Raw genomic sequence first — 57,671 nt, 5'->3', positions numbered from 1 at the left:
TTTAAAAATTGCACTTCGCAATTTCTCAAGACAAAGAAGTTTGGCGCTGATCAATGTCTTCGGGCTTTCGATTGGTTTGGCGTGCTTCATTTTGTTCCTGTTGTATGCCGTGAATGAATTTACGTTCGATCGCTTTCATGCCGGCGGTGAAAATATTTTCCGCGTTTATCGATGGAGTGCCGGGTCAAAGGATGAACCCGCTAACGGAAGTCCATACATGCCAATCCCTTTGGGCCCTGCAATGAAAGCCGAATTACCCGGCGTACTGCAATACGCCCGGATGGCAGAAGGGTGGAGCGATGATTTTACAAGAGTGAATGGCGTGGTGCTTCCGATTCCGATCACCTATGCTGATCCGTCAATCTTCAAAATCTTTTCTTTCCGCAGTAAAGAAGGAAATCTTTTCTCCTCACTTGATGATGCGCATCATGTGGTGCTAAGCGCTTCCGCTGCGAAAAAACTTTTCGGCAGTGAGGACCCTATGGGAAAAACTGTGGAGATTAAAGTTGATAAGGCATTTGAACCTTTTATCGTGAGTGCGGTAAGTGAAGATGCACCGTCTAATTCTACGATTCAGTTCCAGGTGATGGTAAACTTCCAGGCATATCTGCGAACCGATTGGGGAAAGCAGAGCGAAAATGAGTGGCACCACTTTGGTTACATAACCTACCTGCAACTGCAACCTGGAAGTCATTTGCCTAATGATCAGAAACGACTGGATAATCTCTACAGTGAAAAGTATCCTGATGAAATGGCGAAGTTGAAAGAGAGCAGTTGGAAAGGTTCCGGCATTCCAACAACGTACAAGCTGATGCCGATCCGCGACATGCACACTACTACGCAAGTGGCAGGAAGCGCCATCGGTACTGTTGATCCGAAAAATATTTGGATTCTTCTCGCCATCGCGGCAAGCATTCTGATTATTGCCTGCATCAACTTCACCACGCTCGCTATTGGTCGCAGTGCAGGCCGCGCAAAGGAAGTTGGAATAAGAAAAGTAATTGGCAGCAGAAAGAACCAACTGATAGGTCAGTTCATGATAGAAGCAATTCTTCTTTCAGCTTTATCCTCCGCCATCGGAATTTTACTTGGGCGATTTTTCCTTCCGTATTTCAATCAGCTTGCAGGATCACATCTCGCATTTTCATTTCAGCAGTTTCCTGAAATGATCTGGATGTTAATGCTTCTTATTCTTTTAGTGGGAATTTTAGCTGGTAGTTATCCGGCGCTGGTGCTGTCCGGTTTCAGGCCAATTGAAGTGTTAAAACAGAAAATGCGACTCGGTGGCTCTAACATTTTCACAAAGTCGCTCGTAACCTTCCAATTCATTCTCTCTGCAGGATTAATCATTTCAACGCTTATCATTCTTCAGCAGTTAAAATATTTACGCTCAGCAAATCCGGGTTTCAACAAAGAGAACGTGGAATTAAGTTTGGGTGAAGGAACCGGTTGGAGTATTTCATCGTGGGATGATATGACGAAGAAGCATCACGATGTATACGAATATTTTGTTGATCCGAATTATTTGCAGGTGCTTGGCTTACAACTTTTAGCAGGAAGAAATTTTGATCCGCACATCACATCAGATACGTTGAATTCTGTGATTATCAATGAGACGATGATGAAGAATTTTGGCTGGGCAATACAAAATGCAGTCGGGCAACAGTTGAAAGGCTACTCAGAGAACTTTATTCCTACAGTGATTGGTGTGGTGAAAGATTTTCATTATCTGTCGTTCAGCGAAGAAGTGAAACCGGAGATGTTCCATGAGTTTCATGGCTATGCGCCGTACAAATATTTTGTTCGCATACAACCGGGTGATCCTTCCAAAGCCCTGGCAGAAATAAAATCCGCATGGACATCTTCAGTTGCTGATTTACCATTTCGCTATTCACTCCTCGATGAAAATCTGGATCGCTTTTATAAGTCGGAAGCAAGATGGAGCAGTATTGTTGGATTAGCGGGCGCACTGTGTATTTTTCTTGCATGCCTTGGTCTGCTTGGATTAGCTGCGCTTGCTGCGGTGAATCGCACAAGAGAGATCACAATAAGAAAAGTATTAGGTGCATCGGTAAGCAACATCGTCGCATTACTTTCAAAAGGCTTTCTGAGTCTTGTTTTTGTCGCGCTTCTTATCGCATCGCCGGTAGCGTGGTATTTCATGAATAAATGGCTGCAGAATTACGCGTATCGCATCGACATTAGCTGGACGGTTTTCATCGCGACAGGAATTTGTGGAATGGCGATTGCATTTTTTACGGTGAGCTCCCAGGCCGTGAAGGTGGCACTTGCAAACCCGGTAAAAGGGTTACGAGCGGAATAATAACAGGTTTAGGCATAAGTCATGAGCAATCCGTAAAAAAACTTTTCTTAAGCCTGACATTGAAAACTGCCATCTTAGAATTATTGGCATAAGAATTCAAAGATTTATTTATCCAAAGCTGTAACATAATAGTGTTTAAACACTTCAACAAATAAATCTTTCAAGCTTGAAAGATTACCACAAACTCTTACGAGAAGCCAAATTCCTTTCTGCTATGATTAAAAATTATTTAATAACGGCTTTGAGAAACCTATGGAAGAATAAAACATTTGGATTTTTAAACATCGTGGGACTAGGAATTGGGATAACCTGTGCGGCACTTATAATGCTGTGGGTTGAAAATGAAATAATGTTCGATACTTCCATTCAAAACCGCGATAATATCTATCAGTTGCTTGAGAATCAAACATACGATGGAAAAACATACACATTTGCTTCTATGCCAGGGCCATTTGCTGCTGTGGCACAGTCAGAAATTCCTGGTATTAAACGAGCTGCACGAACTAACTGGGGGAGCCGGTCCCTCTTTTCATTGGGCGAGAAAGAAATATTTGAAAATGGAAATGAAGCAGACTCGCAGATCTTTAAAATTTTTTCAATGCAGTTTATTTATGGAAACTCCCGTACTGCTTTTGATGATGTGTACTCACTGGTAATTTCTGAAACAATGTCGAGGAAATTTTTTGACAATGAAAACCCCATTGGTAAAACATTGAAGGTGAATAACGCAGATGAATATAAGATCACCGGAGTGTTTAAAGATTTTCCGTACAACACAACCTACTCTTATGATTGGCTGATGCCGTTTGAGAATTTTGAGGAAAAGAATGCCTGGCTGAAAGATTGGAAATCAAACGGAGTTCAAACATTTGCAGAGCTGCAACCGAAAGCAGATCGAGATTTATTGAATGATAAGCTCAAGAATTTCATTCAAAGCAAAGATACTTCAGCAGCCGCTCGTCCATTTTTGTTTTCGATAAATGACTGGCGGTTGCGGTGGTCAGGAAATAAATGGCTGCAGGATTTTGCTTTTCGAATCCCTGTACAGGGATATGTGTTTGTTTTAGCAGCATTTGTAACGGTTGCATTGGTAGCGTGCACGGTCGGCTATCATACGGTAAGGGTGGCACTTATCAACCGTTAAAGAGCCTGAGAACAGAGTAATTATAATATTATCAAAAAAATAAATTTCAATAATGAGCTACGGGATACGACTTTCTAAAGAAGAAATTTTATAGTGACTATAGTAGATAAAACTTGATCTATGCTCAAAAATTATTCTAAAGTGGCACTGCGTAACATGTTGCGGCAAAAGGGTTATACCGTGCTTAACCTGATTGGCCTTGCTATCGGTATTAGTGTATGCATGATCATTATTCTTTTTGTCAACAGTGAATTGAACTTTGATAATTTTCATAAAAAGGGCGATCGCATTTACAGGGTTGTTCTTGACCGCCGTTATCCTGGCCGATCTACTTCGTACGCCATAATTCCCTATTCTATAGGTGATGCCATGAAGAAAGAGTTTCCCGAAATAGAGCAAAGTGTTAGACTTTTTCAGGGTCAGCAGGACCAGGGTTTGTTTTTACGTGTAGATGATAAAGTATTTAATGAAAAGAACGTTCTGTTTGCCGATTCAAATTTCTTTGATGTATTTACCGTACCTCTTCTGCTTGGCAATGCCAGCAAGGCGCTTACCTTACCGAACAGCCTGGTAGTAAACGAAAGCACAGCAAAGAAATATTTTGGATCAGCAGCCAATGCACTTGGAAAAACAATAACGGTTGATGATTCTGCCGCTGTAGTCACAGCAGTGAGCAAAGACTTACCACCAAATTCACATTTTACATTTGATGTTATTGCGTCCTTGTCTTCTTTCGGGAATGGCGTTCAAAAGCCGGACTACGTCAGCTTTTCCTGCTACAACTATCTTTTGCTGAATGCCAATGCTGATGCCAAAGCCCTTGAGAGAAAATTCCCTCTTATCATAGAAAAATACGTATCCGGGGATATTGAAAAAAATTTCGGGGTTTCTTTTAAGGAATTTCAGTCTGCCGGAAATGGCTATCATTATTATCTGCAACCCTTAACGAAAATTCACCTTACCTCAAATCTTGAAGCGGAGTTAAGCCCAAACGGAAGTATCAATATTGTATATGCCTTTAGCGTAATTGCTTTTTTTATCCTGTTGCTGGCTTGTATCAATTTTATAAATCTCTCGACTGCGCGCTCTCTTGACCGTGCAAAGGAAGTAGGAATCCGGAAAACTTTTGGAAGCGAGCAGAGTGCATTGATTCGTCAGTTTTTATTTGAATCAGTTATAACAAGCGTATTGAGTCTGGTAATCGCAATAATTTTAATCTTCGTCATACTTCCTTTTTTTAATGGTCTCTTTAATTTGCACCTATCTGCATTGTATTTCTTTCAGCCGTTGCAGTTCACGTTTTTAATTCTATCAGTAATATTTATTGGAGTTCTTGCAGGCTTATATCCTGCATTTGTGCTTTCTTCATTTAAGCCGATTATAGTGCTGAAAGGTAAGTTTAGCTTTAACCCCAAAGGTCGATTGGTCCGGAATGGTTTGGTAATTTTTCAATTTGCAATATCTGTAATGCTGATTATATCTACTCTTACTGTAGACAGGCAGATGCAATATATGCTGAGCGATCAGTTAGGTTTTAGAAAAGATAACATTGTTGAATTGCAGCGGACAGATCTGCTCGGAAAGCAAAGTCAATCGTTTATAAACGACCTGCGTAAAATTCCGGGGATTGAAAACGTTTCAGGTACGTCAGCACTTCCAGGGGATCAAAACTTTTTTGGTGCTTCTTTTCAGCTTTTAGGAAGTAAAGAAACGCTCACGGGCAGAGGCATACTTTCAGATGATCAGCTGTTATCTACGCTTGATATTCCGGTTGTAAAAGGGCGTTTTTTTTCAAGAGATCTCGCCACAGATTCATTGTCAATCCTGTTAAATGAAAAAGCATTGGCGGAGTTAGGAATAGCTGATCCTATTGGGGCAAGGCTAATAAGTCCTGATGGCTTTTTTAATTTACCGGATGGTACTACGCAGGTACTTACTGTAATTGGTATTGTAAAAGATTTTAATTTTCAATCACTGCATCAGAAAATCACGCCGCTTATTTTTATGAATGGTGCAAAGTTTAAAAATGTATTGCCGTTAACAGCAGTGCGCATTCAATCTTCGCAAATTAGAAATGTGCTTGGGACTATAGAAAAGGACTGGAACAGTTATGTTCCGGGGCATCCATTTCAATATAAGTTTCTGGATCAGCAATTGGCCAGCCTTTATCATTCGGAACAAACCATGGAAAAGCTATTTAAAATATTTTCAATGCTTGCCATTTTTATCGCCTTTATTGGATTGCTTGGATTGGTTACCTATGCAGCCCAGAAACGTGCCCGCGAAATTGGTATACGGAGAGTACTGGGTGCCAGCGTGAGCAATATCATTACACTTCTTTCAAAAGATTTTTTGAAGCTGGTTATTATCGCCGTGCTGGTAGCGTTCCCCGTTGCATGGCTTGGAATGGATAAATGGCTGCAGGATTTTGCATACCGTGTTAACGTAAGCTGGTGGATCTTTATAATATCAGCTTTTATTGCTGTGGCCATGGCGTTGCTGACAGTCGGGTTCCAGGCAGTGAAAGCAGCCATCACCAACCCGGTAACGAGTTTAAGAACAGAGTAATAATAGAATAATATTCAGTGAAGCTGAAATAATAACGTTAGTAATTCGCTCATACATGATTAGAAATCTTTGGCTTGTCGCCATCAGGAATCTTAAAAAAGACTTGTGGTATACCATGCTCAACATATTGGGATTGGCGATTGGCATTACCTGCAGCTTGTTTATGATCTTTTACATAAGGGATGAATTAAGCTTTGATCGTTATCATAAAAAAGCGGATCGCATTGTGCGAATCAATTCCTATATAGACGAACCATCAAACAGTATGAAACTTGCCATTACTCAATATGTAATGGCACCGGCTTTAAAAAGAGATTATCCTGAAGTGGAAGAGGCCGTACGGTTTTTTGCTAATGGACGCACCATGTTTAAGAACGGCGATCTTCATTTTTATGAAGACAAAACTTATTATACTGACAGCAATGTTTTTAAAGTTTTTACCTGGAATTTTATTGAAGGTAATTCTGAAACAGCACTGAAAGAACCTAATTCCATGGTGCTCACTGAAACGTCCGCAGAAAAATATTTTGGAAGGACCAACGCGGTAGGAAATTCATTGCGCAGCAACAGCGGTGATGTTTATAAAGTAACTGCTGTGATTAAAGATGTTCCTGCAAACTCACACTTAATTTTTAGTGCATTAATTTCGGCTAATTCCTTACCTAAAGACTATGATGGTGGCGGCTGGGGAAACTTCAATATTTATACCTATGTTTTATTGAAGCCCAATACGGATAAAGCTGCATTTGAAAAAAAGCTTATGCCGATGTATGGTAAATACATGGCGGCAATTTTTGATCAGTTCAATATTAAGATCCATTACGGTGTTCAGCCGATTACTGATATACATCTCCATTCTGATATGACGAATGAGCCCGAAGAAATCGGGAGCATGTCCTACATCTATATTTTTTTTGCAGTTGCGATCTTCATGCTCATTATTGCCTCCATTAACTACATGAATATTTCAGCCGCCCGTTCTGCGCGAAGAGCCAAAGAAATTGGTATTCGTAAAGTTACCGGATCGACCAAGTCACAGCTGATCGCGCAATTCCTCATTGAATCATTATTATCGGCATGTATTGGATTGCTGCTAAGCATTGTGTTCGTACTGTTATTGCTCCCCACCTTTGATTCTCTTGCCGGAAAATCTATTTCCTTTCATATACTTTTTCAGCCTGAGTCCGTTTCTATCCTCGCAACCATTATTTTATTTGTAGGACTTGCAGGAGGAATGTATCCTGCTTTTTATCTCTCCAAATTCAATCCTGTTTTTGTACTGAAGGGAAGTCTCTCAAAAGGCTCGAGTAATGTTAGTCTGCGAAGAGCACTGATTGTTGTTCAGTTTTCCATTTCCATGATCATGATTGTATGCACGTTTGTAGTCTACAGGCAATTGCAATATGTGCGAAGCAAGGATTTGGGTTTTAATAAAGAAGAGGTGGTTTCCTTGAATGTGGATGGCAATGGAGATCTGCGAAGCAAGGTGCTGGCGTTTAAAAATGTGTTGCACGAAAATTCACAGGTGCTAACCGTAAGTGCTTCAGAAAGCCGTCCTGGAAATGGAAATATTAACTTCAATTTGTTCTCTCTCGATTCCCGCAATGGTAGCGTAGATAAAGGAATTTCCTGCTATGGGGTGGATGAAAATTTCTTTCCGGTACTGGATATTAAATTGGTTAAAGGAAGAAATTTTTCCGGACCTTCGGATACGCTTAGAAGCATTATCGTCAATGAAAACCTTGTAAAATATTTTGGGTGGGATGAGCCGTTGGGAAAGATTGTAAAATCATCCGGCGATACTTCAGGGAGATATTTTGAAGTAATTGGGGTTGTGAAGGATTACAATCAAAAGTCGCTGTACAATCCGCTCGAGCCACTCATACTTTTTTACCGGCCGAACAGTAACAACATTCTTGTGAAGATAAGTCCCACAAATATTCCGGCCACTCTTACCTCTTTAGAGAAGACATGGAAAACGATTTTTCCGGAGCTTCTTTTCCAATATGTTTTTCTCGACCAGGATTTTGACTCACAATATGCAGCCGATCAGAAGCGCGGAAAAATATTTATTGCGTTTTCAATTCTTACCATTCTCATTACCTGCCTGGGACTTTTGGGCTTAATCGCATTCACTACACAGCAACGCCAAAAAGAAATCGGCATTCGAAAAATTATGGGAGCCGGCCTTCGTGAAATTGTGCCGCTGATTATAAAAAACTTCATATTTCTTGTAGGACTGTCCTGTATCATAGCTTTTCCGGTGGCATGGTATTTCATGAATCAATGGCTTAAAATATTTCCCTACAATACCGGCCTGTCGGCCGCGCCTTTTTTGCTTTCCGCACTGATAGTTTTGATTATTACGTTACTTACCGTGATCTTCCATACCATGAGAGCAGCAATAGCAAATCCCGCGAAGAGCTTAAGAGCAGAGTAACGAATTGTAAACAGTTACGGAAGATGGGCTCAGCAATATCATTTTCGCACACTTTCTATATCAAAACCGCACAACCATTTTTTCTTTATGAGACTAACCATTTGTATATCAGAAAGCTTTTTTCTGGCATGCGAATACGGAGTTAAGTACAAACATCTCAAAAATGATCAGGAATTATTTCAAGATCTCCTGGCGAAACATCACTCGCAATAGAGTGTATAGCATCATCAACATTGCAGGACTTGCGATTGGAATGGCTTGTGTGATCTTCATCTCTTTTTATGTATTGGATGAACTCAATTATGATCGCTTCCTTAAAGATGCAGCCCGTATTTACCAGGTAAACCTCGATGGAGATTTTGGCGGTAATGAATTCTTAACTTCCAATTCACCTCCTACAGTAGGGCCCGCGCTGGCTGCTACTTTCCCCGAAATAGAATCATATACCCGAATTTATCGCCCGGGCAATACAGTGGTCCGTTATGACGGAAGCCATTCAGAAAACTATTTTGATGAGGAAGGAATCATTGCTGTTGATTCTGCTTTCTTGAGAGTTTTTCCTTATCCGTTAATGGAAGGTGATCCAGCAACCTGTTTGAAAAACCCTAACTCAATTGTGATTACCGGGAGCATGGCGAAGAAATATTTTGGCAGTCAGCCTTCTATGGGTCAAACACTGTTGCTCGATGATGATCGAAAACCATTTTATGTAACAGGAATTGTTAAAGATGTTCCTTCACAATCATCCTTGCAATTTGATTTTTTAACACCCATTGCTGCATATCCGGTAATAAAAGAATTTAGCTGGAGCTGGGTATGGCTGCAGGTTGCAACATATGTTCGGATGCAAAACAACTTTCCAAATGACCAGCGTAGCATTTCCCGGCTGGTAGCAGCATTTCCTGCAATGGTGAAGGTGCAGGCTGCTAATGCATTCAAGCGTATTGGTCAGCCGCTCGATGAGCTCTATAAGAAAGGGGGAAAGTGGAATTTTCAGCTGCAACCAATCACAAAAGTGCACCTCTATTCAACCGATATTCAAGGGCGGCTCACAACACTTGGCGATATCAAATATGTCTACATTTTTTCCATCATCGCATTGTTCATTATCATCCTTGCCTGCGTCAATTTCATGAACCTTTCTACCGCGCAGTCCGCGAAGCGCGCGAAGGAAGTAGGTATGAGAAAAGTTCTGGGCTCTATCAAGGCTCAGTTGATCAGACAGTTTTTGACGGAAGCAATGATATACAGTTTCATATCAACTCTCATTGCCCTGTTGCTGATTACTGTGCTTCTAAAACCCTTTGATCAGCTTGCAGGGAAATCACTTGACCTCTCATTGTTTTTTACGAATGGTATTTGGCTTCTCGTGATCGTACTCTCCATCATCACAGGGTTAATGGCGGGGAGCTACCCGGCTTTTTATCTCACACGGTTTAAAACAGCAGCTGTTCTGAAAAATGTACAGGCATCACAATCGAATAGCGGAAATCAATTTATCCGGAATGGACTGGTGATCCTTCAGTTCACGATATCGACTGTGCTGATCATTTGCACGATAGTAGTGTTTAAACAGCTTCAATATACTCAAAACAAAAACCTGGGGTTGAATAAGGAAAATGTAATTGTGATCTCAAAAACAAACCGCCTCGGAAATAAGGAAGAGACATTCCGCGAGGAGCTCACCAGGCTTCCTCAGGTAGTGAGTGCAAGCATTTCTACGAGCATTCCTACTAAGGATCTCTTTGGTGATGGATATGTGCCGGAAGCAACCACGAATGACGAACCTAAGGTGAAAGATCTCACGCTCACTTCATTTATGGCTGATGACAATTTCATTCCCGCACTTCAGATCAAAGTATTGGAAGGAAGAAATTTCTCCCACGATTTTTCAGATTCCGCATCTGTAATTCTTAATGAAGAAGCTGCGAAGGAAATTGGCTGGAAAAAGCCGGTCGGAAAATTCATGACGTACCCGGGCCATAACGATCAGCGATTTAAAGTGATTGGGGTGGTAAAGGATTTCAATGTTCAATCCATCCGTTATTCGATGATTCCATTTGCGTTGTTCCACGCTTCATCAAAGACCTATGAGCTTTCCACCTCCTATACGCTGGTAAGAGTTCGTCCCGGAGATATGGAGAAAACGTTAAGGACGTTGAAGAGCAAATGGTCTGATTTCTCTCATGATACGCCGTTTACTTATACATTCTTAGACGGCGAATACCAGGAATTATATCGTTCGGAACAAAGAATGGGTTCTGTGTTTGGGCTCTTTACATTCCTTTCCTTGTTCATTGCATGTCTCGGATTGTTCGGCCTATCAGCGTACACGGCTGAGCGGCGCACTAAGGAAATTGGAATCCGGAAAGTGCTGGGCGCCACAGCATCCAATCTTGTAGCATTGCTGTCAAAAGATTTTGCGAAGCTGGTACTGGTCGCGGTGATTATTGCATTTCCCATGGCGTGGTGGGCAATGAATAAATGGCTTTCAGATTTTGCGTACCGCATCGACATAAGCCCATGGGTGTTTGTTGCAGCGGGATTGGTAGCGCTGATAATTGCATTATTGACTGTGAGCTTTCAATCAGTAAAGGCAGCAGTAATGAACCCGGTGAAGAGTTTGAGGATGGAATGAGTTGCGAACATACACCTAATATAAAAAATATCACTATAGAAACCCGCATTGCAGGTTTAAAATCAAATGCGGGATTGACTATTTCACTAAAAGTTTAAGAAGCGAATAGTAGTGCTGTCAGGAATTTCTAAATTTGGCCGATGCACTATTTTTTCATCACAAGAATTCTCCTGCTTGCTTTTTTTTGCGTTACAGCATGTTCTCTTCCTGCCCAGCCATTTGATTCTACACTGTTCAATTCCCTGCAATGGAGGATGATCGGGCCACATCGCGGTGGAAGAACCGTGGGAGCAGCGGGTGTTCCTCAGCAACCTAATGTTTTTTATATCGGTGTAAACAACGGAGGTGTTTGGAAAACTACCGATTATGGAAGAACCTGGAATCCCATTTTTGATGACCAGTCTACTGGCAGTATTGGTGACGTAGCTGTTGCACCTTCCAATCCAAAGGTTGTCTATGCAGGCAGCGGTGAGGGACTGCAGAGGCCGGACCTTTCAGTGGGAAATGGAATGTATAAATCCACTAATGCTGGTAAAACCTGGATACACATTGGCCTGGATGAAGTGCAGCAGATTGGAGGGATTGCCATAGATCCTGCCGATGAAAACCGGATCTTTGTGGCTGCGCTTGGTCATCCGTACGGTGCAAATCCCGAACGCGGTGTTTACCTGACAACGGATGGAGGCAAAACATGGAAAAAGGTTCTTTATAAAGATGAAAACACAGGTGCCATACAAGTCGCCATTGATCCGAAAAATCCACAAATAATTTATGCTGATCTGTGGGCTTCGCGTTTGGCTCCCTGGGAAAATGGTCAATGGCAGGGAAGCGAAAGTGGCCTTTATAAATCTACTGATGGAGGTAATACATGGAGGCAGCTCACTAAAGGGTTACCAACTGCTGAAGAAGGCTTAAGCCGGATAGGTTTTTGTATTGCACCTTCTGATCCATCCCGCATGTATGCAACTGTGAATGCAAAAAAATCGGGTGGCATATACCGGAGCGATGATGCAGGAGAATCATGGATAATGATCAACAGCGATGAAAGGTTATGGGGTCGCGGAGATGATTTTGCGGAAGTAAAAGCAGATCCCAGAAACCCTGATATCGTATACTCTGCCGATGTGGTCACGTGGAAATCTATAGATGGAGGCAAGACGTGGACAGCCTTCAGAGGCGCACCCGGAGGTGATGACTACCACCGCATCTGGATCAACCCCGATCATTCAGAAATCATCTTAATTGCAGGAGATCAAGGTGCGATTATTACCGTGAACGGAGGGCAATCTTTTTCCTCGTGGTATAACCAGCCCACTGCCCAGTTTTATCATGTGAGTGCGGATAATACCTTTCCATATAATATCTATGGCGGCCAGCAGGAAAGTGGTTCCGTAGGTATTGTTTCACGGGGTAATTACGGCCAGATTACTTTCCGGGAATGGCATCCTGTAGGAGCGGAGGAGTATGGATATGTTGCAGCAGACCCATTGGATGCGAATATTATTTATGGAGGAAAGCTTACCAGGTACAATAAGCTGACGGAGCAGGTACAGGATATTTCTCCGGAAGCTGTGCGAAGTGGAAAGTACCGGTTTCTTAGAACGGCGCCTGTCTTGTTTTCTCCTATTGATCCCAAGACTTTGTTTTATGCGGGAAATGTACTTTTTAAAACAAGAAATGGAGGTCAATCATGGCAGGTAATCAGCCCTGATCTTTCAAGGGAAACCTGGGAGATCCCTGAAAATATTGGTGTCTATCTTAATGAGGAAATGAAAAGCATGCCGCGCCGCGGAGTGATTTATACTGTTGCGCCTTCGCCTCTCGACAGCAATACCATTTGGGCAGGAACCGATGACGGGTTAATCCATATAACAAAAGACGGTGGAAAAAACTGGAAGAATGTCACGCCTGCAGCCATCACTTCATGGAGTAAGATTTCATTGATAGAAGCAAGCCATTTTGATGTCAATAGTGCTTATGTTGCTGTGAACAGGATTCGCCTGGACGACATGCATCCACACATCTACCGCACACAGGATGCAGGTGTAACCTGGGTTGAAACAGTGAATGGCTTACCCGATGATCCTGTTAATACGGTGCGCGAAGATCCCAACCGAAAAGGGTTATTGTTTGCAGGATCAGAAAGGGCAGTGTATGTTTCCTTTGATGACGGAGATCATTGGCAATCGCTGAGGCTTAACATGCCTGCTACCTCCATCCGGGATCTCATCATTAAAAACAGCGATATCATTGTTGCCACTCATGGTAGAAGCTTTTGGATCCTGGATGACATCACGATGTTGCGTCAGCTTTCTGCACCATTAATTGCGGGAAACAACATTTTATTCAGTCCACAGGCAGCATACCGTGTGCGGTGGAATTTAAATGGTGACACTCCATTACCACCTGATGAGCCGGCGGGTGAAAACCCACCGGATGGCGCAATTATCGATTATTACCTGAAAGAAAAAGTTAATGGTGAACTCCAGCTTGATATTTTTGATTCCAGCGGAAAGGCCGTTCGTCACTTTTCAAGCAATGACAAACCTTATGAAATCCCTGCAGTGAATATTCCTTTATATTGGATTCGCCCGCAGCAAATCTTGTCCGGTGAAGCAGGTGCACATCGCTTTATATGGAACCTGCATTATACTCCGTTAACGGTTACTCCAGCTTATTCCCTGGCGGCCATTTATGAAAATACTGCACCAGATCCAACCTCACCTTGGGTTGTTCCGGGTAACTATACTTTAAAGCTTGCAGTAAATGGAAAAACTCTTTCGCAGTCTATAAATGTAAAAATGGATCCCCGCGTTAAAATGTCTCCCAAAGATTTACAAGAGCAATTTGATCTTTCCATGCAATGCTATGAAGCACGACAGGAAGTAATGAACCTAACAAACGAAATTATAAATACCCGAAAAAAAATTACCGCCCGAATTCCAAAGTCAAGCAGTATTAAAGTTTCAGGATTAAAAGAACTGGACAGGAAACTGGCTTTGATACAAAATTCTGAAGCAGGTAATAGTAAATCAAGCCTGTCTGGTTTAGATGATGCTTTTACAACGTTATTTAATATTCTTCAAGGTGCAGATATGACTCCAACGTTGCAAACTATTTCAGCAGTAAAAGAAAATCTTAAGGCATGGAAAGATTTGAATGGAAAATGGGAGCAATTTAAAAAAGATTTTTCCTTACATAAAGAATTGCAGAATTAATCAGGCGATATCAGCCATCACTTATACCATTCCGCATACATTAAATAATTACGGGCAATTCGCATATTTATATTTTCGAAATGCTCCGGAGAAAGCTCTTTTACTTTTTTTGCGGGAATACCTGCATAAATGCTGCCTGATTCAACACGTGAATTTTCAAGGACAACAGAGCCTGCAGCAATCAATGAATTTTTTTCTATCACCGCATGGTCCATTACAATGGCTCCCATTCCAATAACCACATTATCTTCGATGATGCAGCCATGAACGATAGCAGCGTGGCCAATAGAAACGTAATTTCCAATTTCAGTGAAAGCCTTTTGGTAAGTACAGTGAATTATAGCTCCATCCTGAATATTTACCTGGTTTCCAATCCGGATATAATGGACATCGCCCCGTAATACTGCATTAAACCATACCGAGCAATCATTGCCCATAACTACATCCCCGGTTACTGTAGCATTGTCCGCAAGGAAACAGTTTTTACCGAATTGTGGAGTAATTCCTCGTATCGTTTTAATGATCGGCATTCAAAGAAATGAATCAAAGCTTACGGATTTAATTTACTCCCCAGATTTTACGCAACCGTTCTTCCTTTTCTGCAGATTTAATTGCTGCCAATTTTACATCGACTAAAGAGATGGTGGAGGATAATTGCTCCTGCCTCAATTTTAAATTGCTATAATCTTGAGAACCTGCAGTCAGTTTATCGAGCTGAATTTGCCAGGCTGATGCCTGCTCCTGCATGGCCGTTTTGATGTTACCTATTGAAGTCACAGCAGCATATCTGTTCCACCATGCACCACTTGCAGAAGTTGCTACAGCATACAATACATTTAATCCACTGTCCAAAACTGCAGGCTGCTGTGTCATCCTGCCAAGAAACTGGCCGTATTGCGCCAGCATTGCATACTTTTGAAAACCCGTGCGGTTGCTTATTGCAGAAATAAAATAATTATTTTTTTCACTGCCGCCTTCCATCGCATATAAGTTGGCTACCGCCGCCTGAATGGCATCTTCATTTTCATTCTCTACAGTACTTGCGAATTGCAATGCTTTATCTAAATCCATTTTTGATAGTGCTTCCAATGCCACTCCAATTACTTCATAAGAACTATCACTGATTGCTTTTTCAAAATAGGGTAGAGTAGTATTATCATTCCATAACATCATCTGCTCCAGAGCAGCAGCGCGTACCAACGATTTTGGATCCGATGCCGCCATTTCCAGTAACTTATTCTTTGTTGAAGATGTCATGTATTTCATCTTCACTCTTTCAACAGCAGTTGTTCTTATATCCCAGGATTTATCATTCAGCGCGTGCTGTATCACCTCTGAATATAACGGGCTTAATGTATCGCTGCTAAAATGTTGTAAAGCTTCCAGGCGGTCCATAAAAAGCGGACCTTTTATCATCTGCATTGCAAAAGCGGAATCACTCTTTTTATCGATTTTTTCACAGACCAGAATTTTATCAGCATCAAAATTTACCAGTTCCGGTTCATGATCGCACGGCAAAAAAATGGTTTGCTTCTGCTGATCAAACATTGCCTGGTGCCTTGTTACTTTTCCATTTTCATAAACATCTATAGCTACCGGAAGCTTAAAAACAGGGTTGCCCTCTTTTAAATTTTGTGTTTGTTCTACCGTCACTTCTTCCTGATGAGAAATTGAATCGTATTGATAAGATATAGTAAGCTTCGGATGACCTCCGGAAAAATACCATTGGTTAAAAAACCAGTTTAAATCCTTTCCGGTTACTTTCTCAAACGCTAATCGAAGATTGGCAACTTCGGCCGCCTGGAAGCGGTTATCGTTCAAGTACACTTGCAGGGATTTAAAAAATGCTTCATCCCCGGTATAATTGCGCAGCATGTTTAGTATGAGTCCCCCCTTATCGTAGCTGATGCGGTCGAACACGTCCTCTTTGTCATCATAAAAATAACGCACTAAGGGATCGTCATTCTGCAGTGCCTGGTGCATGTATTTCTGCATGCTTTCATAGCGATGCAAATCCGCTTCCTCTCTTCCAAATTTATGTTCGAACCACAAATATTCAGCATAGTCTGCGAAAGATTCGTTAAGAGTAATGTTGGACCACGATTCACAGGTTACCAGATCACCAAACCACTGATGAAACAGTTCATGGCAGATGTAATCTTCATAGTCACCATCAAGTCTTTCTCTCGGTGTCTGCTGTAAGCCTTCCATATGAACTGTAGCGGTAACGTTTTCTTCCGCACCGGCTACAAAATCATGAGCTACGATTTGTGAATACTTTGGCCAGGGATAAACCACACCTAAAAGATTTGAAAAATATTCAATCATCTCCGGTGTATTGCCAAAAATTTCTCTTGCATAGCGCTCAAAAGGCTTATCTACATAATAATTTACTTCCATATTTTTCCAGTGGTCCTTTACGATAGCGAATGGCCCTGCAGCAATCATTACGAGATAAGGAGCATAAGGCAAATCAAGTTTCCAGGTATCGGTATGAGTGCCATTCCCATTATCTTTTGAAGAGGTCATAAGCCCATTAGAAAGTGTTACAAAACCATTTTCTACAGTCATGGTGACTTCAGTGGTCATTTTCATATTGGGTTTATCAATGGTCGGGAACCATGCGGAATTAGATTCCGATTCCCCCTGCGTCCAGAGCTCCCTTGGCTTATCCGGATCTTTGTCATCAGCATTTATGAAATAAAGACCCCTTGCATCATTGATAGCCGCAGAACCTTTTACTTTTAACTCATTTGGTCTGGCAGTGTAATCAATATAAATGGTGTACTGTTCGCCGGAGATATATTTTTTAGCAAGCTGAATTTTTATCTGCATGGAATCGTACGAAAATTGAAGAGGAATATTACCACCGGCTTTTACCAGTTCAATTTTATGAATATCGAACCCTTTCGCATCCAGGGTAAGCGAATCAGTAGCATAAAAATGGGGTTTTAAGATGATCCACGCTTTACCATATAAATAGGTTTTCTGCCAATCAAATTTTACATCAAGCTTAGTGTGAACAAGATCATTAACTATAGTTGCAGAACCCCGGTAATCAGGAGAAGTTATTATAATGGAATCTTCAGGAATCTCTATATACTCAGAATCTGATTTTTTAGACTGGTAATCATTATTTTTACCTGTGGTAACAATATTTCTTTGAGTGGAACAACCAACAATAATTGTTAGCGATAACAAAAATATACCTGCACATAGTCTTTGATTCATCTATTAAAATTTTTTGAAATCTCTCTTTTAAATGATTGTTTTTAGCACTGGCAAAAGTAGAGTATCTATCTTTAAAAAAATTTAGCATGGGTTATGTATAAGGTTTCAGTTAGCGAGGATTCTCCACGTGAAATTACCTTTACAGATAATAGAATACTGATAGATGGCAAGGAAAATTCCTGGGATATTATTGCTATCGATAACAGGCGATTTCATATTTTAAAAGATAACCAGTCTTTCACTACAGAGATTATAAAAGCTGACTATGAAAAAAAAGTTTTCGAGATTAAAGTCAATGGCAACCATTATACCGTAGCAGTAAAAGACCGATTTGATGAATTGCTTCAGAAACTGGGGATGGAAAATTCTGCTTCTCCAAAAATTAATGTTATAAGGGCACCTATGCCGGGATTAGTGCTCAGGATTATGGTTGAAGCAGGTCAGGAACTTAAGCCAGGTGAGTCCATCCTTCTCCTCGAGGCCATGAAGATGGAGAACGTGATCAAATCACCTGGAGAGGGAAAAATAAAAGCGATTAAAATAAAAGAGAGTGATGCTGTAGAGAAAAACCAGGTTTTAATTGAGCTGGAATAATTTTTTTAGCAGTTACCTTTTTTGAAAAACAGGAAGCCTTTTAAAAAAATAATTTAACATTGAAGCTGTACCGGTTTGATTTCAAATTGAAGACTTTTCAAAATTAATTTAATTCATGTATTTAGTAAATTACTTTAAAGAAATATATGGTGCCGTAAAGTCATTACTCACGGGCATGCGCCGCACGGGTTATTACTTTACTCATCACAAGGAAATTATAACGCAGCAATACCCAGACAACAGGGCGACGCTGATATTTCCTGAACGTTTCAGGGGAGAAGTGATCATGCCTCATGATGAAAATAATGAGCATGCCTGTACCGGCTGTACGGCTTGTGAGCTTGCCTGCCCGAACGGAACTATTAAGATTATAACCAAGTCTGATATAACACCGGAAGGCAAAAAGAAAAAAGCGATAGACACCTTTGTGTATCACCTGGAATTATGTACCATGTGTAACCTGTGTATAGAAGCCTGCCCAACCGATGCAATTAAAATGGCCCAGACTTTTGAGCACAGTGTGTATGACCGAAGCAGGCTGACAAAAGTTTTGAACCTGCCGGGGTCAAAGCTCAGGCCGGGGATTGAGTAATTTTAATAGTCTTTAATTGAAGGGAATTTTCAGATTTAATTGTAATCAGTGACAGCTAATCAAATTGTTTTTTATATCCTTAGTGCTTTTCTTTTAGGAACAGCAATACTTTCTGTAACGGCAAGAAAAATTTTTCGCTCAGCAATCTGGCTTTTATTTTCACTCATGGGTATAGCGGGGTTGTTTTTTTGGATGGAAGTAGAATTTATTGCTGCAATTCAAATAGTGGTCTATGTGGGTGGTATTGTAGTGCTGATTATATTTTCCATTTTCCTCACGGAGCAATCCGGAAGAGAGATGCCAAAACCTCCTTTCATCCGCACTTTTGTTGCTATACTGTCCGTGAGCTTCGGTTTTTTCCTGACTTATATTTTAATTTATCAATATGGCTTTCAACCATCTGAAAAAAAGTTTGAATGGAGTGTCATGAAAATAGGAAATCAGATGACATCAACGGGTGAGGGTGGTTTTGCACTTCCTTTTGAAGTAGTAAGCATCCTTTTATTGGCTGCCATGATCGGATGTATTGTTATTGCAATGCGGGCCAGACCGAATCAGGCTGCAAGCTCAAAGTTTGCTGATTTAAACCCAGGTTTAAATTCAGGCATTACAGAAACGGTTTCTGAAAAATCCAATTTCCAATAATATAAATCATGAAAGAAATTGGCCTGAACCAAATATTATTTGTAAGCACTGCCTTATTTTTTATCGGGGCATACGGATTATTTACGAGGCGAAACATGATTACCATGCTGATGGCAATTGAGCTGATCCTTAACAGTGTAAATATTAATTTCATTGCTTTTAATAAATACATGTATCCTGAGAGGCTCGACGGAATTTTCTTTACCATTTTTATAATCACCATCGCAGCGTCAGAAGCAGCAGTTGCAATTGCAATTATTATTAACCTGTACCGAAGCCATAAATCCATTGATGTGGAAAGCGCAACAGAAATGAAATTTTAATGCGATAGAAAATACTTAATTAGTACTCTATTATAGTCGATGAGCCATTATAGCTACGCCACCTTAATTCCACTTTTGCCGCTTGCAGGTTTTATATTACTTGGCTTATTCGGAAGAAAGTATTTCAGCAAGAGCTCTGGGGTTATAGCAACTTTCCTATTGTTGATATCCGCACTGTTATCGCTATATATTGCTTACCAATATTTTTTTGTGGCTGAAAAGGTGAAGGAAACTTATGAAACTATAGTTCCATTAAAGTACACCTGGCTGCAATTTACGAGTGCTGCGCTGCAAAAACCAGGAAGTCCAAATGATCTTTCCATTGATATGGGAATTCTCCTCGACCCCATCTCTGTAATGATGATGGTAGTGATCACCTTTATTTCCCTGATGGTACATATTTACAGTTTGGGTTACATGAAAAAGGAAGAACGCTTTTCAACTTATTATGCTTTCCTGTCGCTCTTTACTTTTTCAATGCTCGGATTGGTTATCTCATCAAATATTTTTCAGATTTATATTTTTTGGGAGCTCGTGGGTATTTCTTCTTATTTGCTCATTGGGTTTTATTACGACCGGCCTGCTGCTGTTGCAGCATCCAAAAAAGCATTTATCGTCACTCGCTTTGCAGATTTGGGATTTCTGATTGGTATTCTAATACTTTCATTTTATTCCGGAAGCCTGGATTTTCAAACCATAATTCAACGGCTCACAACACCTTCTCCACAATTATCGAATATAATCACGGTTTCGTTTCTGGGTTTTTCGGCTTTATCGTGGGGATTAGTTTTGATATTCATTGGTGGCGCAGGAAAGTCCGCCATGTTTCCACTCCATATCTGGTTGCCCGATGCGATGGAAGGTCCTACTCCGGTTTCTGCATTAATTCATGCTGCGACTATGGTGGTTGCTGGTGTTTTCCTGGTGGCAAGGATGTTTCCTGTCTTTGTTATTTCTGATCCGGCGGCGCTCGAAGTAGTTGCGTTTACAGGGATCTTTTCAGCCTTTTTAGCTGCTATCATTGCCTGTACACAAACGGATATTAAAAGAGTGCTTGCTTTTTCTACCATGTCTCAGATCGGGTTTATGATGTTTGCGCTCGGTGTTTCCGGCTACAGTGGTGGACATGGTGCCGGTTATACGGCTTCTATGTTTCATCTTTTCACACATGCATTTTTCAAATCATCTCTCTTTCTATGCGCCGGTATAGTTATTCATGCTGTGCATAGCAACCAGGTGAAAGACATGGGTGGGTTAAGAAAATCAATGCCGGTTACTCACGCCGCCTTTCTAATAGCATGTCTTGCGATTTCAGGTATTCCTCCGTTTGCAGGTTTCTTTAGCAAAGAAGAAATTTTATATGCTGCGTATCAATCCAATAGATTAATATACACTATCGGGTTGATTACCTCAGGTATTACTGCTTTCTATATGTTTCGGTTGTACTTTTCAATTTTCTGGAATAAGGAAGCTAATACTCATTCGGAATTAATCTCCGAATCACTTTCAAATAATTCATCTGAAAACAGGCATTCAAGCGAGGGAACTTTCAGCATGAAGCTTCCGCTTGTGATTCTTTCGGTATGCACGTTGCTGGCGGGCTTCGTTCCTTTTTCGGGTTTTGTTTCTTCGGATGGACAATTGTTTCACAGTGTGGTTCCATTCAGCTTTTCTGTTGCGCCGGTTTTGCTATCAGTAACGGGTATTTTTATTGCTTACTTATTGTATAGAAAAGAAAATGGTCGTCCTCAAAAAATTGCAAATTCATTAGGAAACATTTATCAGGCTATTTACCATAAATTTTATATTGATGAAGCTTATCTTTTTATTACAAAAAAAATTCTCTTCAACTTAATTGGGAAGTCTTCAGCCTGGACGGATCGCAATGTTGTTGATAGAACCATGAATAGTATAGCAACAGGCACCGGAAAGTTTTCTTTAGCCATCAGGAAATTGCAATCAGGCAATGTGCAGGAATATGCCCTCTATTTCTTTGGTGGAATTGCAGTAATGATTGTGATTTTTGTCTATTGGTGGAAATAGTGATAAAGATTAACCCATAGTAATTTGGCGCAATGCTTAATTAATAAATATTCATGACAATATTTAGTATGCAAAATAATAAGAACCTATTCAATGATTGTAAATCCTGCTTGAAGTTTTGATGTACGCAGTTTTACTGTTTTTAAGTTTGACATCCCGCATCTATTTTTAATCTTCGCTGACTGTTGCAATTGAAGTATTCACTGTTAGAGAATAAATGAATCTTTCACTCCTACTGCTATTTCCATTCTTAAGTGTTTTAGGAATTATTCCCTGCCGTGGATTATATCAGATCCGGTGGATCGCATTTACGGGAGCTCTACTACAACTTCTTGTATCCTTTAAGTTGTTATTTCAATTCTGGAATGAAAGGGCAGCAGGAAATACAAGCCCTATGCTTTTTCAGTCGGATTATGTTTGGTATTCGGCACTTAATATCCATTTTCATATGGGTGCCGATGGAATTTCGGTTGCCATGATCCTGCTCACCGCTTTTGTCGTGCTGGCAGGCATTTTAATTTCCTGGAAACAGCAAGACAAACCCAAAGAATTTTTTCTTCTGCTCATCCTGCTTTCAATAAGTGCCTACGGTTTTTTTATTTCTCTCGATCTGTTCATGCTGTTCTTCTTCCTTGAAATTTCCGTTATTCCAAAGTTTCTTCTGATTGGAATCTGGGGTAGTGGAAAAAAAGAATACAGTGCCATGAAGCTGGCTCTAATGCTGATGGCCGGATCGGCACTGGTACTTGTCGGTTTGCTTGGCCTATATTTTAATACCTCTGCAGATAATGGCATACATACCTTTGATATACTGCAAATTTCTAAAATGAACATCCCGGTAAATGTCCAGGATATTTTTTCCCCATTTGCTTTTGCCGGATTTGGAATTTTTGCTGCATTGTTTCCCTTTCACACCTGGGTGCCTGACGGACATTCTTCCGCACCAACTGCAGCTTCTATGTTTTTAGCAGGTATCTCAATGAAGCTCGGTGGCTACGGATGCCTGCGGGTCGCTACCTACCTGATGCCCCAGGCTGCTATAGACTACTCCTGGATTATTGTGCTGCTTGCAACTATTGCAATCATTTACGGAGCCTTTACCACCATGATGCAAAAAGACCTGAAATACATTAATGCATATTCATCGGTGAGCCACTGCGGTTTTGTTTTGTTGGGAATCGGGATGCTGACCCAGACCTCCATCACCGGCGCCGTAATGCAAATGGTTTCCCATGGATTAATGACAGCGCTCTTCTTCGCTTGTATAGGAATGATTTACGACAGAACACATACCCGCGAAGTTGCCAGGCTCGGCGGCATCCTGAAAATGATGCCCTTTATTTCTACGGTTTTTGTAATTGCAGGGTTGTGTTCATTAGGCCTTCCGGGATTAAGCGGATTTATTGCAGAGGTAACCGTTTTTATAGGCTCCTGGCAGCGCCCCGATACGTGGTACCGCGTGGCAACAATTCTTGCCTGTGCCTCCATAGTAGTAACTGCAGTATATATATTGCGCGCCGTAGGTTCGGTAGTAATGGGTGAAATACCCTCAGCATCATTTTTAACCTTTAAGGATGCAACATGGAATGAAAAGATGGCTGCAGGAATATTGATCTGTGGTATTGTGGCAATTGGCGTTGCTCCATTTTGGCTGTATGGTTTAATAACTCCGGGAACCGAAGAGATTATGAAAAATATTGTTCAGTTAGTAGTGAAATGATTTTATACTTTCAAGGCTATCCCATAACCTATTAATAGTGTTAGAACTTAAAGTTGGATTAGTAAAGAAACAAAGGATATGATCCAGTTCCTGATATTGATGAAATCGGAATTGCTCGTAACAGTCATTCTTTTCATTCTCCTTTTTATAAAAATATGGGGTGATAAAATGAAGAGTGATACGGTTATCAGTGTCATCAACATTTTATTACTGATTAATCTCTTAGCCGGTTTCTTTGGAATTACCGAAGGCACTTTGTTCGGCGATATGTTTCGAACCAATTCACTGATCACCTTTGAAAAAAATATTTTAAACCTGGGGGTTTTCCTTATCTCCCTACAGGCTTATCACTGGCTGAAAGCCCACCAGCATGCCATTGAATTTTACCTCCTGATGCTATCAACTTTGCTTGGAATGTTTTTTATGATTTCAAGCAATAACCTGCTGATGTTTTACTTAGGTCTTGAATTATCAACCATCCCGCTTGCAGCCCTTTCAAACTTTGATCTCGAAAAGCGAAGGTCATCGGAAGCGGCCATGAAATTTATAATGTCATCCGCATTTTCATCGGGCTTATTGCTGTTTGGCATTTCTATGTTATATGGAATTTCAGGTACTTTAAACTTTACGGAATTATCATCTCAGATTAATGGAAATCCGTTGCAGCTCTTTTCATTCATTTTATTATTTGCGGGATTCGGCTTTAAAATTTCTGTGGTTCCCTTTCACTTATGGACAGCCGATGTATACGAAGGCTCTCCGGTATCAGTTACAAGTTATCTTTCAGTAATATCAAAAGGAGCAATTCTTTTTGTATTGATTTCTGTCCTGCTCACCGTTTTTCATAATCTTCAGGAAGTCTCCTATAACATTCTTTTTTTGCTTTCGATTCTTACTATGGTTATCGGAAACCTATTTGCCCTTCGGCAACATAATATGAAGCGGTTCCTGGCATTCTCGTCTATTGCACAAATTGGCTTTATCCTGATTGGTATTTCAGGGCAGTCAATTGCCGGAAATACATCCGTTGTTTTTTTCGTGCTGGTCTATATTTTTTCTAACCTGGGGGCTTTCGGGGTTGTGTCTGTTGTAAGCGAATTAACAGGCAGGGAAACCCTTGAGGATTACAAAGGATTTTATAACAACAATCCGCTTTTAAGCTGGGTTCTTGCCATTTCATTATTTTCACTTGCAGGTATTCCGCCGACAGCTGGTTTTTTCGGGAAATTTTTTTTACTTCTTGCAGGCGCAGCGAAAGGAAATTATGTGCTCATTACAATTGCCGCATTAAACATGGTAATTTCTTTGTATTACTACCTTCGCATCGTAAGAACGATGTTTATGGATACGAATGAGAAACCCATTGAAAGGATAAAAGCCGGATGGTTTCCAAAGATCTCGTTGGCAATTTGTATTACAGGAATAGTACTTACAGGAATAATGAGTGATGCTTACCAGTATATTTATTCGTTGTTTCAATAAACGGATATAGCTTCTATAAGATTATTTTTAAATTTATTTCCATTCGAATTCAAATGGCCATTAATAAAAATCATGAGTTCGAAGATTTAGAAGGAATTAAATGCGCTATCGTGGAAAGAAATGTTTCACAGGAGCGGATTGATTTTTTAACAGCATTACTTCAATATAACCGTTACACAATAATAGTTGTAGCAACTCCTCCTAAAGTTGCTGCAAAACCAGCAGCAGTTGCCATGCCCGCCGAAGAGAGTGAAATAAAGGAAGAAGTATCAACGGCGCCAACCTTTACAATCGGTGTTACGGATGTTACCTTCAATGCAATCAATGCTATTTTCGGAAGATTGCTTCATACTCCTGGCGGCCATGTGGTAACATTTGCGTACTGGCAGCAAAGAGATGAAATTTCCCGCGATGAGATACCTTACTATGAAGAAAAAAAATATTGACAGGCTTATAGATTCTGCATCGCAACCATCCCTGGAGTTGAACATTCTTATTTCCCCTGTCGTTGTATTCCTGTTAAAACGAGGATAAAATGGCTTTGGGAAAATGGTTTTCAGCAGAAGTAACAAATATTATAGATGAGACAGAAAACACAAAAAGATTTTTCTTCAAAGTCCCGGAACTTGAAGTATTTAATTTTAAGGCAGGACAATTTATAACCTTTGATCTTCCCATCCATGAAAAGAAAAACCGGCGCTGGCGAAGTTATTCTATGGCATCGCCTCCAAATGGCAGTAATGAATTTGAGTTAGTTATTGTCTATGTTCCTCAGGGATCGGCGACAAACTATTTATGGAGCAAAGTCAGAATTGGATCAACTATTCCATTCAAAGGACCTGCAGGCAACTTTATATTACCTGATGTTATTGATACCGACCTTTGTTTTATTGCGACAGGAACTGGCATTGCTCCTTTTCGTTCTATGCTTTATGATGAAATCAATCACCCGCGGGCAACCCGGAATATCAACTTGATTTTCGGTACACGGTACTTAAAAGATATCCTGTACCGGCAGGAAATTGAGGCAATTCACCATCAGCTTCCGCAATTTAAATTTATACCTGCACTGTCCAGAGAATACTCACCGGATTATAGTGGACATAAAGGGTATGTTCATGCGGTGTACGAAAAACTCTTTTCAGATAAAAGGCCGGCTAATTACTATCTGTGCGGCTGGCGCAATATGGTTGATGAGGCGAAAGTCAGAATTGCTGCAATGGGTTATAATAAAAAAGATATCCACGTAGAATTATATGGATAGCATGCTGAATGCTGTTAAGAATAATTAGAAAATAAAAATTATCTGACAGCACTTCTTTCCTTAAGCGACATGCTGCCGAGGAGTATTGCTGTGAGCATTGCACCAGCGGCACTTAATGCAAAAGTTGCTTCAGGAGATACCTTATACCATATTATTCCTGCCACAGAGCTTGCAATAAGCGCAGCAATCGAATTCCAACCTGTGTAAAACCCAATTGCACTTGCTGTTTCACTTTTTGGAACAATATTGCTGATCAAGGCTTTTGATATGCCTTCTGTTGCAGCAGCATAGATGCCATATAAAAAAAACATAATGGCTATTGCAACCATGTTTTGGGTGAAGGCCATTCCTCCATACGCCACGGCAAAAATTATGAAGCCGGCTGTAATCATTTTTTTCATTCCTATTTTATCAGAAAGTCTTCCTGCCGGCAGAGAGAATAAAGCAAATACAATGTTGTAAAAGATATAAATGATTAATACGGAAGAATCATTTCCTGCAACTGTTTTTGCGCGAAGCAAAAGAAAAACGTCAGAGCTGTTTATTAATCCGAAAAAAAGTAATGCAACCATTAGCTTGCGAAAGGATAACGAAGAATTCCGCCAGTAAAAGAATTTTTCAGCGGGAGATGATTTGCCCTTTTCAATAATGATTGTTTTATGCCTTTCTCTTATAACTAATGTTAAGAGCAAGCTTAATGTTGCCGGTATAAAAGCTATAAGGAAAAGGGGGGCATATTTACCTGGATGATATTGTAGAAAGATTAAGGCTACAAATGGTCCGAGGGCAGCACCCGACGTATCCAGGGCCCGATGGAAGCCGAAGACGGTGCCTTTATTTTCTGGAGTGGTTTCATCGGAAAGAATTGCATCACGTGCGCCGGTACGAATTCCTTTTCCAAGACGGTCGATGGTACGGGCAAGAAAAATCCACAGGGGAAAAGAAAAGACAGCCATCATTGGCTTCGAAATGGAGCTTAAAAAATATCCCATTCGCACAAATGGCATTCGCCTTTCCTTAGAATCTGAAATCCTGCCAAAATAAATTTTACTTATTCCGGCTATTGCTTCTGCAAATCCTTCTAAAACTCCAATGATAATGGTTGAAAATCCGATTGATTGTAGAAACAGCGGCATTACGGGATACAGCATTTCACTCGATACGTCAGTGAGCAGGCTTACTATAGAAAGCAGTAAGATCGTGGGTGTAATAATCTTCTTCATCACAAATCCTGTTAGTTTCTGAATACTTCTTCAAGAATCTGAAGCGATTTGGGACGCGAGAAATTTGGAATGTGTATCTGATAATATTGCAGCAAGGTATCAAGTAAAATTTTTCGTTGCACGGAAGAAATTACAACAGGTGTTTTTAGAATTTGTGCAGACAGCATTTTGGTAACCGAAGAATCTAATAATGCAACATTATTTTGGTGAGAGGTAACAAAGGTACCTTCACTTAAATCGAAGTAAGGTGTTTCTTTGGAAAATTTTCCATTGGGGAAAAAGCCAAGATAAATGGAAAGCTCTATCAGGAATTGTATTAAAAAATTTGATGGTATCCTGGTATTCTGATCAAGAGATTTAATTTTTTCATAAATAAAATAAAACAATGAAGTATTTTTTTCTTCTTCATGAATAGACTTTTGCAGCACTTCAATCATAAACAGTCCGATGGAACTCTTCAGCAGATCGAAGGGCAGTACAGCGAAGATGTGAGAAAATTGAAATTCTTTTAGCCGGTTCAGGTTTCTGTTTTCCCGATAATATACTTCCATGTCAAGTAATGAAAGCGACTGTAAGAGACTTGCTTTAAATTTAGATTTTGGAGACCGTATTCCGTTAACTATGTAGGATTGCAATCCAAATCTTTCCGTATAAATTTTGCTGACAACACTCGTCTCGGAAAATTTTATGGTTTTAAAAACAATGCCCCGTGTTTTATAAAGCATACTCTGATGGGCTAAGGTACTTTCTTCCTTAATTGTAATGATTCACGATAATATAAAAGCAACGTTTTTTATTTCCCCTGCAAAAAAATCTTGCACTTTCCATAATTTTGCGGCGTGAACCAGTTAGAACTGCTGCACCTTTACGGAGCAGATGAGCGGTTGAGAGATATAGCTTTTAAATTGGGCTCTTCAGTAAAGGGCAAGGGAGATCCTATTCATTTACATATCCAGGGATTGGTTGGATCATCATCCACCGTTATCGCTGCTGCGCTTCATCAGTTGCTAAATTATCCATCGGCTGCGCATCCACAGACTACAAATGAGATTTCCCTGCCCTCAAGTTTTTTGTTCATCTTAAATGATAAGGAAGAAGCTGCATATTTTCAAAATGACCTGCAGCAGTTTATTGAAAAACTCAATGGAAAAGAAGTTCTTTTTCTAAGCGATTCATTTCGAAGACCAGGTCACTTTGATGAGTGGAACAACAGTTACATGCAATTGAGAACGGAAGTGCTTAACCGTATTGCTAATTCCATATCAAAAAACGAAATTATAGTTACCTATCCTGAAGCCCTGATGGAAAAGGTAGTAAGCGCAAACGCACTTAGAAAATCAACGGCTCTTATCAAAATGAATGAAAAATTTGATGAGGATTTCATGATTGAGGTGCTGGTTAGTTACGGATTTGAAAGGGTGGATTTTGTTTATGAGCCTGGTCAGTTTGCTATCCGTGGTGGTATCATTGATATTTTTTCTTTCGGGAATGACTTGCCATACCGGGTTGAATTATTCGGTAATGAAGTAGAATCGATACGAGTTTTCGATCCATTGTCACAGTTATCGCAGCGAAAAATTGCACAGGTAACCATTGTTCCAAATATCCAGACACAGTTCTCAGGGGAAGAAAAAATTTCTTTGTTTGATTTTATTCCCACACAAACTATCGTTTGGTTCCAGGATGTACAATTTGCTATAAGCCGGATCGAATCTTCTTTTCAAAAAGCACAGGAATTATATGAACAGGTACAAAAAGTAACTCATTCCGGTGATGATTTTTTTCTGAAAGATGCCCCCTCAACCTTTTTCATAGATGGAGATTGGATGAGCTCCAAAGCGGAAAAGTTTACAACTATTGAATTTGGCAAGCAATTTTTCTTCCCAAAAGATGACTGGATAAGGTTTGATATGGAGCCGCAGCCAAGTGTAAATAAAAATTTTAATCTTTTAATTAATTACTGGCAAAAATATAAAGAGGACCGTTTTCAAATTCTGCTTTTTTCTGATAATACCAATCAGTTTCAGAGGCTCGATGCCATCTTTGAGGATTTAAAAGCCAATATCATTTATCAGCCTGTTCCATTTGCCATACGAGAGGGATTTATAGATAAAAACAACAAGATCGCCTGTTACACCGATCACCAGATTTTCGAGCGGTATCACCGGTATCATCTGAAAGAAGGCTATTCAAGAAGCAAGTCGCTTACACTGAAAATGCTTCGCGAACTACGGCCCGGAGATTTTGTAACTCATATCGATTATGGCGTGGGTGTTTTTAGCGGACTTGAAAAAATTGCCCAGAGAAATGCGGATGGCAATGAAAGCGGACAATTGCAGGAAGCAGTACGGCTGATTTACCGCGATAATGATTTATTATATGTCAATATTCAGTCACTTCATAAGATCAGCAAATATGTAGGGAAAGAGGGAACGGCTCCAAGGGTGAATAAGCTGGGTACAGATGTTTGGGAATCACTGAAGCGGAAAACAAAATCGAAGGTTAAGGACATTGCGAAGGAGCTGATTGAGCTGTATGCTAAAAGGAAAGCAACCACGGGTTTTGCATTTTCACCAGATTCCTATCTGCAAACGGAGCTGGAAGCAAGCTTTATTTATGAGGATACCCCTGATCAGTTAAAGGCAACAAATGATACCAAGCGGGATATGGAAAAAAGTTTCCCGATGGACCGCCTGGTATGCGGTGATGTTGGTTTCGGAAAAACAGAAGTAGCAGTAAGGGCAGCCTTTAAAGCTGTGGCGGATAGCAGGCAGGTAGCCTTACTGGTGCCAACCACCATTCTTGCTCTTCAGCATTATAAGACCTTTTCAGACCGCTTAAAAGAATTCCCCTGTACTATTGATTACATAAACCGTTTTAAATCTTCGAAGCAACAAAAGGAAACTATTGCAAAGCTGGAGCAGGGCCAAATCGATATTATTATAGGCACCTCTTCTTTGCTGGGACAAAAAATAAAGTTTAAAGATCTGGGCTTATTGATTATTGATGAAGAACAGAAGTTTGGTGTCTCAGCAAAAGAGAAACTACGACATCTTAAAACGAATGTAGACACGCTCACACTTACAGCCACACCTATTCCGCGTACGCTGCAGTTCTCTATGCTTGGCGCCCGGGACCTATCGATAATAAATACCCCGCCACCAAACCGGCAGCCCATTGAAACGGAGCTTATGGTCTTTGACCCGGAAAAAATTAAAGAAGCTGTGGAGTATGAAATAGGAAGAGGAGGGCAAGTATTTTTTATTCATAACCGGGTTAAAGATATCGGTGAAGTAGCTGCTATGCTCCATAAAATTTGTGCAGGCGCAGATATTACCGTTGCTCACGGGCAACTCGAAGGGCACATTCTGGAGGATAAGATGATGGGTTTTATTGAGCGCCGATATGATGTGCTGGTGTGTACTAATATTGTAGAATCCGGACTGGATATTCCTAATGCTAATACGATCATTATTAATGATGCCCAGAATTTCGGACTCAGCGATTTGCATCAGCTGAGAGGTCGTGTTGGCCGTTCTAACAAAAAAGCATTCTGTTACCTCGTAACGCCTCCCCTTTCTACCTTAACCTCAGACGCAAGAAAACGAATTAAAACCATTGAAGAGTTTTCGGACCTGGGCAGCGGATTTCAAATTTCTATGCGAGATATGGATATCCGCGGGGCCGGGAATCTGCTAGGTGCCGAACAAAGTGGCTTTATTGCAGACATTGGTTACGATACCTATCACAAAATCCTGGACGAAGCGGTCAGAGAGCTAAAAGAATCCGACTTTAAAGAGCTGTTTGCCGATGAGATCAAAGCAGATACAAAATTTGTGCGGGAATGTACTATTGATACGGATGCGGAAATGCTTATCCCTGATCTTTATGTATCAAATATTAATGAACGACTGGCACTTTATACAGAGCTGGACAACATAGATGATGATGAAGGCATCAAAGTATTTGCCCAAAAATTGCGCGATCGTTTCGGCCCTTTACCCAAGGAAGTAAATGAATTATTTGATGGTGTTCGCCTGCGTAAAATTGCCAGGCAATTAGGATTTGAGAAACTTCAGCAGCGAAGAGGAATACTGAAGTGTTACACTGTAGAAAATCCTGAATCTACATATTACGATTCAAATATTTTTGCACAGTTAATGGGATTTATTCTCCGCCATGCCAAAAGATGCTCAATGAGGCAAATGGAAAAAAATATAATGATTTCCATTCAGGATGTTAAAACCATACATCAGGCCATGCAAATTATGGAACAGATGATGGAGGCCAATGTTGAATCAGCCAGTGCAAATGTGTAATTTACAAAAGTAGTTTTCAGCCAAAGGTTTTAATCCTTGTGTTTGTGCCGCCGTGTGCCTGTCTTCGGCAGAGAGCTCGGGAGGAGACACGCCGGAGGCATGCAGGGGTCTACTACTGCAGTCTTTATGAAGGTAACCAAAATTGTAGCAGCAGAAAATTAGTTATAATGAAATGATTATTCCTGCATATGAAAAAAGTGTTTATCATTTTGATAATGGTCATTCCATCATTTTGTAATGGTCAAAGCTTGGGTAATGTTTGGGAGTTAGGCCTATCATATAATACACCTAATTACATTTATATGTCAGCTGTTCGTTTTGACTCCGGCTTTGCTGATACCTTTAGCGTCTACCGCTCTATGTCTATGTTTGCTACTAATGCAAGCATCTGCGATACTTCGGGAAATTTACTTTTTTATTCAAATGGTCAATGGATAGCCAATCGAAATAATGATAGTCTTTCTAATGGTAAAGGATTTAACAGAGGCTATTCAACGGATTATTATTATGGTGATAATGGTTTAGGATTTGTTCAGGGAATGATTATTATCCCTCATCCTGATAGCTTTTTTTTATACGATCTATTCTATATCACTACGGAACCGCTTATCTATCAAAAACAACAATTATTCTATCCAATGCATTTAAGTCATAGTGTAGTGGACATGCGGAAAGATCATGGATTAGGAGCAGTTACAGTTAAAAATGAATATATTATTGAGGATACTTTATTGCAAGGCAAACTTTCTGCATGTAAGGCAGCTAATGGAAGAGATTGGTGGATACTCGCTCATAAGTGGAACTCTAATAAATTTTACCGTTGGTTGCTGACCCCCACAACTATTGAGGGGCCTTATGAGCAAGAAATCGGTTCGACTTTCTTTCAGGACTTTGGCTTTGGACAAACCTGTTTTTCACCGGATGGTAACCAATTTGTTTTTCAGTGTGGGACGAATATATTATGGACTATTATCATTTCGATCGTTGCACTGGATTACTGACGGATTGGCAAACACTACAGCTTAAGAAGCCGAAGATTTTTGACTTTCTAGGGTGTTCCTTTTCGCCAAATAATCGCTATTTTTATAACTCATCTCTTGATTATATTACGCAATTCGATACCAGAGAAAAAAATTTTCTCCAACAGCCGGATACGGTAGCTATTTGGGATAGCACATATTTGGATAGACAGACGTGGGTTCTTTTTAATGCAGGAAGCTCCTGACAATAGGATTTACATTTCTACTGAGCAGGGAACATACGTATTAACATACATAGATAGACCTGATAGTGATGGATTAGCTTGTAATGTAGTCCCTCATGGGCTTATTTTACCTTTTTTTAACAGTGTATCTATACCCTACTTTCCTAATTATGATCTCGGCCCTCTAGGCAACTATATTGCCGATGCAGGCCCTAACGACACTATCACCCAAGGCCAAAGCGTTGTGCTCGGTATTCCACCCGTAGCAGGGGTAAAGTATCAATGGCATTCAGATCCAACCTTAAGCGATACCACCGTTGCACAGCCTATTGCATCACCGGATACCACTACCACGTATTATCTTACCATTACAGACACCTCTACTTACAGCAGTTGTAATGTGAGAGAAGATACCGTAACGGTGTTTATGGATATTGCTGATGTAGTGCATACACCTAAACCGCAAAACCACGGTTCATTTAGAGTTTCACCAAATCCGGTTTCCTCATGCTCAACATCATTTATCAATCAAATGATGATGCTGTATTTGAGCTATATGATGAATTTGGGAATAGTTCTGCGACTATCAGCTTGTATCACTACTTTAAAAGTCGAATGCTCGATGTTAGTGCTTTTCCGAATGGGGTGTATGAATGGAAGGTAATGCAGCGAAGGGAGCGGGTGGCGGAGGGGAAAGTGGCGGTGGTGAGATGATGAATTTGACAGGGAGGGCACTTATAGTTGCATGGCTTTGATGTTAGCGAAGTTTTTTACTCTGTGCACAAACGGCCTTTGAAAAACAGAAGCATGAGTAAAGAAATGAGCAAAAAGCAAAAGGAAAAATGTGTGACAGTGCAGCATATAATTTTAAAAATAATCCTGGCCTGTAATCTGAGCTTTAATTTCCGTGAGTGAGCTTGGGTAGCGCTTCGGTTTTTCTACAGCCTTGACTTTTTGTTTCTTTTGGGTCAAGACAAAAGAAATTTAAAAAGAATATCATATCATTAAAATAAAATAATTCCGATGTCTTATGATGGAATCGAATGTGCAGTCAGAAAGTGTTGTATAGACTGGAAAAAGATGAAAACGGCTTAGAACAATTTCAATCCGTTTTTACTTTGCTGCCAGTGTTCCTGATGAAAACACTGTTCTTTCCTGGTTCTTGTAATCAGTTATCACAACCTTACTGGTAAGGCCAGGAATAAAAGAAATTACATTGGCATTTTGAGAGAGATAACCTCCCCCGAAATTGGTTTCATGCCGTTGCGTGTGTCCATCGTTCAGTATCACCTCTATATACTTGTCTTTATCAGTATAAGGAATTTTTTCAGTTCCGTGATCGTCAAGAGAGAATGCAAGCATTTTATCGTTGTTATTTGTACATAACATAACCGGTGCTTTATTCTTTCCGATATATATCATTGAAAGGGCTTTGGCATCCTGATTATTAAAGAACCCACTTTTAACGCTGGGTAAATAATTGAAATTTCCGGCTCCGTCCCCAAGAAGTACTTCGCCAATAAAGGCATCGTTGCGTTCGGTTTCTGTTTCTTTAGAGAAAAAATTTCCCTGGTAGACCAGATCAAGATAACCATCCCTGTTTACATCGTAGGCCATCATGCCGTAGATGGAAGAAGCCTGAGCCCGTATAGGTAATGCACGAAGTTCAAACTTTCCATTTCCTTTATTTTCAATGAAGGAGCTTGCCAGTGTTTTGGCACTCATATGATACGCTTTATCGAGGCCTTTAGGGCCATAAATCTCTTCTGTGGTGGACAAGGCAAAGCCTGAATAAGTTTTAAATTCTTTTGCCAGCATAGGCATTTGCTCAGCACTGTATTGAAGGTTTTTTACGGGATAGCTTTTCCCGAAATTGTAAAAGGAAATTACCACATCCTGAGTCCCATTCTTATCAAAATCATTCGCATACAGATCAATAGGATACTCAGGCGATGGACGATAATACCTCGTATTCCATCCTTCATTCGCCGCTATGTAGTCCATATCTCCATCATTATCAAAATCGCCGGACACGATACTATTCCACAATCCGGTGGTATTTTCAAATCCTATTTGTTTCGTAATATTTACAAATTTTCCATTTTCATTTTCTAAAAAAGTCACCGGCATCCATTCACCTGTAAGGATGAGGTCAAGCTTATTGTCATTATTGAAATCTGTCCATATGGCAGAGCACACTAGCCCTTCTTTATTTAATTCAGGTGCAATTTGAGCGGTAACATCTGTGAACTTACCATGGTTATTTTGAAGGATCGTGCTTTTGGCAGGGGAAGGATATTGCTGGGGAACCAACCGGCCTCCTATAAAAAGATCCAGATCGCCATCGTCATCGTAATCTCCGGCCACAATACAGGAGCCGCTCTCATTTAAAGCCGGCAATGCATCATTGGAAGCTTCACTGAACCTCCCTTTGCCATCGTTTATATAAAAGTGATCAGCATAAGCTTTGTCATTCGCAGCCATTTCATTCCCTCCCGAAACAACAAATAAGTCAAGATCCTCATCGCCATCTGCATCAAATAGAAGGGTTCCCAGACCATCTGCGGCTTTATCATTTTCCCATGGCTGTCCGCCAGAGGCCTGAAATTCTCCATTGGCAGTCTGGAGATAAAGCACTCCGGTCTGTCGCATAGCACCGCACACAAAAAAATCATCCAGCCCATCATCATTCACATCGCCTGCAGCAAGCCCCGGACCGTAATGGCTGTTCTTTTGGGGAAGCAGCAGCTCTTTCTGAAAATCATTATACTCATCTTCCTGGTGCACAAAATCGATCTTTAGCTTGTTCGTCACGTCGCTAAACATAGGAGCCGATTGATCCTGGGGCTCAAGGTTTTTTTCCAAAGCATCTTTATAACTTACAGTGTACACATGATCCGCCTCCAGATTATCTAATTCCTGCTGCCTGCCATCAGGCCATTTTATATATACCTTATCAACTGATGTGGCATCGCCTAAACCAAAGTGCATGAAATTCTCAGAACATGACTGGTAACCGCGAACCACATGATAGGATTGAAACTGCATCCCATTTTTGGTGTAAATTTTAACCTCAGTGCCTATCCCTTTTGTATTTTTTTCCGATCCTGAAAACTTAAACTGAATAAAATGGTTTTTGAGCATCTGTGACTCATTATTCCGGTAGACTAAGGATGTTTGATCAGTATTGCTAACTACAATGTCAATATCACCATCCTTATCAAAATCTGCAAAGGCTGCACCATGCGAAATAGTCGGTTCAAAAAATCCCCAGTTATTTGTTTCACGGGTAAAAGTAAGGTCGCCGTTATTTTTGAAAACACAATTGGGGTCGCGTAGCTTTTTATGGTTAATAATGCGTTGCATCTTATTATAGGTGGCAGTATCTTTTCTACGTGTTGCATCTTTCATTGCCTGATACAGTTCACGCTCGTCTATATTGAAGGTTTTATAATACCCATTTGACATAAAGATGTCCTGGTATCCGTCATTATCCAGGTCAACTAAAAGCGGAGACCAGCTCCACTCGGTAGCATCTACACCGGCGAGCTCAGCAATCTCAGAGAAATAGCCATTGCCATTGTTAAGCTGTAAAGAATTCTTTACATACTGATAGTAATATCCTCCCGCCACCATGTTATTAAATTCAGCACGACGCTGTGACAGCATAAAAGACCTGCGTACATAAGAGTGATCAAACTTCATATCGGCTACCATTATATCCAGGTATCCGTCATTATTGATATCACCTATATCACTACCCATCCCAAACAGGGAGGTTTTTTTTATGTAATCTTTGGTTGACTCCTTAAATGTGCCATTTTTCTGGTTCACGAAGTACAGATCATACATGGCAAAATCATTGGGAACGTAGATATCAGGATATCCATCTCCATTTAAATCTCCTGATGTGCAGCTTAAGCTATAGCCTTGCGTATTGATGCCTGCTTCTTTGGAAACATCAATAAAATGACCACCGTCATTCCTGTAAAGCTTATCACTTTGATTTTGGCCGGTACCTACTTTTTCAAAGTTATTAAAGCGCATTTTATCGACCCAGTCGGTAGGGTGGCAGGCTAAAAACAGATCCATATCGCCATCCTTATCGTAGTCGAAGAAGTTTGCCATTATATGAAAGCTTTCCTTTGAATCGATGCCGTATTGTGCTGCTTTTTCAGAAAAAGTATTATCTCCATTGTTAACATAAAGGAGGTTTGCAAGAGAATCTTTCCACCGGGAACGGCATACATAAATATCATCCAATCCGTCATTATTTATATCAACGATTGATACACCTGTTGACCATCCCTTATTCCGCTGTAAAATGCCTGCCGGAGCAGAAACATCCTTGAAATGCATATTGCCTTCATTAATATAAAGCCGGTCAGGAACCAGGTTAGCCGTAAAATACAGGTCGGGCAGAGAATCGCCATTTACGTTCAGAACTGCCACTCCGGCGCCGTTGTAATAGTAATTATATTGATTGTTGTCATCGCCTATGTGATACTGCACCTTATTAATAAAATTCAGACCGGTAGCCTGATTACTTAAAATATCAAATAATTTGCCGGTGGATTTATCGATAGGATCAAACTTGGTACTGTCGTAACCCGGAAAATCTATAGCAGTAAGATCAGCATTCTTATAACCACTATTGCAGGATGATAAGGTAACTGCAAGCAAGGTTGTACAACCAAAAGCAAGCATTCCCCAACTGATTCCCATCCAATGTTTCATGTTTTTTATTTTTTATAAGGCAGTGTCAAAAACTGACACTGCTGAGGAATTGGATTATTTTGAGGCAAGAACACCACTTTGATACACTACGCGCTGTTCACCTTTATAATTGGTTGCTACTACCTTGTCGACTAATGGGGCCATAAAGGAGAGCATCTTCGAGTTTTCTGAAAGAAAGCCGGAACCGATATTGGGCTCAAAACGACTTTTACGACTGTCTTTATAGAAAATATCTGCATACTTATCCTGTTCGGTAAGCCTGATTTCATTCTTAGCATTGTTAGTGATTTCGTAGGCGAACATCTTGCTGTTATTATTCGTACCCATCAACACCGGCATGTCATCTTTACCTACATAAATCATGGCGAGTGCCTTTGCGTCTTTTTTCGATAAAAACCCTGTTTGCTGAACCGATTGAGAAGAAAAGCTTCCTTTTCCATCGCCCAGCATTACCAGGCCAATGCAGGCATCGTCACGTTCTGTTTCCGATTCAGTGTTGTAAAAATTTCCATGAGCTATAATATCCAGGTTGCCATCGTTATTTACATCATATGGAACCATACCGTAAAGACATGAAAATTGGGCTTCAACCGGAAGAGGCCTCACGGCAAATGTGCCATTTCCCTGGTTTTCTATGTAAGAAGAAGCAAATGTATTAGCGATAAGATGATAAGATTTATCCAGTGCCTCCTGACCAAAAACTTCAGGCGTGGTTGCAAGGGCAAACTGTTTATACAGTTCGAACTTTTTACCCAACATGGGAACCTGCTCGGCCATTGTCATCCTTGTTTTAACAGGATACGCTTTCCCGTGATTGTAGACAGACATCAGCAAATCGTTTGTTCCATTCTTATCAAAGTCTGCGGCATAGCATTCTACCGGTTCAGTGGCTGTCGGTTTATAGTAACGTGAATTCAGGCCTTCATTTCCTGCTACATAATCTATGTCACCATCGTTATCAAAATCACCTGCCACAATACTGTTCCACCAGCCAGTATAATTTTCAAGACCTGCTTCTTTGGTAGCATTCTCAAATTTCCCACCTGTATTTTTCAATACGGTGATGGGTGTCCATTCACCTGCTATAATTATATCTAATTTGCCATCACTGTTATAGTCACTCCAGATGGCTCCGCAAACCAGCCCGATTTTGTCGAGCATAGGGGCTATTTCACTGGTAACATCTTTAAAGGTGCCTTTATCATTTCGCAGTATAGTACTCTTTGCGGGATATGGATAATTTCCGGGAACTACTCTTCCTCCAAGGAAAAGATCCAGATCACCGTCATTATCAAAATCGCCGGCTACTGCGCAAGAGTTGCTGATATGCTCTTCAGGCAATGCCTTAGCCGACCTGGTAAAATTTCCTTTACCATCATTTAAGTAAAGAAGATCCTCCAGGTTTACATCATCTGCTTTATATTCATTTCCCCCGGAAGCCATATATAAATCCATATCGCCATCGCCGTCTGCATCAAAGAAAAGCACACCAAGTGATTCGCTCATTTTATCCTGATCCCAGGGCTGCTGAGAGGCTTTCTCAAATTTTTTGTTTGCGGCCTGGAGGTATAATGCTCCGGGATGCTGCTGCGCTCCACCAACGTAAAAATCTTCAAGTCCGTCATTATTTACGTCAGCCACGGCAAGTCCCGGGCCATAGCGGCTTAACTTATGCGGCAATAATAGTTCTTTGGTAAAGTCCTCATAATCATTTTCCTGGTGAACGTAATCAATGCCTAGCTTGTCGGTAGACTCGGTAAACATTCGGTTGTATTTTGGATGAAGATCAATTTTCCTGTTGGTAGCGTTTTTATAATTTAAGGCGATCAATTGATTAACCTTCAAATTAAATAGCTCTTCAGTTTTTCCATCAGGCCATTCCACCACTACTCTTTTTACACTATCGTCTTTCGCTAATCCGAAATGCATAAAGTTTTCGGATGAAGACTGGTAGCCGCGAACTACATGGTGCTCACCGAATTGCATTCCGCTGTTACTCCAGATATGCACCTTAGCACCAATGGCATTCAGGTTTTTTGATTCTCCTTTAAAGTCAAACTCTATCCAGTTATTTCCCACAAGCTTTTCTTCATTATTCCGATAGATAAAAGGAGTACGGTCAGTATTACTTACAATAAGATCAAGGTCTCCGTCCTTGTCCAGATCCGCAAATGCGGCTCCGTGGTTTATGTTAGGAAGGTTTATCCCCCACGTTTGTGACTCATCGGTAAAGGTGAGATCATGGTTATTTTTGAAGATGAAATCCGGATCCTCCAGTTTTTTCTTATTCACCATCTTATAAAGCTTATTGTAGGCAACGCTGTCTTTGCGTCTCGTAGCATCCTTCATAGCCTGGTATAATTCACGTTCATCTACATTGAGCCAGCGGTAATATCCATTCGGTATAAAAACATCTTTCCATCCATCATTATCGAAATCGGCAAATAAAGGCCCCCATGACCAGTCAGTAGCATCAGTTCCCGCAAGGTTAGCTATTTCAGAAAAGGTGCCATCGCCATTATTCAATTGTAGCGTGTTCTTTACATACTGGTATCCATAACCCGAAGTGGTCATATTATTAAACTCATTGCGGCGAAGTCCCAGAGCAAAAGAACGCCGGACATAGGAGTAATTAAAGCGCATATCCGCGGTTACAATATCCTGAAATCCATCGTTATTAAAATCAGCAATATCAACTCCCATTGAAAACATGGAAGTTTTATTCAATATATTTCTTGATTCATCAGCAAAGGTCCCGTTCTTATTATTCATATAAACGTAATCATACATTGCAAAATCGTTGCAGCCATATATATCCTGCCAGCCATCATCATTCAGGTCAGCAGCACATACTGCTAAACCGTAACCGTGATTATTAATGCCTGCTTGTTTTGACATATCGGTAAAGTGCCCATTGCCATCATTCCTGTAAAACTTATCACTTTGATTAGTTCCTTTTTCAACCTTTTCGAGGTTATTAAAGCGCATGCGTTCAATCCAGTCGGATGGATGATTTTTAACGTATAAGTCAAGATCACCATCGTTATCATAATCAAAAAATACTGCACCCATAGTATAACAATCCGGGCAGTCTACTCCATACTGTTTTCCTACTTCAGTAAAGGTGTTATTTCCTTTATTGATATAAAGAAGATTTGAAAGCGAATCTTTCCAGCGTGACCGGCAGACATATATATCATCATATCCATCGTTATTCACATCAGCAACTGAAACTCCGGTAGACCAACCTTTATTTTTTTGAAAGATCCCGGAATTAGCGGATATATCTTTAAAGTGCATGTTGCCCTCGTTAATATACACGGCATCTGGTACCTGGTTACCGCTGAAATAGAGATCGGGTAGGGAATCTCCATTTACATTCATTACACCTACGCCGCCACCATTATAATAGTTAACATAAAGATTATTGTCCTGCAGAAAGCCAAATTTGAGTTGGTTAATGAAGTTGATGCCCGTTGAGGTACCGGTAAGGATGTCGAACATCTTTCCTGAATTGCCATCTGTTTTATCAAACTTCGAGCTGTCGGCAGCAGGAAAATCAAAGTTTTTCTGATAGACCTTTTCAAAATTAGTGCAGGATGCGACAAACAGAAGTACTGAAACGAGTAAGATTCCGAAATTAAAACGGGTAATGAATCTGCTCATATTAACGGGTAGATTTTTATGAAATGAAAATTAACTGGTTAAGAATGCTTTTTAATAGATAACGGTATGAAAAAGCAAATTGATAAGGTAAATTGAGTGTAACAGATGGCAAATTTACCAATAAAGTGCAACGGTATAAACCATTTGCTTTTCGTTAACAAAGTTTTAAAGACCGTTAACAGCCCCCTTTTAAAGCTTAAATACCTTTGCAAAAGGAAATTTACAAGAGTGTCTTTTATAATCCAATAGAAGTATACGCCTTCATATTATACAAATCATTATACAAAATCAATTAAAAATAATAACAGCTAAAATTAAATTCATGAAAAAACGTACACTTCTTATTGTTCTTGTGCTGGTTCTTATTGCCCTTGGCAGCAGCGCATTTTTAATGAGAAAAAAAATTACCAAAGTATTTACAGCAGGTAAGTCAAAATCACCCTATGCAAATATTAAGATTGAAAGTTCCACGATGCCTGCCATATATACTGAGCTCATTGATAAATCGAATCCATTTACCTTATATGGCAGGAATGATGAAATACTCCCCCTTGTTCAGAAGATGTCGGATAAGGATCCTGAAAATCTGCAACTAAAATTTTCACTGGGCCTTCAGAATATCTATTTCGGAACTACTCAAAAAGGGATTGATATACTGGAGTCGCTGGAGAAGGATCCGAAATTTATGAACAATGAAGCATATACTAAACCTAATGATAAAGGTTGGTCGAAGGTAGATTCACTTGAAAGCTTTATTGCCGTTGGCTATCTTCGTTTGGGCGAACAGCAAAATTGTATTAATAACCATAACGATCAATCCTGTATTTTTCCAATATCCGGAACCGGTATTCATACCAATAAGCTTCCGGCTGAAGAAGCCATAAACAGGTATGTCAAAATTGTTCAGAGTAAGCCGAAAGATTACTTATCGATATGGTTGCTGAATGTTGCTTGCCAGGCGAATGGATCAGTGCCTTCAAATGTTCCTTCACAATATATTATACCGGCAGCCAGGTATAGGAATGAGTGGAATTGCCCGAAGTTTAATGAAATAGCCATGGACCTCGGTATTGAAAACACGGGCTGGGCGGGCGGTGTCTGCTGTGACGATTTTGATAACGATGGTTATATTGATATCATAAGCTCCAGCACCGGACTTAGAGATAACGTAAAATATTTTCATAACAATGGCAATGGAACATTTTCAGACTGGACGGATAAAGCCGGACTACGCGGTGAGTGTGAGGGGCTTGATATTGTACACGCTGATTATAATAATGACGGGTGGATGGATTTTATTATACCAAGAGGCGGATGGAAATATGAAGCAGGCCATTTGCCTCCGTCCCTGATGAAAAATAATGGCAATGGTACTTTTACTGATGTCACAGTGCAGGCAGGCTTAATGGACTACAATCCATCACAGGTTGCAGAATGGGCAGATGTTGATCATGATGGAGACCTCGATCTTTTCTTAGGACATGAGATGGGTTACCCCAGCAGATTGTATGTTAACAATGGCAATGGAACCTTCACAGATATTTCAAAACAAAGCGGTCTCGACCTTACCAGTTATGTTAAAGGGGCCAATTGGGGCGATTATAATAATGATGGGTTCCCGGATCTGTATGTTTCGTGTTTCCAGCATCCATCCCATCTGTATAAAAACGATGGAATAGACAGCAAGGGAATGGCGCATTTCACCGATGTAACTGAAAAGGCCGGGGTTCCATCGCATTCTTCCAGTTTTCCATGCTGGTGGTTTGATTATAATAATGATGGCTGGCAGGATCTTTATGTGTCCGCTTACCAGCCAGGATACACCATCAATTCATGTCGTGAGTATATGGGCCTACCAATGGACTCCACCTTATTCCCTTGTCTTTACAAAAATAACGGTAATGGAACATTCACGAATGTAGATAAGGAATCACATATCGATTATGAGACCTTTACCATGGGCTGTAATTTTGGCGATTTAGATAATGACGGTTACCTGGATTTTTACCTGGGAATAGGAGCGCCTGATTATAAAGCAATATTTCCAAAGCGGATGTTCCACAACCACGAAGGAAAATATTTCGAGGATTGTTCGTTTTCAGGAGGATTCAGCCAGTTGCAAAAGGGGCATGCGATTGCTTTTTGTGATTTTGATTTTGATGGTGATCAGGATGTTTATGCCGATTACGGTGCGTTTTATTATGGCGATGTTTATGAAAATGCGCTCTATGAAAACCCGGGATTCAATAATAATTGGATAAACGTAAAATTTGATGGTGTTAAAACCAATAAATACGGTGTGGGAAATCGTGTAAAGCTTACCTTTAATGATGGTGGAAAAGAGCGTTCGACGTATTTCATAATCAGCAAGGGAGCCAGCTTCGGAGGAAACCCCATCCGGTTACAGGCAGGTGTTGGAAAGGCCTCAGTTATTGATGAAATGGAGATCACCTGGGAAGCAACAGGAGAAAAACAGGTGATAAAAAATATTCCTGTAAATAAAGTCTATCTGTGTAAGGAAGGGGCTACAGATCTCTCAGAGGTTGCGGTGCATTCTATGCAGTTCCAGACTATGGAACGAAAGATGGCAGCGGGAGATACATCTGGAATGAATAAAATGCACCATATGAATATGTAAAGTATTTGATGGCTGTTTCAGGATTTAAATAAAGTACTATCTCTTATTATTTTGAACACTAATATCAATAATAGCTATCAGAAAAAATCATTTAATAATTACATTTGCTGACTCTAAAAAATTTCCGAACAATAATTTTATAAATATGAGAAAATCAACTGTCGCTTTAGTGCTTGTAATTGCACTTTTAATAAGCAGCAATTACAGTTGTAAAAACATGAGCTCAGATTCCGGCAGCTATAACAAAATTTCAAAGCCGGCTTCCGATTATTCTAGTAAAATGGCACTGTCCTGGCTTGATCTGCTTTGCACACAGGTAAAAAAGCAACGGATGTCGCCACTCGCAGCAGCCCGTTCATTTGGCTATTATGGGGTTACTATGTGGCAATCCATATATGCCGGCGTTCCCGGGGGCAAATCACTGATCGGTCAATTAAAAGATTTGAAAACATTGCCGACCCCCGATCCTAATATGATCTATGATTGGCCAACTGTAATGAATAATGCGCTTTCTATAGTTTGCGACGAAGGTGTAGCGCGCTACATCTCAGCCAATGATAAAAGCTTTAATGATTTAAGAGATAAAAACAACCATGCGCTGGATAGCATGCTGAATAATAAGGACATATTCGAACGTTCTCAGAAATTAGGTGCTGATCTCGGTAATGCAATGATTGACTATATGAAGGGTGACAGCTACGATTACACCCGGGAAAATAACATCTATGAATCACCATCACGCGCCAACCATAATGATTACTGGGAACCTACAGAAGCGTATGGTACTGCAGTGGAGCCCTTTTGGGGAACTCTTCGTCCATTAGGCATTGACACAAGCGAATTATGTCTTATGAAACCTAGCATGCCCTATAGCTCAGATATGAATTCCGAATTCTGTAAAGATTGCATGGATGTTTACGGTGTTGATACATCGTTTACGGAAGATCAGCGGATCATAGCTCTCTACTGGTCTGATGATGCAATTGAAACTTATACTCCTCCGGGGCACTGGCAGCAAATTGCAAAACAGCAAATCCGCAGAAACAATTATAACCTTGCTAAAACAGCGGAACTCGAATGTTATCTCGGTATGGCCCAGTATAATGCATCTATAGCAGTATGGAAATTGAAATACAAGTATAATTATTTACGTCCTGAAACGTACGTTCATGAAGTGCTCAATAAACCGGATTGGAGGCCTTATATTGAAACTCCCTCTTTCCCCGAGTATCCATCAGGACATTCCGGGTTCTCAGGATCATCTTCTGAAGTGCTCACGAAGTATTTCGGCAACGACGTTGTGTTTACCGACAGCACTGATATGATGCTGGGATTATTGCCACGGAAATTCAGCTCTTTTAAAGCTGCAGCGAATGAAGCGGCTATGTCACGTCACTATGGTGGCATCCACTTTACAGCAGGCATTAAAGACGGCGTAGTGGTAGGAAGCTGTATTGCAGATAATCTATTGAAGAAGGTAAAATTGGTGGATGAGCCTGCTACCGCAAAAAAGTAAATCTTAAACACCTAAACAATAACTCATGAAGAATATTTTGAGAAATATTTTTTTGCCGGTGCTCATCATACTTCCTTTCCTGGGGAGGGCCCAGGGGATTGTGATGAAAAATCTTTTGTCTCAGGACCATAAAGGCACGATCTCCAAGACCGTGAATTTTAATGGAAAGCCGTTGTATTTTGAATGGAAATTTGACTCCACCACTTACAATGGTTTACGAGTTCACTACCACCTGATGCTTGCAGATAATAATGGGATGAAAAATGCAGTAATTCTTCCGGTGATGATCCGTGACCTGATCAGGAGCACTTACTTCGAAATTTATTTTAATAATGGGAAAGAGACAAAAACATTTACTTCTATTTTCAATAAAGATGACCGGTGGCTGCGGACCATTTTTGCGCCGCAATGGGGTTGCCGCCGTGGCGAAACCTGGCCCCGTGTAACCGATGTAAAAGATTATGATCAACTCTTGAGCTCTATCGTAAAAGAGATGGATGCCAACCTTAAACTTGATTGCTTCCGAGGGAATGAGAAGAATGTGATGTTCCCGGCGGAGTAATATCAACTTTTCCCGAAGAAAGAAAGCTGGCTCCATTTGAGCTGGCTTTTTTTATGAAGCAAGTCCTATGGAAGAAATGGATGTTATATTTATCCGCAAAAAGATTAGCTGGAAGTAAATCCTCTGCATCATATACCAATTCCTGGTACCAAACGCCGTAATAAGCTGGAAGAAAATGTAGCGGCAATAAATATTACATTAACTGCAGAAGATTTACAAATGATCGATGCTATTTTCCCTAAAGACGCAGCATCAGGTAACCGCTATCCTGAAACTATGATGAGTTCTGTAAACAGGTAAAAAAAATTATAAGATTCCATTCAAAAAATAATAAGCTATGCTGGAATTCTAGATAATTTAAAGTATCAGTTGGATTCATCTCCTAAAAACTTTATGATAAAAACATTAACTCAATAATTGTTTTTAAAAACACAGATCTTAAAACATTATATAACATGTTCCTTTCTTCGAAAGAACATGCCGCAAATGACGGTTGCTCCTGCAACTATTACCAATCAGGCGGGTAAAAGTTTTAAAGCTCATGGCGATTATATTTCGGGAAGAAACCTTTTACTTGATCCCGTGAGATTAATAGTGCAAACATCGGCAGTTCCACTTGGGGGCTTCAGCAGGCGACTCCATCTTTATAAGAAGTTTGAACAGAATGGAATTGACACCATTTTAATAATGGTGTATGCATTTTGTCCACAAGAAGATGCTGCAAATATTAATAAAGGATTGACAGATTTTTACTTGGACCCATGGAAGAAGCATCTTAACAATGAAAATGTGCTTAGAAAAAATAACGTAAACTTAAATGTTATAAGCAGTCTTTCTGAAGACTAGTTATCATATATGGATTTAATAACTTGAACAAAGAATGGCGGTAATTTGTTCCTATATTTTTGTATATCAAATAGTTATATGGTAGCTTTCAAGGTTTAAAGAATAAGAATCTGGTTATATATTTTCCCATAATGGGGATTATCATTAACGTATCTAAAGAGTTAAAACGAATCCCGATTTATTTTTAATAGAATGTTAGGGTTAGTTTAAAGCGGCGGTCTGGATAGAGTGGACATGGCATGTTGATTGTAAATAATATATCAGATCAAATACTCAACAATGAAAAAAATAACACAAATTTCCAGCGTTCTTTTCATCTGCGCTTTCTTAAGTATTAACAATCCCGTGAAAGCTCAGACTGATCCTAACAACCCTGCAACTACTACTGACCAGACTTACAATCATGATAATAATGATCATATGGATTGGGGATGGCTGGGTTTAGCAGGTTTATTAGGTCTTTTAGGATTGCGGAAAAAAGATGATGTGATAAGGAGGACAGATACTACTACCACTAACCGGTAGTATTATTACTATAATTAAAAACCTCTTGCTTTATAGATTTTTAAATAAATCTGTAAATCCAGGGGGTTTTTTTATGATTCCGATGGTAAGATATTTGACTTATTTTTACGTCAAGTGTAGATTTTATTCTATTTTATTCAACATAACATTAATGAAAAGATTTATTGCTGTCTTATTTTACATCACCTTTATTCTTAATAGTAATGATACTAAAGCACAAACATTTGTTGGGGGTACTTTATCTGTCAATACTATATGGACACCAAAAGGGAATCCTTATATAGATACTTCTGATTTAATTATTCCCGCGAATATCATACTCACTCTAAAACCTGGAGTAGTACTCAAATTTAAAGCTCAAAGGTCAATACTGGTGGATGGAACTATTTCCGCAGTTGGAACAGCTGACAGTGTAATAATTTTTTCTATAGATACTTTACCAACCGAACAGGCCTTCTGGTCCGGCATATACATTCGTAGTGATGCCATGCCTTTTGACTTTATTTCCAGCAGTGGCTGCAATTTTCAGCATTGCATCCTGGAAAATGGCGGTACTTCAAACTTTTTCCAGGCGCAGGGAGGCGGCGAATTCACTTTATATTCTGAAATAGGTATTTATTTGGATCATTGCATGATCAGAAATGGATATTGTGGCTGTACAGCAGGCTCCAATTCAAGGATTTCAAATAATGTATTCATGCACACAACCGCTGATGTATTAAGCGGGCCCATTGTTAGGATAGGAAAATCTTCAACTGTTCAGAGCAACATTTTTTATAATAATACGGTATCTACAAGCGCCGGCATGGTGAGCTTAAATAAAAATGTAAAGTGCTTTAATAACATCTTCACTAAAAACGATTTTGTTTTAAGCAATTCACTTTATATTTCGGATTCCAGCTTGTTTTATGGAAATACATTTACTGACAATTTAGATGCATCTATTTTATTGGAGCAGGGCTTTTGTTACAACAATACCATTGTCCGTAACCAGGCATTTAATGTAATGGTTACTATAAGCAATAATAATCCCCATTTTTACAATAACAATTTGTTGCGCAATGTCAGCGAGGTGCAGGGTAATGCTTTTGAATTCGCCGGCTTTCCTGTTGCAGGGCCTGAAACTGCTGTGGTTGAAAATAATTATTGGGGTAGTGCCGACAGTGCAACAATCGCTTTATTGATAGAAGATCAAAATGATAACAGTTCTCTTTGCCGGATTGATTTTGTACCATTCCTGGCGGTGCCTGATATTAATGCCCCGGTTATTCCCCCTGTTTGGGCGCATAAAAAAGATTTGGGAAATGGGCAGGTTCAGTTAACATGGTCAAATAATCAGGAAACGGATCTTAAAGGTTATAAGATATATTATAAAAATTTTACCGGTTATTCTTTTACTAATTCAAAGGATGCAGGTTCCGATACCACAGCAATTGTTGACGGTGTATCTATTACAGATACTTTTGCTGTTACCGCTTATGATTTGCAGGCAACCGGGGTACAGGATCAGCTATCTGGCCATGAAAGCTGGTTTACAATTGCTACGCTTGATACATCGACCGGCATTAGTGAGGTAACAAAATTTTTTATGAATGGCAAGGTGTCTCCAAATCCACTTCATGACCATTTTATTATTAAATTGTATGATAAGGTACCTGGTGGCGTAGAGGTAGACATTTATAATTTATATGGAAGGCTGGAAAAAACATTACGCGTATATAATACATCAGAAACTATAGATGTTCATGATCTTTATCCAGGTTTGTATATCATTAAAATTAATTCCGGTGGTCACTATCTTGGATTTCAGAAAATTGAAATTCAATAATTTGATTTTTATAATTCTCACCACTCGTTTATTATCATCTTGTTTCTAACTTGCACACTAAATTTTCAACCTAAATTTTAACGAAAAAACAACATCTTGGCAGTATTTCAGAGGAATGTAAGAAAACCGCGTGAACCGGAACATCGAATCAATAACCGGATTCAGGCTCCGGAAGTAAGGCTTGCCGGCGATAATGTAACACCCGGCGTGTATACTACCCGTGAAGCTCTTCGAATGGCAGAAGATCAGGGCTTAGATTTAGTGGAAATAGCCACTACGGCAACTCCGCCTGTTTGCCGTATTATTGATTACAATAAGTTTCTTTACGAAAAAAAGAAAAAAGAAAAGGAACAAAAGGCCAAGTCTGTTAAGAATGTAGTTAAAGAGATCCGCTTTACTCCCAATACCGATGAGCATGATTTTGAATTTAAAACGCGCCATGCGGAAAAATTTTTGCAGGAAGGAGCAAAAGTAAAAGCCTATGTTCAGTTTCGCGGCCGCATGATCTTATTTAAAGAGCGCGGCGAGTTGTTGCTTCTCAAATTTGTCGAAAGACTGGTGGAGTTTGGATCCCTGGAGCAGTTACCGAAGCTTGAGGGCAACCGAATGCATGTAATGATCAATCCCAAATCCCACAAAAAATAAGATTAAGCAAAAAAGATCTCTTATTTTGTTGCTAAAAGAGATTTTCTTTCTCAGGTAAATAGTTTTTCTATCTTTGCCGTCCCGAATTTTTATGTTATGCCTAAAATGAAGACTAATTCCAGTGCTAAAAAGCGGTTTTCGCTTACAGGTACCGGCAAAGTGAAACGTAAGAAAGCGTTTAAACGCCACATCCTCACTAAAAAAGCACACGATCGCAAAAAGCAGCTGGGAAAAACTGCCTATGTTGATGATGCTAATTTTAAGCATATAAAAAAGTTGATGTTAATTTAATTAAAGATTTACAAGAATGCCACGTTCAGTCAATAATGTAGCCTCCCGCGCCCGGCGTAAGCGAATGCTTAAGAATGCGAAAGGATATTTCGGGAGGAGAAAAAATGTTACCAGTGTTGCCAAAAATGCTGTAGAAAAGGCAATGGTTTATGCCTTTGGAGGCAGAAAGCAGAAAAAAAGAGATTACCGTGCGTTATGGATAGCTCGTATCAACGCTGCCATCCGTGATGAGGGACTTAGCTATTCTCAGTTTATCCATAAGCTTAAGGGGGCGGAGATCCTTTTAAACAGGAAGACGCTTGCCGACCTTGCAATGAATGATCCAATTGCATTTAAAGCTGTAGTTGCACAGGTAAAATAACTAACGAATTTAAATTAGCCCTTGAATAAGCTTATTCAAGGGCTAATTTTTTATAAAAAATCCGAGTGATATTTTAGCCAATGTTTTTTAGTCAGATTATTGGTCAGAAGGAAATTAAGAAACGTCTGGTTCAAAGCGTTAAAGAAAACCGGGTCAGCCATACACAGCTTTTTGTAAGTTCCGAAGGAAGTGGCGATCTGCCTATTGCATTGGCATTTGCACAATATCTGAATTGTGAGAACAAGCTGAATGAAGATGATTCATGCGGAAAATGTCCCTCATGCATTAAGGCACAAAAGATGATTCATCCGGATATTCACTATTCTTACCCGGTAATAAAATCAAAGCCTGATAAAGTTTCGCTAAGTACTGATTTTGTTAAGCAATGGCGGGAAGCCATTATGGTAAATCCCTATTTAAACCTTCTTGACTGGCTTGACTTCCTCAACGCAGAAAATAAGCAGGGAAATATTACGGCAGATGAGTGCAGAGATATCATTCATAAGCTTAGCCTTAAAATATTTGAGTCTCAATACAAGATTCTCATTATGTGGATGGCAGAATACATGGGCAATTCAGGAAATATATTGTTAAAACTTTTTGAGGAACCTCCTGAGAAAACTTTAATCATCCTGATAACGAAAAGCAGGGATCAGCTCTTATCCACCATTGTTTCCCGGTGCCAATCTTTAAACATTCCCTGCATCGTAGATGCTGAGCTGGCAAATGTATTAACAGAAAGGCATACTTTAAGCCGGGAGGAAGCCCGAAAAATTGTTCGTAAATCGGAAGGTAATTATAATGAAGCTCTTAAATTAATCAGTAATATAGAGGACGATAACCAGCAACTATTCAGGAAGTGGATGCTTCTTCTGCATCAAAACAATACGGAGGATATTTTAAACTGGGTAGATGAAATGTCGCGCCGCGGAAGGGAAAACCAAAAGAGTTTTTTCAGGTATGGATTGGAATTTTTTCGGGAATGCCTGGTATTACAACATACCGGTGAAAAGAATTCGCAGTTGTATGAAGAAGAAAAGCGATTGGCTTTTTGGCTGACTGAAAGGGTAGAGCTTGATAAATGGGAGTTGATAATAGGGTTATTCGAGCGTTCTCACTATCATATTGAACGAAACGCACATCCTAAAATCCTTTTCATGAACCTTTCAATTCAGTTACAAAATCTGATCAGTAATAAAAAGTTATTTTTATCGGCCTAAGCATGTCTCAATATTTTATGTATAGGCTCAATAATATATTCAGTATAGATTTTGGGTTATGAGTTGTAATGGCTGCACTATAGAGTCCGGCGGCAAGCCAGCTGGCTGCAAATCAAATGGCACATGCACAAATGGCGGTTGCAACCGCCTGAACGTTTATGACTGGTTTAGCTATATGCCAATAGTAAATGAGGGAGAGGTACCCGGTTTTCTGGAAGTAAGCTTTAAAAATGGCGCGCGTAAAGGATTCTATCGTAACATGCACCATCTGGATATTGATACCCATGATACGGTGGTAGTGGAAAGCGGTATTGGAGGCACAGATGTAGGTGTTGTAACCATTAGCGGAGAACTGGTAAAGCTGCAAATGAGGCGTAAGCATGTTCAGGAAAATTCAGATGAAATAAAAAGTGTAATAAGAAAAGCCAATGATTATGATCTGAGGAAATGGGAAGAATCGCGGGCACTTGAACAGGCCACGCTTGTAAGGGCCCGTGCCATAGCAAGGCAGCTTGGATTAAATATGAAGATCGGTGATGTAGAGTACCAGGCCGATATCAGGAAGGCTACTTTTTATTATACTGCCGATGATCGGGTGGATTTCCGTGAATTGATAAAAATGTATGCAAAGGAATTCCATGTAAAGATTGAAATGCATCAGATAGGTGCTAGGCAGGAAGCAGGGCGGATCGGAGGCATTGGCTCCTGCGGAAGGGAACTGTGCTGCAGCACCTGGCTTACCGATTTCAAGACTGTGTCTACGGCAGCAGCCCGCTATCAGCAGCTAAGCATAAATCAGGCAAAGCTTTCGGGCCAGTGCGGAAGGTTAAAATGCTGCCTTAATTATGAATTGGATACTTACCTCGATGCCTTGCAGGATTTTCCTCAGCATATGGAGAAAATTGAAACAGAAACCGGCATTGCTTACCTGCAAAAAACTGACATTTTTAAGCGTCTGATGTGGTTTGCTTATAAGGACAGCGCCATCTTTCATCCGTTAACAGTCGACCGTGTTAAAGAGATAATGGAAATGAATAAGCTAAATACCAAACCCGCCGACCTTGGTGCAGTCAAGCTATTACCTGTTAAAGAGATTATTGAATATGCAGACACAGTAGGGCAAACCACATTAACCTCTTTGGAAAAGAAGTCAAAAAAGAAAAAAAATAAGAACAGAAATAGAAATAAGAGGGATATGCCTGCAAATTCCCAGCCCCGGAATAAAAAATGATTTTCTGCAATCTTTATGAATTCGCTCATTAAAAGGAAAGAAAAAAAAATTGCTAAAGATTATACCTCTTGCCATAGTATATATAACCTGAAGATTCCCTTTAATTTCAGGTTATATGAATACCATTTATTTCTTTTTCTTATATCGGCTTTATTATTTTCCTGTGATAAAAATCGCATCTATGAAAAAAATATTCCCATCGAAAAAAACATATGGGACAGCAAGGTAATTGCACTATATCCGGTTGAAATCAGTGACACTTCTTTACTTTATAATATCTATGTAAATATTCGCCACACAGACAATTATCCTTATCAGAATATATGGCTGAATATTGGAACAGAGTTTCCGGATGGTAATAAAGCAACCAAACGTATTGAGGTTATGCTTTCCACCGATGCCGGAAAGTGGTTTGGAGAAGGGTTGGGAGATATTTGGGATTACCGTTCCATGATTGAAGAAAATGCCTATTTTCAACAACCCGGACTATATACCTTTTCCATTGAACAGAACATGCGCGCAGATCCGCTACCCGGAATTATGTCTGCCGGCCTTCGTATAGAAAATACAGGAATAAAGCGCCGCCCGCGTTAGTTACTTAATCTTTATCAAGGCCGGCTTAGATTATGGAACAGAGGGTTTAATTCATATTCCTGATGTTAATCTTAATTTAATTGAAAGTTGGATTAAATCTGTATGTAGTATTTTAGCTACCTATTTATAAGTAACTGTTTTATCTTTATATCGTATAAAAGCCAAAATCTAACCTTCCATGTCATTAATATATACACGTACCAGGCAGTGGTGCATTTGTTCCATTGTTCTGTTTCTTACATCTGTTCAGTGCTCCTCCGGTTATAATGTTACCAAAATTGCAGCTACCTATCGAAGCGGGCAGGTATTTATTACCTGGAAAAATCCGGCTATTGCTTCTAACGTACAGTATAATATTTATCGCAGTTCATTACCGATCGTTACCGATCTTTCAACGGCCACCTTTATGGGATATGTCAGAGACAGTTCCTCTAAAAACATGCGCCGCTCACATCTGAATGGCAAAGATGTCTTTTTCAAAATTTCAGATGCCGCGGCGCCGCTCGCATCCAATATCGGGGTATATGCCATCACCTGCACTGACAATAAACCATACTACTACACTGTAACGGTAAAAACCCTCAGCGATGGATTAGAGTCTGTTAAAATTAAAGTGGGAACCAATACACTTAAAAAGGCCATTGCAGAAACTGTTGCGGACCCACAGCCCGTTTATCAGGATTCTGTAAAATGGACTTCAGGGGATATAGTGAAATATTATGTATGGTTCGGAAACAATCAGAACCTTCCTAATTTCCCCGCTATGGTAAATTGCGGATCCTATGGCTTTAATTTTTATATCCTCAAAAGGGGCACTGCAACACGCTATCCTGTTTTTCTTCTATATGAAGGATTAGATGAAAATTCCCTTCGGGGCAATGGTCTTGATGTGTTTGGAAATGAAACCAATTGCTATATTATAGGCCTTGACGACTGGCTTCCAATACCTATTGGCAGCGGAGTAGATGCAGGCAAAGGCACTTTCTGGACAGGATACCAGGAGAATTTTGATATATACGCCGCTTCCAATGCCGTGCCTTCAACCGGGCTTGTTAAAACGTATTCACAGACCCGCTTTATCCATACCCTTGATTGGGCCAATAAATACCTGCCTTCTGATTCCACACGTGTATATACTGTTGGTGTTTCTGCAGGTGGCTTTGGCGCTTTTATGACCGGAATAATTGTTCCAAAGAAAATTGCAGCCATGTATACCGTGGTAGAACCTGTATTTGTAAAGAGCTATTCAGAATCTGATGATGAGATGTGGGGGACATCAAAGACCAACCTGCTGTGTGATCTTACCAATCCTGCAACCGGACAGCCATTGCATATATTCGAATTAATGGATTTTAAAAAAATGGCGCTTTATGAAAAGCAGCTGGGCTGGCCTTTGGTTTTCAGCATACAGGGAAAGCCAGACCCCAGTATTGGCTGGCAGGATAAGCCAAAGTTTTTTGATTCAGTACAGGCAAATCAGCAGGGTGGCGTATATTTCTGGGATCAGCGTGTGCATGATGGAAGTGGCGCAAATTTTTCGGATAATGAAACCACTCCCGATTTCTTTCGCTATCAAACCAATAAATCTTATCCTGCATTTTCCCATTGTTCTGCCGACCAGGACGCAGGAGACGGAACCATATCCGTAGGAGATCCTTTCGGAGCCATTAACGGGTACCTGGATTGGGAAGATGATATTACAGATCAATCCTGCAACTGGTCTGCGAATGTTTATTCGAAGGATTTACTGGTAGGTGGCTTACCTCTTTTACCCCTGTATAGTTATTGTTATTCAGACATTACCCTGCGGCGGTTACAGAATTTCCACCCATTAACCGGAACTACTATTAAATGGTACAACGTGGATGCAAGTACTGACACCATTCAAAGCGGTTCATTCCTCTATGATGGCAAGCTGTTTAGATTGACAGGCATGCGCGTAAATAAATCCGGTAATCAGATTATCGTTAAAAGCTCTGGTTGCAGTCGTGATGAACAGGAGTTGTCGGCTAATAAATCAACAGAACAAAATAAGACACTAATTGTCCGGACAAATTCAGGATGGAAGGTCCAGTTAAATACAGATAACAATCAGCCTGTTGAATGGATGCTGTACGATGTTTCAGGACACTTGCTTGCCAGTCAAAAAATATCCTGCATGGCAGGTGTAAATGAATTCGAAGTTTCCGCAATTACCCGGGGTGTATATTTACTTCGGATAAAAGGAACCAGCTATTCACACAGTGAAAAAATTATGTTCTGAGTCAATTCTATTACCAGTACTTTTCCATAAGCTAAAATCAAAACCATATCCAATTAAGCCTGGAAGTTATTCAAGAGCAATACCTTCCAGGCTTCTGTTACTTTATTTTCTTCAAGTAATGTTTTCGCATATAACTGCAGGTGATAACGAAGTGATTCTTCATCGTGCTGAAAACGCGTTATGATTTCCTGAACGTCTTCGGAATTTTTTACTGCATTAATTTCTTCCACAGGTGGCAGACGCTCCATATTTCCCAGCATACCCAAATCATTTCCAGTCAATACATTGCTTAACCGGATTGCTTCCGGAATGCCATCGTAACCAATGGCAGGCCGGCTCTTTGGCTTTTCCACTTCAAATATAGCTGGCCCGGAAGCGCGCACGTAATAGTCTGCCCCAAGGCGGGCAACCAAATCAATTTTCTGCTGGTCAATTTTTCCTTCCGAAGAAAGTATTGCTTCTTCAATGTGCATTACCAGTATTTCACAGATAACCAGGTTGGCTGCTCCGCCTTCGGTTCCCATAGGTTTAATTTCCACCACTTTGCATTCGAACTGAACAGGGGATTCCTTTACCCTGGGTGGTTTAATTTTATCAGATTGAATAGCAGTAAAACCTGATTTAATAAATTCATTAGCTCCCTTTGGGAATTCGACACTTGCCAGCGACATCTGCTGTACCATGTTATAATTTACTGTGTTAATCACTACTTCAGGAACTTCCTGTAAATTTTCCAGAGTATGCTTAATAGTATTATCCCGCACCCTTCTTGCAGGTGAAAATATGAGCGTGGGAGGATTACTTCCGAAAGCATTAAAAAAGCTGAACGGTGAAAGGTTAGGGATGCCGTTTTTATCTACGGTGCTTGCAAATGCTATTGGACGCGGCGCAATGGCACTAAGCATATATGCATGCAGCTTAGCAACAGAAACTTCCTTAGGATCAATGGTCATATCTTTTTCAATATAAAAAAAATCCTGCCTTCGTAGAAAACAGGACGTAAATATTGCAATTATAGCACTAATGCTGAATTACCAATTTCTGAATGACAGCTCCAATAGGATTTGAATATCTTATTACATAATATCCATTCTTAAGATTGCGGAGGTCTACATTAAATCTGTTAGATCCTTTTATTGCTTCAATCATTTGCTCGTATACTTTTTTACCTGTGATATCAAATATTTGCAAAGGTGCGCCGGAAGAAATATCACTATCGAACGAAATTTCAATAGCTGCATCTGCTGGAACAGGTGACACTCTGAAATTTGGGCGGAAGCTTTCTAAATCTGTATTTCCTTTTTTATTTATTGCCTGGCAATTGCTTATGGTGAAGTGTGCTATGTTAGTTGCCCAGCTGGCTGAAGGATTATAGTTAGAAGTAAACCAAAAAGAGCCATCCGAAGGATCTGTTACAAGGCCATTATAATCACCATACCGCGAAGAGATGTTCGAAGCAGCACCGGTTTGTACATTTGTTTCTTTTGCAGTCATCCTGTTCAGCGGGTCACAAGCTGCCCTGCCAGAAAGGCGAATGCCGGGGTATACGATTGAGTTGGATACATTGTAGCCCAATGCAATTGATCCGTCTTTGTTAATGCTGATGCTGCTCATCCAGCGATTAACTGTGCGGAAGGAATAGGTTCCCTGCTGGTATATGAACCACTTGTCATTATTATCGAGCCGCATTTCGTACCAGCGAACACCAGTCACTCCTGTGCCGGTGGCATTGCATACATGGGAGCAGACAATAGCTTCATGGTCGCCAAAATTCCGA

Annotated in this window: 39 protein-coding genes (2 of these 39 cut by a window edge); 31 read left to right on the top strand and 8 right to left on the bottom strand. The window is 40.1% G+C overall.

Going from position 1 to position 57,671, the window contains the following annotated elements:
• The 6 genes from H0W62_02280 to H0W62_02255 all read left to right on the top strand — a co-directional run.
• Nucleotides 1-2,323 carry the 3' portion of an ABC transporter permease gene (locus H0W62_02280; protein MBA3647368.1) on the top strand. The gene continues 14 nt to the left of window position 1, outside the view, so 2,323 of the gene's 2,337 nt are visible here — the last part of the coding sequence; its start codon lies off the left edge, out of view; the stop codon is at nucleotides 2,321-2,323.
• 214 nt (nucleotides 2,324-2,537) lie between these two features.
• Entirely contained in the window at nucleotides 2,538-3,467 is a 930-nt protein-coding gene (locus H0W62_02275) for an ABC transporter permease (GenBank protein ID MBA3647367.1), read from the top strand.
• Nucleotides 3,468-3,587: 120 nt separating this feature from the next.
• On the top strand, nucleotides 3,588-6,035 hold the full coding sequence (locus tag H0W62_02270) for an ABC transporter permease (GenBank protein ID MBA3647366.1): 2,448 nt from the start codon (nucleotides 3,588-3,590) through the stop codon (nucleotides 6,033-6,035).
• Nucleotides 6,036-6,090: 55 nt separating this feature from the next.
• Nucleotides 6,091-8,475, top strand: coding sequence for an ABC transporter permease (locus tag H0W62_02265; protein MBA3647365.1), 2,385 nt, complete (start codon nucleotides 6,091-6,093; stop codon nucleotides 8,473-8,475).
• A gap of 163 nt (nucleotides 8,476-8,638) precedes the next feature.
• Nucleotides 8,639-11,113: an ABC transporter permease gene (locus H0W62_02260; protein ID MBA3647364.1), complete on the top strand. Its 2,475-nt coding sequence runs from the start codon at nucleotides 8,639-8,641 to the stop codon at nucleotides 11,111-11,113.
• 254 nt (nucleotides 11,114-11,367) lie between these two features.
• Nucleotides 11,368-14,331, top strand: a complete 2,964-nt coding sequence (locus tag H0W62_02255) for a glycoside hydrolase (protein ID MBA3647363.1) — start codon at nucleotides 11,368-11,370, stop codon at nucleotides 14,329-14,331.
• Nucleotides 14,332-14,348: 17 nt separating this feature from the next.
• On the opposite strand, the gene H0W62_02250 is transcribed toward H0W62_02255, so the two are convergent.
• Nucleotides 14,349-14,861 carry a gamma carbonic anhydrase family protein gene (locus H0W62_02250; protein ID MBA3647362.1) on the bottom strand — a complete coding sequence of 171 codons (513 nt, stop codon included), beginning with the start codon at nucleotides 14,859-14,861 and terminating at the stop codon, nucleotides 14,349-14,351.
• Nucleotides 14,862-14,889: 28 nt separating this feature from the next.
• On the bottom strand, nucleotides 14,890-17,562 hold the full coding sequence (locus H0W62_02245; protein MBA3647361.1) for a M1 family peptidase: 2,673 nt from the start codon (nucleotides 17,560-17,562) through the stop codon (nucleotides 14,890-14,892).
• A 93-nt stretch (nucleotides 17,563-17,655) separates the two neighbouring features.
• On the opposite strand from H0W62_02245, the gene H0W62_02240 reads away from it, so the two are divergent.
• From H0W62_02240 to H0W62_02200, 9 genes are all read left to right on the top strand, one after another.
• Nucleotides 17,656-18,156 (top strand): acetyl-CoA carboxylase biotin carboxyl carrier protein subunit, encoded by a 501-nt coding sequence (locus H0W62_02240; protein MBA3647360.1) that lies wholly within the window; start codon nucleotides 17,656-17,658, stop codon nucleotides 18,154-18,156.
• 115 nt (nucleotides 18,157-18,271) lie between these two features.
• Nucleotides 18,272-18,748, top strand: coding sequence for a 4Fe-4S binding protein (locus tag H0W62_02235; protein ID MBA3647359.1), 477 nt, complete (start codon nucleotides 18,272-18,274; stop codon nucleotides 18,746-18,748).
• A gap of 48 nt (nucleotides 18,749-18,796) precedes the next feature.
• Nucleotides 18,797-19,393, top strand: a complete 597-nt coding sequence (locus tag H0W62_02230) for an NADH-quinone oxidoreductase subunit J (protein MBA3647358.1) — start codon at nucleotides 18,797-18,799, stop codon at nucleotides 19,391-19,393.
• A gap of 8 nt (nucleotides 19,394-19,401) precedes the next feature.
• Nucleotides 19,402-19,716 (top strand): NADH-quinone oxidoreductase subunit NuoK, encoded by a 315-nt coding sequence (nuoK, locus tag H0W62_02225; GenBank protein ID MBA3647357.1) that lies wholly within the window; start codon nucleotides 19,402-19,404, stop codon nucleotides 19,714-19,716.
• A gap of 39 nt (nucleotides 19,717-19,755) precedes the next feature.
• The gene (gene nuoL / locus H0W62_02220; protein ID MBA3647356.1) at nucleotides 19,756-21,759 is read left to right on the top strand and encodes an NADH-quinone oxidoreductase subunit L; all 2,004 of its coding nucleotides are present in this window, start codon (nucleotides 19,756-19,758) and stop codon (nucleotides 21,757-21,759) included.
• A 217-nt stretch (nucleotides 21,760-21,976) separates the two neighbouring features.
• Nucleotides 21,977-23,479 (top strand): NADH-quinone oxidoreductase subunit M, encoded by a 1,503-nt coding sequence (locus H0W62_02215; GenBank protein ID MBA3647355.1) that lies wholly within the window; start codon nucleotides 21,977-21,979, stop codon nucleotides 23,477-23,479.
• Between the two features lie 78 nt (nucleotides 23,480-23,557).
• On the top strand, nucleotides 23,558-24,961 hold the full coding sequence (locus H0W62_02210) for an NADH-quinone oxidoreductase subunit N (protein MBA3647354.1): 1,404 nt from the start codon (nucleotides 23,558-23,560) through the stop codon (nucleotides 24,959-24,961).
• A gap of 53 nt (nucleotides 24,962-25,014) precedes the next feature.
• Entirely contained in the window at nucleotides 25,015-25,407 is a 393-nt protein-coding gene (locus H0W62_02205) for a hypothetical protein (protein MBA3647353.1), read from the top strand.
• A gap of 89 nt (nucleotides 25,408-25,496) precedes the next feature.
• On the top strand, nucleotides 25,497-26,225 hold the full coding sequence (locus H0W62_02200; protein MBA3647352.1) for an oxidoreductase: 729 nt from the start codon (nucleotides 25,497-25,499) through the stop codon (nucleotides 26,223-26,225).
• A 38-nt stretch (nucleotides 26,226-26,263) separates the two neighbouring features.
• On the opposite strand, the gene H0W62_02195 is transcribed toward H0W62_02200, so the two are convergent.
• Nucleotides 26,264-27,448: an MFS transporter gene (locus tag H0W62_02195; protein ID MBA3647351.1), complete on the bottom strand. Its 1,185-nt coding sequence runs from the start codon at nucleotides 27,446-27,448 to the stop codon at nucleotides 26,264-26,266.
• Nucleotides 27,449-27,459: 11 nt separating this feature from the next.
• Nucleotides 27,460-28,173: a DNA repair protein RecO gene (recO, locus tag H0W62_02190; GenBank protein ID MBA3647350.1), complete on the bottom strand. Its 714-nt coding sequence runs from the start codon at nucleotides 28,171-28,173 to the stop codon at nucleotides 27,460-27,462.
• Between the two features lie 114 nt (nucleotides 28,174-28,287).
• Between recO and mfd the strand changes: the two genes are divergently transcribed.
• From mfd to H0W62_02175, 3 genes are all read left to right on the top strand, one after another.
• Entirely contained in the window at nucleotides 28,288-31,767 is a 3,480-nt protein-coding gene (gene mfd / locus H0W62_02185) for a transcription-repair coupling factor (GenBank protein ID MBA3647349.1), read from the top strand.
• A gap of 188 nt (nucleotides 31,768-31,955) precedes the next feature.
• Nucleotides 31,956-32,768: a hypothetical protein gene (locus H0W62_02180; GenBank protein ID MBA3647348.1), complete on the top strand. Its 813-nt coding sequence runs from the start codon at nucleotides 31,956-31,958 to the stop codon at nucleotides 32,766-32,768.
• A 207-nt stretch (nucleotides 32,769-32,975) separates the two neighbouring features.
• Nucleotides 32,976-33,635, top strand: a complete 660-nt coding sequence (locus tag H0W62_02175; GenBank protein MBA3647347.1) for a hypothetical protein — start codon at nucleotides 32,976-32,978, stop codon at nucleotides 33,633-33,635.
• A gap of 449 nt (nucleotides 33,636-34,084) precedes the next feature.
• Here H0W62_02175 and H0W62_02170 read toward each other — a convergent pair whose 3' ends face one another.
• Both H0W62_02170 and H0W62_02165 read right to left on the bottom strand, forming a co-directional pair.
• Nucleotides 34,085-37,708: a VCBS repeat-containing protein gene (locus H0W62_02170; protein MBA3647346.1), complete on the bottom strand. Its 3,624-nt coding sequence runs from the start codon at nucleotides 37,706-37,708 to the stop codon at nucleotides 34,085-34,087.
• Between the two features lie 54 nt (nucleotides 37,709-37,762).
• A complete protein-coding gene (locus H0W62_02165) occupies nucleotides 37,763-41,374 on the bottom strand; it encodes a VCBS repeat-containing protein (GenBank protein MBA3647345.1) in 3,612 nt (1,203 codons plus the stop codon).
• 322 nt (nucleotides 41,375-41,696) lie between these two features.
• Here H0W62_02165 and H0W62_02160 point away from each other — a divergent pair, with 322 nt between their 5' ends.
• The 13 genes from H0W62_02160 to H0W62_02100 all read left to right on the top strand — a co-directional run bounded on the left by H0W62_02160 (nucleotide 41,697) and on the right by H0W62_02100 (nucleotide 55,894).
• Entirely contained in the window at nucleotides 41,697-44,012 is a 2,316-nt protein-coding gene (locus H0W62_02160) for a CRTAC1 family protein (GenBank protein ID MBA3647344.1), read from the top strand.
• A gap of 145 nt (nucleotides 44,013-44,157) precedes the next feature.
• Nucleotides 44,158-45,528 (top strand): vanadium-dependent haloperoxidase, encoded by a 1,371-nt coding sequence (locus H0W62_02155; GenBank protein ID MBA3647343.1) that lies wholly within the window; start codon nucleotides 44,158-44,160, stop codon nucleotides 45,526-45,528.
• Nucleotides 45,529-45,553: 25 nt separating this feature from the next.
• A complete protein-coding gene (locus H0W62_02150) occupies nucleotides 45,554-46,090 on the top strand; it encodes a hypothetical protein (GenBank protein MBA3647342.1) in 537 nt (178 codons plus the stop codon).
• A gap of 486 nt (nucleotides 46,091-46,576) precedes the next feature.
• Nucleotides 46,577-46,936, top strand: coding sequence for a hypothetical protein (locus H0W62_02145; GenBank protein ID MBA3647341.1), 360 nt, complete (start codon nucleotides 46,577-46,579; stop codon nucleotides 46,934-46,936).
• 279 nt (nucleotides 46,937-47,215) lie between these two features.
• A complete protein-coding gene (locus H0W62_02140) occupies nucleotides 47,216-47,461 on the top strand; it encodes a WGxxGxxG-CTERM domain-containing protein (protein MBA3647340.1) in 246 nt (81 codons plus the stop codon).
• Nucleotides 47,462-47,612: 151 nt separating this feature from the next.
• A complete protein-coding gene (locus H0W62_02135; GenBank protein ID MBA3647339.1) occupies nucleotides 47,613-49,289 on the top strand; it encodes a T9SS type A sorting domain-containing protein in 1,677 nt (558 codons plus the stop codon).
• A 96-nt stretch (nucleotides 49,290-49,385) separates the two neighbouring features.
• Nucleotides 49,386-49,934, top strand: a complete 549-nt coding sequence (locus H0W62_02130) for a translation initiation factor IF-3 (protein MBA3647338.1) — start codon at nucleotides 49,386-49,388, stop codon at nucleotides 49,932-49,934.
• Nucleotides 49,935-50,030: 96 nt separating this feature from the next.
• On the top strand, nucleotides 50,031-50,225 hold the full coding sequence (gene rpmI / locus H0W62_02125; GenBank protein MBA3647337.1) for a 50S ribosomal protein L35: 195 nt from the start codon (nucleotides 50,031-50,033) through the stop codon (nucleotides 50,223-50,225).
• A gap of 16 nt (nucleotides 50,226-50,241) precedes the next feature.
• Nucleotides 50,242-50,586 carry a 50S ribosomal protein L20 gene (gene rplT / locus H0W62_02120; protein MBA3647336.1) on the top strand — a complete coding sequence of 115 codons (345 nt, stop codon included), beginning with the start codon at nucleotides 50,242-50,244 and terminating at the stop codon, nucleotides 50,584-50,586.
• An 80-nt stretch (nucleotides 50,587-50,666) separates the two neighbouring features.
• Entirely contained in the window at nucleotides 50,667-51,806 is a 1,140-nt protein-coding gene (locus tag H0W62_02115) for a hypothetical protein (protein MBA3647335.1), read from the top strand.
• A 58-nt stretch (nucleotides 51,807-51,864) separates the two neighbouring features.
• The gene (locus H0W62_02110; GenBank protein ID MBA3647334.1) at nucleotides 51,865-53,037 is read left to right on the top strand and encodes a hypothetical protein; all 1,173 of its coding nucleotides are present in this window, start codon (nucleotides 51,865-51,867) and stop codon (nucleotides 53,035-53,037) included.
• 15 nt (nucleotides 53,038-53,052) lie between these two features.
• Complete coding sequence (locus H0W62_02105; GenBank protein ID MBA3647333.1) at nucleotides 53,053-53,631, top strand: gliding motility lipoprotein GldH; 579 nt, start codon at nucleotides 53,053-53,055, stop codon at nucleotides 53,629-53,631.
• 178 nt (nucleotides 53,632-53,809) lie between these two features.
• On the top strand, nucleotides 53,810-55,894 hold the full coding sequence (locus tag H0W62_02100) for a T9SS type A sorting domain-containing protein (protein MBA3647332.1): 2,085 nt from the start codon (nucleotides 53,810-53,812) through the stop codon (nucleotides 55,892-55,894).
• 53 nt (nucleotides 55,895-55,947) lie between these two features.
• Here the strand turns inward: H0W62_02100 and H0W62_02095 are convergent, their stop codons facing one another.
• Nucleotides 55,948-56,847: a flavin reductase family protein gene (locus H0W62_02095; protein ID MBA3647331.1), complete on the bottom strand. Its 900-nt coding sequence runs from the start codon at nucleotides 56,845-56,847 to the stop codon at nucleotides 55,948-55,950.
• 67 nt (nucleotides 56,848-56,914) lie between these two features.
• On the bottom strand, nucleotides 56,915-57,671 hold the final stretch of the coding sequence (locus tag H0W62_02090) for a T9SS type A sorting domain-containing protein (protein ID MBA3647330.1). Its footprint extends 1,103 nt past the window's final position; the window shows 757 of its 1,860 coding nt (coding positions 1,104-1,860); the start codon falls outside the window, past its right edge; it ends in the stop codon at nucleotides 56,915-56,917.

The organism is Chitinophagales bacterium, from assembly GCA_013816805.1.
GTDB lineage: Bacteria > Bacteroidota > Bacteroidia > Chitinophagales > UBA10324 > MGR-bin340.
Note: the sequence above shows the minus strand (reverse complement) of the source record. Positions and strands in the feature narration are given on the sequence as shown.

What these genes read in the sequence shown, in the direction of transcription:
- H0W62_02260 (MBA3647364.1), top strand. Translation starts at nt 8,639, where the DNA reads ATGATCAGGAATTATTTCAAGATCTCCTGGCGAAACATCACTCGCAAT.
- H0W62_02275 (MBA3647367.1), top strand. Translation starts at nt 2,538, where the DNA reads ATGATTAAAAATTATTTAATAACGGCTTTGAGAAACCTATGGAAGAAT.
- nuoK (MBA3647357.1), top strand. Translation starts at nt 19,402, where the DNA reads ATGAAAGAAATTGGCCTGAACCAAATATTATTTGTAAGCACTGCCTTA.
- recO (MBA3647350.1), bottom strand. Translation starts at nt 28,173, where the DNA reads ATGCTTTATAAAACACGGGGCATTGTTTTTAAAACCATAAAATTTTCC.
- H0W62_02165 (MBA3647345.1), bottom strand. Translation starts at nt 41,374, where the DNA reads ATGAGCAGATTCATTACCCGTTTTAATTTCGGAATCTTACTCGTTTCA.
- H0W62_02210 (MBA3647354.1), top strand. Translation starts at nt 23,558, where the DNA reads ATGATCCAGTTCCTGATATTGATGAAATCGGAATTGCTCGTAACAGTC.
- H0W62_02160 (MBA3647344.1), top strand. Translation starts at nt 41,697, where the DNA reads ATGAAAAAACGTACACTTCTTATTGTTCTTGTGCTGGTTCTTATTGCC.
- H0W62_02240 (MBA3647360.1), top strand. Translation starts at nt 17,656, where the DNA reads ATGTATAAGGTTTCAGTTAGCGAGGATTCTCCACGTGAAATTACCTTT.
- H0W62_02135 (MBA3647339.1), top strand. Translation starts at nt 47,613, where the DNA reads ATGAAAAGATTTATTGCTGTCTTATTTTACATCACCTTTATTCTTAAT.
- H0W62_02265 (MBA3647365.1), top strand. Translation starts at nt 6,091, where the DNA reads ATGATTAGAAATCTTTGGCTTGTCGCCATCAGGAATCTTAAAAAAGAC.
- rplT (MBA3647336.1), top strand. Translation starts at nt 50,242, where the DNA reads ATGCCACGTTCAGTCAATAATGTAGCCTCCCGCGCCCGGCGTAAGCGA.
- H0W62_02095 (MBA3647331.1), bottom strand. Translation starts at nt 56,847, where the DNA reads ATGACCATTGATCCTAAGGAAGTTTCTGTTGCTAAGCTGCATGCATAT.
- H0W62_02175 (MBA3647347.1), top strand. Translation starts at nt 32,976, where the DNA reads ATGCAGGAAGCTCCTGACAATAGGATTTACATTTCTACTGAGCAGGGA.
- H0W62_02170 (MBA3647346.1), bottom strand. Translation starts at nt 37,708, where the DNA reads ATGAAACATTGGATGGGAATCAGTTGGGGAATGCTTGCTTTTGGTTGT.
- H0W62_02180 (MBA3647348.1), top strand. Translation starts at nt 31,956, where the DNA reads ATGAAAAAAGTGTTTATCATTTTGATAATGGTCATTCCATCATTTTGT.
- H0W62_02140 (MBA3647340.1), top strand. Translation starts at nt 47,216, where the DNA reads ATGAAAAAAATAACACAAATTTCCAGCGTTCTTTTCATCTGCGCTTTC.
- nuoL (MBA3647356.1), top strand. Translation starts at nt 19,756, where the DNA reads ATGAGCCATTATAGCTACGCCACCTTAATTCCACTTTTGCCGCTTGCA.
- H0W62_02200 (MBA3647352.1), top strand. Translation starts at nt 25,497, where the DNA reads ATGGCTTTGGGAAAATGGTTTTCAGCAGAAGTAACAAATATTATAGAT.
- rpmI (MBA3647337.1), top strand. Translation starts at nt 50,031, where the DNA reads ATGCCTAAAATGAAGACTAATTCCAGTGCTAAAAAGCGGTTTTCGCTT.
- H0W62_02205 (MBA3647353.1), top strand. Translation starts at nt 25,015, where the DNA reads ATGGCCATTAATAAAAATCATGAGTTCGAAGATTTAGAAGGAATTAAA.
- H0W62_02245 (MBA3647361.1), bottom strand. Translation starts at nt 17,562, where the DNA reads ATGAATCAAAGACTATGTGCAGGTATATTTTTGTTATCGCTAACAATT.
- H0W62_02155 (MBA3647343.1), top strand. Translation starts at nt 44,158, where the DNA reads ATGAGAAAATCAACTGTCGCTTTAGTGCTTGTAATTGCACTTTTAATA.
- H0W62_02250 (MBA3647362.1), bottom strand. Translation starts at nt 14,861, where the DNA reads ATGCCGATCATTAAAACGATACGAGGAATTACTCCACAATTCGGTAAA.
- H0W62_02150 (MBA3647342.1), top strand. Translation starts at nt 45,554, where the DNA reads ATGAAGAATATTTTGAGAAATATTTTTTTGCCGGTGCTCATCATACTT.
- H0W62_02235 (MBA3647359.1), top strand. Translation starts at nt 18,272, where the DNA reads ATGTATTTAGTAAATTACTTTAAAGAAATATATGGTGCCGTAAAGTCA.
- H0W62_02195 (MBA3647351.1), bottom strand. Translation starts at nt 27,448, where the DNA reads ATGAAGAAGATTATTACACCCACGATCTTACTGCTTTCTATAGTAAGC.
- H0W62_02110 (MBA3647334.1), top strand. Translation starts at nt 51,865, where the DNA reads ATGAGTTGTAATGGCTGCACTATAGAGTCCGGCGGCAAGCCAGCTGGC.
- H0W62_02115 (MBA3647335.1), top strand. Translation starts at nt 50,667, where the DNA reads ATGTTTTTTAGTCAGATTATTGGTCAGAAGGAAATTAAGAAACGTCTG.
- H0W62_02100 (MBA3647332.1), top strand. Translation starts at nt 53,810, where the DNA reads ATGTCATTAATATATACACGTACCAGGCAGTGGTGCATTTGTTCCATT.
- H0W62_02105 (MBA3647333.1), top strand. Translation starts at nt 53,053, where the DNA reads ATGAATTCGCTCATTAAAAGGAAAGAAAAAAAAATTGCTAAAGATTAT.
- H0W62_02270 (MBA3647366.1), top strand. Translation starts at nt 3,588, where the DNA reads ATGCTCAAAAATTATTCTAAAGTGGCACTGCGTAACATGTTGCGGCAA.
- H0W62_02145 (MBA3647341.1), top strand. Translation starts at nt 46,577, where the DNA reads ATGACGGTTGCTCCTGCAACTATTACCAATCAGGCGGGTAAAAGTTTT.
- H0W62_02255 (MBA3647363.1), top strand. Translation starts at nt 11,368, where the DNA reads ATGATCGGGCCACATCGCGGTGGAAGAACCGTGGGAGCAGCGGGTGTT.
- H0W62_02215 (MBA3647355.1), top strand. Translation starts at nt 21,977, where the DNA reads ATGAATCTTTCACTCCTACTGCTATTTCCATTCTTAAGTGTTTTAGGA.